The organism is Pseudooceanicola endophyticus (assembly GCF_018760365.1).
Lineage (GTDB): Bacteria > Pseudomonadota > Alphaproteobacteria > Rhodobacterales > Rhodobacteraceae > Pseudooceanicola > Pseudooceanicola endophyticus.
On the sequence record NZ_JAHIAB010000011.1, the window covers coordinates 1 to 56,216 of the forward strand.

Consider the following 56,216-nt stretch of genomic DNA (forward strand, 5'->3'; position numbering starts at 1 on the left):
CCCCCCTTGCCCCGCCCCCTTGCCCCGTCCCGTCCCGTCCCGTCCCGAAAAGCTCATGCACCCGGCACCTCGACCAGCACCGCCGAAATGTCGTCGGGAAAATCGCTCCCCCCCGCCGCCTCGCCCAGGCGCCAGAGCAGGGTTTCCAGAAAGGCGGTGCCGCGGCTGTCGCGCAGCTCGGCCATCAGCGCCATCAGCCCCTCCGTGTCCAGCAGCCCGCCGCCCTCCTGCCCGTCGTCGCCCCGCACCGGGCATTCGGTGATGCCGTCGGATTGCAGCAGCAGCCGGTCGCCCGGCTCCAGCCGCAGCCTCACCTCCTCGTAGGAGGCCCCCGGCAGCAGGCCGATCGGCACGCCGCCCCGCCCCACGCTCTCGATCCGGCCATCGGCGCGCTGGATCAGCGGATGAGGATGTCCGGCCTGCACCAGCCGCACCTGCCCGGTGGCGATCTCCACCTGGGCCAGCACCAGGGTCAGGTAATGTTCGCTCGCCATCTCGCCCAGCACCAGCTGGTTGAGATGCCGTGCCACCTCGGCCGGAGGGCGCGGCGCCGGCTGGCCCGCCCCATCGCGCTGGATCGCCAGGTTGCGCCCCGGCGTCGCGGAGGTCAGGTAGCCCGCCAGCCGCGCCGTCATCAGCGCCGAGCTGATCCCGTGCCCCGAGACATCCAGCGCGAAACAGCCGAACCACTGCGCATTCACCGGAAAGAAGCCCACCAGGTCACCGCCGACCCGGCCCGCCGGTCGCAGCAGCAGCGACACCGCGGCGCCGCCGAAATCGCGGTGCCGGTCGCGCACCAGGCTCTGCTGCAGCTTCTTGGCCTCGATCAGGTCGCCGTCGATCAGGTCATGGGCCGCCTGAAGGCGGTCCAGGGTCTGGCCCAGCAGGCGGTTCTGGGCGCGCAGCTGGCGGCTCATCTCCAGGATGCGCTCTCCGGCATTCAGCCGCGCCCGCAGCTCCGACTTGCTGACCGGCTTGGTCAGGAAATCGTCGGCCCCGGCATCCAGCCCCATGGCAACGCTCAGTTTCTCCTGTTTCGAGGTCAGCAGGATGAAGTAGCCGTAGCCCTCCCGGGGCAGCTGGCGGAAGGCCTCGCAGAAGCCCAGACCGTCCATGCCCGGCATCATCCAGTCGCTGATCACCAGGTCCGGCGGGCGTTCGCGGCACAGGGCCAGCGCGGCATCGCCGGTCTCGGCCTCGTCCACCACATAGCCCCAGCCCAGCAACAGCCGCCGCAGGATGTGACGCTGCAACCGGCTGTCGTCGACGATCAGCACCCGGCGCGGCACGGCATCCTGCCGCCCCGGCCCGCTGCCGTCCGAAATCTCCGCTCGTCTGTCCTGTCCAGCCCGCATGTCACCCGCCAACCCGGCCCCGGCCGGGGCCCTGCATCCGCCGCCCCGCCCCGGCGGCGCAGATCCGTCGGTCGGGGATAGGCCCACGCCCTTAACAAGCCATGAAACTCCGCATTCGATCTTTCCGGGCAAGGCGGGATTAAGACCTCGGGCCTATAGCCAGCGGGAGTGCGGACGGGAGAGGCGAAGATGATATCCTGGGATCAGGTGATGTCCCTGCGGGACGACGTGGGCCATGACGATTTCGGAGAGGTCGTCGATATCTTCCTGGAAGATGTCGAGGAGACGCTGGCGGGCCTGGCCCGCGGCCCGCTGCTGGAACAGGTGCTTCATGCGCTGAAGGGATCCGCGCTGAACCTCGGGTTCAACGCCTTCGCGGGCCTGTGCGCCGAGGGCGAGCGGATGGCGGCCCAGGGCGCCGGCGATGCGGTGGACCTGGGCGCGATCCGCAGCTGCTACGCCGAAAGCCGGGCCCTGTTCCTGGACGAGCTTCCGACGCGCACCGCCGCCTGAGGCGCCCTCAGATCAGGAATTCGGCCAGCACCGGATCGGTGGTGATGTCGCGATAGGTGAAGCCCGCCGCATCCAGCCGTTCCGCCAGCGCATCCAGGTTCTCGGCGGCCTTGGTCTCGATCCCGATCAGCACGGTGCCGAAGTTGCGCGCCGATTTCTTCAGGTATTCGAAGCGGCTGATGTCGTCCTCCGGCCCCAGCATGTCGAGGAATTCGCGCAGGGCCCCGGGGCGCTGCGGCAACCGCAGGATGTAGTATTTCTTCACCCCCGAGAAGCGCTGCGCCCGCTCCTTCACCTCGGGCAGACGCTCGAAGTCGAAATTGCCGCCCGAGGTCACGCAGATCACCCGCTTGCCGGCGATCTCGTCCTGCAGATCCTCCAGCGCGTTGACCGACAGCGCGCCCGCAGGTTCCAGGACGATCCCCTCGACGTTCAGCATCTCCAGCATGGTCAGGCAGATGCGGTCCTCGGGCGCGGCCAGAACATGGTCCGGGGGCACATCCTTCAGCCGGGCGAAGGGGCGGGCCCCGATGCGCGCCACGGCGGCGCCATCGACGAAGCTGTCGACCTTGTCGAGCGTCACCGGCGCGCCGGCTTCCACCGCCGCGCGCAGCGACTTGCCGCCCTCGGGCTCCACGTAGCGGATCTGCATCCGGTCGCCGAAATAGCTACGCACCCCCGAGGCCAGACCGCCCCCGCCCACCGGCAGCACGATCATGTCCGCAAGGCCGGGCAGCTGCTGCTCGATCTCGGCGGCAACAGAGGCCTGCCCCTCGATCACGTCCTCGTCGTCGAAGGGCGCCAGGAAATGGCCGCCGGTCTCGGAGCAGTAGCGCTGCGCCTCGGCCAGGGTATCGTCGAAATAGTCGCCGACCAGACGGATCTGGATGAAGGGACCCCCGAAGGTGCGGGTCTTGTCGATCTTCTGCTGCGGCGTCGTCACCGGCATGAAGACCACGCCCGGAACTTCGAAATGACGGCACATGAAGGCCATGCCCTGGGCGTGGTTGCCGGCACTGGCACAGACGAAGGAGGGCGCGCCACCGGCGGACATCACCTTGCGCATCGCATTGAAGGCGCCGCGCAACTTGTAGCTGCGCACCGGCGACAGATCCTCGCGTTTCAGCCAGATCTCGGCCCCGTAGCGGGCCGAAAGATGATCGTTGCGCAGAAGCGGCGTGGCGGGAAAGACCTCCCGCATCGCCACCATGGCCGCCCGGGCCTTGTCCAGAAACTCGCTCATATCCTCGTCTTTACGCCTTGTATCCTTGCTTGCAAGGGGCCTTAGGCTTGTACCCTTGGCGAAAAAGGGCTATCGCCCGGCGAAACTCGAATTGAGGGAAAATTCATGTCCGCGCCCAAGAAAGTCGTCCTGGCCTATTCCGGTGGCCTCGACACCTCGATCATCCTGAAGTGGCTGCAAACCGAATACGGTTGCGAGGTCGTCACCTTCACCGCTGACCTCGGTCAGGGCGAAGAGCTGGAGCCGGCCCGCAAGAAGGCCGAGCTTCTGGGGATCAAGCCCGAGAACATCTACATCGAAGACGTCCGCGAAGAATTCGTGCGTGATTTCGTCTTCCCGATGTTCCGCGCCAACGCGGTCTACGAAGGCCTCTACCTGCTGGGCACCTCGATCGCCCGTCCGCTGATCTCCAAGCGTCTGGTCGAGATCGCCGAAGAGACCGGCGCCGATGCCGTCGCCCACGGTGCCACCGGCAAGGGCAACGACCAGGTCCGCTTCGAACTGTCGGCCTATGCGCTGAACCCGGCCATCAAGGTGATCGCGCCCTGGCGCGAGTGGAACCTGCATTCGCGCACCGCGCTGCTGGCCTTTGCCGAACAGAACCAGATCCCGATCGCCAAGGACAAGCGCGGCGAGGCGCCCTTCTCGGTCGATGCGAACCTGCTGCACACCTCCTCCGAGGGCAAGGTGCTGGAGAACCCGGGCGACATGGCGCCCGACTACGTCTTCCAGCGCACCGATGATCCGGTCCTGCAGGCCCCGAACGAGCCCGAGTACATCGAGGTCACCTTCGAGAAGGGCGACGCCGTCGCGATCAACGGCGAGGCGATGAGCCCGGCAACGATCCTGACCAAGCTGAACGAGCTGGGCAAGACCCACGGCATCGGCCGTCTCGACTTCGTGGAAAACCGCTTCGTCGGCATGAAGTCCCGCGGCGTCTACGAGACCCCCGGCGGCACCATCCTGCTGGAAGCCCACCGTGGCATCGAACAGATCACCATCGACAGCGGCGCGGGTCACCTGAAGGACTCGATCATGCCGCGCTACGCCGAGCTGATCTACAACGGCTTCTGGTTCTCCCCCGAGCGCGAGATGCTGCAGGCGCTGATCGACAAGTCGCAAGAGTTCGTCACCGGCACCGTCAAGCTGATGCTCTACAAGGGTTCGGCGCGCACCGTGGCCCGCTGGTCGGACTATTCGCTGTATTCCGAGAAGCACGTGACCTTCGAGGAAGACGCGGGCGCCTACGACCAGAAGGACGCCGCCGGCTTCATCCAGCTGAATGCGCTGCGCCTGAAACTGCTGGCAGCACGCAACATGCGGGTTAAGAAGTAACCACTTCTACCACATTTGGTATGAAGGGCGCAGAGATGGCGATCTCTGCGCCCTTTTTCCATGTCCAAAGCCGCAAGGCCGCCTTAAGGCTTGGACCGGCTGCCGGGGACGTCCACCTTGGCGCCAGACCGACGCCCTGCGGAAGGATGTTTCCGATGACCCCGATCCTGCTCATTCCCGGCCTGATGGCGACGCCTGCGCTGTTTGCGGCCCAGATCCCCGCGCTCTGGCCGCATGGCCCGGTGAGCGTCGCCAACACCCTGCGCGGAGAGACCATCGCCGAGATGGCCACGGCGATCCTGGCCGATGCGCCGCCCCGCTTTGCCCTGGCCGGGCTGTCGATGGGCGGCTACATCGCGATGGAGATCATGCGCCAGGCCCCCGAGCGGGTCGAACGGCTGGCGCTGCTGGATACCACCGCGCGCCCCGATACCGACCAGCAGACCGCCTATCGCCGCGCCACGCTGGAAACCCTTGCCCCGCTGGAAGGCCGCCAGCTGCGGCTGGCCTATGCCGCTTCCCTGCCGGGCCTGGTCCATGCAGGCCATGTCGACGGGCTGCGCAACGAGGTGGTCACGATGTCCGTCTCTCTGGGCCATTCGGTGCTGGCGCAACAGTCCGCCGCGATCATCTCGCGCCCGGATTCGCGGCCCGACCTGCCCGGTTACGATCTGCCGGTGCTGGTGCTGGTGGGCGCCGAGGATGTGCTGACCCCGCCCGAGATGGCCCGCGAGATGGCCGAGGCGATTCCCGGCGCGCAGCTGGTCGTGGTGCCGCAATGCGGCCACCTGGCGACGATGGAGCAGCCCGAGGCGGTGAACCTGGCGCTACTGGACTGGCTGCGGCGCTGACACCCCGGCCGGCCCCCGGGAAATCCGTGGGGACAGCACGAAAACAAGCGGGCCGCCACCAAGGTGACGACCCGCCGGGTTCCAACTGTGAACCACTCTTTACGCTTGGAGTGTGGTAACTCCCCCAGCCGGTTCGCCTCCAGACGAAGCCGACCATGCCTGTCAACCTTCAGGCGCACTCTTAATTCGACTAGCCCAAGGTAAGGCGCCCGCCCCGAAATTCAAAAGGGAAAAGCGCTCATCCATGACAATTGTCATATTTCCGCTCGTGTCGGGATGACATCTGCGGTGCCAAGACGCGTCACCATCACCGCCGCCGCCTTCTGCGCCAGCGTGATCGCCTCCTCCATGGACAGCCCCTGGTCGAGACCGGCCAGAAGGTAGCCCGTGAAGGTGTCTCCGGCACCGGTGGTGTCGACCGGGGTGACCTTCGGCGCCGGCACGTCCTGCACCTGCCCCGAGACGGTATCGAATCGCCGGCAGCCCTTGGCGCCCAGTGTCACCAGCACCTCGGCCACGGGCAGCGCCTCGGGGGCAAGGCCGGTGGCGTCCTGAAGCTGACGCGCCTCGACCTCGTTCATCACCAGGATGTCGAGCTGGTCCAGAACCGCCGCAACCGCCGCCGCATCGAAGGGCGCCGCCGCATAGGCCAGCCGCAGCCCGCGGGCCTTCACCGCCCTCGCAAAGGCCTGCTGGCCGTTGGTCTCGTTCTGGAAGACGGCGATGTCGCCGGCACGGGCCCCCTCCAGCGCGCTGGCAATCGCCGCCTCGCTGATTTCGGTGTTGGAGCCCGCCAGAAGCACGATCTGGTTCTCGCCCTCGGCATCAAGGTAGATGATCGCCTGGCCGGTGGGACCCGGCAGTTCCGCCAGATGGGTGGTGCCCACGCCGTAGCCGGCCAGGCGTTCCTTCATCCACAGCCCGTCCTCTCCGACGGCGCCGATATGTTCCACGTGGGACCCGGCGCGGGTGGCGGCGACGGACATGTTCGCCCCCTTGCCCCCCAGCCCCTTCTGGTAGCCGGTCGCGGAAAGGGTCTCTCCGGGCGCCGGCATGTGCGGCACCCGGAAAACCATGTCGGCATTCACCGACCCGAGGTTCCAGACGGTCAAGCTTTCACCTTGCAGGCCGCCATGACGGCCATGTTCAGGATGTCGTTGACGGTCGAGGTGGTGGAGCAGAGCTGCACCGGCTTGTCGATGCCCGACAGGATCGGGCCGATGATCGTCGCACCGGCCATTTCCTGCATCAGCTTGATCGAGATCGAGGCCGAGTGCCGCGCCGGAACCACCAGGATGTTGGCATTTCCGCTCAGGCGCTGGAACGGATAGTTGCCGCGCGCCTTGGCGTTCAGCGCCACGTCCACGGTCATCTCGCCTTCGAACTCGAAGTCGACGCCGCGCTCTTCCAGCACCTTCGGCGCGAGGTGCATCTTCTCGGCCCGTTCAGAGACCGGGTAGCCGAAGGTCGAGAAGCTGACGAAGGCGACGCGGGGTTCCAGACCCAGATCACGCGCCACCTCGACCGAACGTTCGGCGATATCGGCCAGGTCGTTCTCGTCCGGCCATTCGTGGACCAGCGTGTCGCCGATCAGCACGATGCGGCCCTTGTGCAGCACGGCGGTGGTCCCGACGGCGCCATGTTCGGCATCGGCATCGAAGACGTGGCTGATCAGCTCCATCACATGGGCCGACTTGCGGGTCGCGCCGCTGATCATCGCATCGCCGTGGCCATGGGCCAGCATCAGCGCCGAGAAGACGTGACGGTCGCGCGCCGCCAGGCGGTGGACGTCCTGCATGTCCATGCCGCGCCGTTGCAGGCGCTTGTAGAGGAACTCCTTGTAGGTGCCGAGGTGCTCGGTCATGGCGGCATTGGTGATCGTCAGCTCGCCCACCGCATCGCCAAGGCCGGCGGCGGTCAGCTTTTCGGCCACGTCGGCTTCGCGGCCCACGACGATGGCCTCGCCCATGCCGGAACGCTGGTAGAGCACGGCGGCGCGCAGGACGCGGGGATCATCGCCCTCGGCGAAGATCATCCGGGCCTGGGCACGGCGCGCCCGGGCGTTCAGGCCGCGCAGGATCGAGGCGGTCGGGTCCATCCGCGCGCGCAGCGACACCTGGTAGCCATCCATGTCGACGATGGGACGGCGGGCGGCACCGGTTTCCATGCCGGCCTGGGCGACGGCGGGGGGAATGCGCCAGATCAGGCGGGGATCGAAGGGGGTCGGGATGATGTAGTCGCGCCCGAAGGTCAGCGCCTTGCCGTAGGCCAGCGCCACCTCATCCGGCACATCCTCGCGGGCCAGGGCCGCCAGAGCCTGGGCACAGGCGATCTTCATGTCGTCGTTGATCGCGCGGGCGTGGATATCAAGCGCGCCGCGGAACAGGTAGGGGAAGCCCAGCACGTTGTTGACCTGGTTCGGATAATCCGAGCGGCCGGTGGCGACGATCACGTCCTCGCGGACTTCGTGGACCTCTTCGGGGGTGATCTCGGGGTCGGGGTTCGCCATGGCGAAGATCACCGCGTTGGCGCCCATGGATTTCACCATGTCCTGCGTCACCGCGCCCTTCACCGAAACGCCCAGGAACACGTCGGCGCCCACCATCGCCTCGGCCAGGGTGCGGGCCTCGGTGTTGGCGGCATGGGCCGACTTCCACTGGTTCATGCCTTCCTTGCGGCCCTGGTAGATCACGCCCTTGGTGTCGCACATGATGCAGTTGTCATGCCGCGCGCCCATGGCCTTGAGCAGCTCGAGGCAGGCGATGCCCGCCGCGCCCGCGCCGTTCAGGACGATCTTCACGTCCTCGATCTTCTTGCCGCTGATGTGCAGCGCGTTGATCAGCCCGGCGGCACAGATCACGGCGGTGCCGTGCTGGTCGTCGTGGAAGACGGGGATGTCCATCTCTTCCTTCAGGCGCTGCTCGATGATGAAGCATTCCGGCGCCTTGATGTCTTCGAGGTTGATGCCCCCGAAGGTCGGCCCCATCAGCTTCACGGCCTTGATGATCTCTTCGGGATCCTCGGTGTCCAGCTCGATGTCGATCGAGTTCACGTCGGCGAAGCGCTTGAACAGCACCGACTTGCCTTCCATCACCGGCTTGGAGGCCAGCGCGCCCAGGTTCCCCAGACCCAGGACCGCCGTCCCGTTCGAGATCACCGCCACAAGGTTGCCCTTGTTGGTGTAGTCGTAGGCGGTCTCGGGCTGTTCCGCGATCACCTCGCAGGGGACGGCGACGCCCGGGCTGTAGGCCAGGCTCAGGTCCCGCTGGGTGGTCATCGGGACGGTGGCCGTGATCTCGAACTTGCCCGGCGTCGGTTCCAGGTGAAAGGCCAGCGCGTCTTCGCGGGTGATGCGGCTCTTGCTCATGAATTACTTCCCTCCGAATTCAGGGGATGAATATCGGGTTGCGCAGGGTGCCTCAACTGCCGACAGCATTCCCCTTTCGCCGCAGGGCCGGGACCGTTAAGTTGCGCGAAACGCTTCGGGGGATACATGAACACGGCGGCAAACGTCACGCCGATGATGGCGCAATACCTTGAGATCAAGGAACAATATCCGCACGCCCTGCTGTTTTACCGCATGGGCGATTTCTACGAGATGTTCTTCAAGGACGCGGAAGAAGCCGCGCAGGCGCTGGACATCGCACTGACCAAGCGGGGCAAGCACCTGGGCGAGGACATCGCCATGTGCGGCGTTCCCGTGCATTCGGCGGAAAACTACCTGCTGACGCTGATCCGCAAGGGCTTCCGCGTCGCCGTCTGCGAACAGATGGAAGACCCGGCCGAGGCCAAGAAACGCGGCTCGAAATCCGTGGTGCGGCGCGACGTGGTGCGCTTGGTCACCCCCGGCACCCTGACCGAGGACAGCCTGCTGGAGGCGCGGCGCCACAACTTCCTGGCCGCCTATGCCGAGATGCGCGATGGCGCGGCGCTGGCCTGGGTCGATATCTCGACCGGGGCGTTTCACGTGATGCCGCTGGCGGCGGTGAAGCTGGGCCCGGAACTGGCCCGCCTGACCCCCTCCGAACTGCTGGTGAGCGAGGCCGACGAACCCGGCCTGCGCGCCCTGGGCGAGGATTTCGGCATTTCGCTGACGCCGCTGGCGCGGGCCTCCTACGACACCGCCAGCGCTACCAAGCGCCTGACAGAGCTGTTCCGCGTCGGTACGCTCGACAGCTACGGACAGTTCACCCGGCCCGAGGTTTCGGCCATGGGGGCGCTGGTCGACTACCTGGAGATCACCCAGAAGGGCAAGCTGCCGCTGCTGCGTCCCCCCGTGCGCGAGGCGATGGAGGGCACGGTGCAGATCGACGCCGCCACCCGCCGCAACCTCGAAATCACCCATGCGATGACCGGAGGCCGCGCCGGATCGCTGCTGCAGGCCATCGACCGCACGGTGACACCGCTGGGCGCGCGGCTGCTGGAACGCCGCGTGGCCTCCCCCTCGCGCAGCCTGACGGTGATCACCGAACGGCTGGACGCGGTGGATTACGCGCATAGCAACACCCGCACCGCCGCCGACCTGCGCGCGCTGCTGCGCAAGGTGCCCGATCTTGATCGCGCGTTGTCGCGGCTGTCGCTGGAACGCGGCGGCCCGCGCGACCTGACCGCGATCCGCAACGCGCTGAGCCAGGCCGAACAGCTGGCCGCCCGGCTGGGCAATGCCTCCTCGCTGCCGCAGCTGCTGGCGAAAAGCGCCCATGCCTTCTCCGGACAGGAGGCGCTGCACGCGCTCCTGGACGTGGCGCTGGTGGCCGAGCCCCCGCTGCTGGCCCGCGACGGCGGCTTCATCGCCAAGGGCTTCCACGAGGAGCTGGACGAGGTCCGCCGCCTGCGTGACGAGGGCCGCGGCGTGGTCGCCGCCATGCAGGGCCGCTACGCCGAGGAAACCGGGATCAATTCGCTGAAGATCAAGCACAACAACGTGCTGGGCTACTTCATCGAGGTCACGGCGACCCATGGCGACAAGATGCTCTCGCCGCCGCTCTCGGAGCGTTTCAAGCACCGCCAGACCACGGCCAACCAGCTGCGCTTCACCACGCCGGAGCTGTCGGACCTGGAAACCCGGATCCTGAACGCCGCCGGCCAGGCCCAGGGGATCGAGCAGCAGCTCTTTGCCCAGCTGCGCGAGAAGGTGCTGGAGGCCGCCCCGGCGCTGACCCAGCTCTCGCAGGCACTGGCCGAGTTCGATCTGGCCACCGGCCTCGCCGACCTGTCGCGCTCCGACAACTGGGTGCGCCCCAAGGTGGACATGTCGCGCAGCCTGCGCATCGACGCGGGTCGCCACCCGGTGGTGGAACAGGCCCTGCGCCGCGAGGGCGCGCCCTTCATCGCCAATGACTGCGCGCTGATGCCCGATGGCCCCCACAGCGCCGCGATCTGGCTGCTGACCGGCCCCAACATGGCCGGTAAATCGACCTTCCTGCGGCAGAATGCGCTGATCGCGCTGCTGGCGCAGATGGGCAGCCACGTGCCCGCGGATGGCGCCCATATCGGTCTGGTCAGCCAGATCTTCAGCCGCGTCGGCGCCAGCGACGACCTGGCGCGGGGCCGCTCGACCTTCATGGTCGAAATGGTCGAAACCGCTGCCATCCTGAACCAGGCCGACGACCGCGCGCTGGTGATCCTCGACGAGATCGGCCGGGGCACGGCGACCTACGATGGCCTCTCGATCGCCTGGGCGACGCTCGAGCACCTGCACGAAACGAACCGCGCCCGGGCCCTCTTCGCGACCCATTACCACGAGATGACTCAGCTTTCGAAACGCCTCTCGGGCGTGGAGAACGCCACCGTCAGCGTGCGCGAACATGAGGGCGAGGTGATCTTCCTGCACGAGGTCCGCATGGGCGCGGCCGACCGCAGCTACGGCGTGCAGGTGGCCAAACTGGCGGGGCTTCCCGACAGCGTCGTCGCCCGGGCCCGCGAAGTGCTCGCTTCGCTCGAGGACAATGCCCGCAAGGGCGGCGGCAATCCCCGCGCGGTGATCGACGACCTGCCGCTCTTCGCGGCGGCTCCGCCGCCCCCGCCGGCACCGAATATCCCGCCACAGATGCTGGCCGTTTCCGAACTCCTGTCAGAAGTGCATCCCGACGACCTGAGCCCGCGTGAAGCGCTGGAGGTGCTCTACCGGCTGAAAGAAGCCGCCAAGGGGTGAAAATGGGGGCTCTGCCCCCGTCAGCCTTCGGCTGACTCCCCCGAGGTATTTGAAACAAGAAAATGAAGAAAGCCGGCCGCGCTTGGGGCGCGACCGGCTCATTCATCTGGCCAAAAATATCCCCGCCGGAGGCTCCGCCCCGAAAGGGGCGAAATCAGCCCGTGAAGGAACTGACACCGACCTGGGCGGGGCGCAGCAGGCGGTCGTGCAGCATGAAGCCCTCGGCCGAGACCTGGATGATTTCGCCGGCCTTGGTGCCGGGCACCGGAGCCTCGAACATCGCCTCGTGCTGGTTCGGATCGAACTTGTCGCCAACCGCCGGGGAAATCACCACCAAGCCGTGCTTGCGGAAGGTGTTCGACAGCTCGCGCATGGTCAGCTCGATGCCTTCCAGAAGCGCGGTGTTTTCCTCGGTCTTGTCGCCCGCAGCCTCAAGCGCACGCTTGAGATTGTCGTAGACCGGCAGCATGTCGCGGGCGAGTTTCGAGCCGCCGTACTGCTCGGCCTCGCGGCGCTGCTTGTCGGCGCGCTTGCGGGAATTTTCCGCATCCGCCAGCGCGCGCATCCACTTGTCCTTCATCTCGTCCCGTTCCGCGCGCAGCGTCTCGAGCTCGACATCGGCATCGTCGATCTCTTCCGTCTCGAACGCGCGGGCTTCGGCCTCGGCCCGCTCGGGATCATCCAGGAAGTCGTCGTCTTTCGGCTCTGCCATCATTTCACCTCACTGAGCGGCCCCTAGCGGCGGTCGGAAAGCATCCGCCCCACCAGCTGGGCCGTATAGTCCACGATCGGCACGATCCGTCCGTAATTGAGCCGCGTGGGCCCGATCACACCGACCGCACCGATGATTTTCCGGTCCGCGTTCATATAAGGAGAGACGACCAGAGAGGAACCCGAAAGTGAGAAAAGTTTGTTCTCGGAGCCGATAAAAATGCGCACGCCCTCGCCATCCTCGGTCAGTTCCAGGAACTCGGCAATGTCCCGCTTGCGCTCCAGGTCGTCGAACAGCTCCCGGATGCGATCCAGGTCGGCCTCGTCCGCGCCGATGAGATTCGAGCGCCCCCGCACGATCAGCCGGTCGTGCAGGCCGCCCTCGCCCTCCCAGATGGCTGCGCCGCTTTCCACCAGCGCCCGCGCCAGCCCGTCGATCTGCTGACGCCGCGCCTCGATCTCGCGGGCGACGACGGATTTGACCTCCGAGAGGGTCTTGCCCTCCAGCAGCGCGTTCAGGAAATTCGCGGCCTCGCGCATGGAGGACGGCGTCTGGCCGGGCGGCGGGGTGAAGATGCGGTTTTCCACGTGGCCATCGCCGAAGACCAGCACCACCAGCGCCCGGTCATGCCCGAGCGCCACGAATTCGATATGCTTGATCGGCGCCTCGTGCTTGGGCGCCAGCACCAGAGAGGCGCCCTGCGTCGCGAGGCTGAGCGCCGAACCGATGCGGTCCAGCAGCGTCGAGGGGTCGCCGCCATTGCCCACCGTCGCGTCGATCTTCTGGCGTTCGTTGGCATCGAGATCGCTGACCTCGAGGAGCCCATCGACGAACATCCGGAGGCCGCGCTGCGTCGGGATGCGCCCGGCCGAGACATGCGGGCTGTCCAGCAGCCCCATGTATTCGAGATCCTGCATCACGTTGCGGATCGTGGCCGCGCTGACCTTCTCGCTCATCAACCGGGTGAGCGTGCGCGAGCCCACCGGCTCCCCGCTGTCGAGATAGCCTTCCACCACCCGCCGAAACACCTCGCGCGAGCGGTCGTTCATGTCGTTGAGGATGGATTTCTGCTCTGCCATCGCCGCATTCCGTTCTGACGATCATTAAAGAGGGCTTGCGTGAAAGGTCAACGGGACTTGCCTTTCCACGGCCCCGGTGCCTATCACGGGCCTCAAAAGATGAGAGGTTTCATGCGACCGTCTGGTAGAGATTTAAGCGAAATGCGCCCGGTTTCAATCGAGACCGGCATCACCAAGCACGCCGAAGGCTCGTGCCTGATCAAGGTCGGAGACACCCATGTGCTGTGCACCGCCACCATCGACGAGCGCGTGCCCCCCTTCATCAAGGGTTCGGGCCTGGGCTGGGTGACGGCGGAATACGGGATGCTGCCGCGCTCGACCACGTCGCGGATGCGCCGCGAGGCGGCGATGGGCAAGCAGGGCGGCCGTACGGTCGAGATCCAGCGCCTGATCGGGCGTGCCCTGCGCGCCGGGGTCGACCGCTCGGCCCTGGGCGAACGCCAGATCACCATCGACTGCGACGTGATCCAGGCCGATGGCGGCACCCGCTGCGCCTCGATCACCGGCGGCTGGGTGGCGCTGAAACTGGCGGTCAACAAGCTGATGAAGGCCCGCATGATCACCTCCGATCCGCTGGTCGATCCTGTGGCTGCCGTGTCCTGCGGCCTCTATGCCGGTCAGCCGGTGCTGGACCTCGACTATCCCGAGGACAGCGAGGCGGGCGTTGACGGCAACTTCATCCTGACCGGATCGAAGCGCCTGATCGAGGTGCAGATGTCCGCCGAGGGCGCGACCTATTCCCGTGAACAGATGAACCAGCTGCTGGACCTGGCCGAAAAGGGCGTGTCCGAGCTGGTCGAGATCCAGAAGGCGGCAGTGAATGCGTAAGTTCGACGGCAAGGAACTGGTCCTCGCGACCCACAACAAGGGCAAGCTGGAAGAGATTTCCGCGCTGCTGGCCCCCTTCGGCATCACCGTCACCTCGGCCGCCGATCACGGGCTGGAAGAGCCGGTCGAAGACCAGGACAATTTCATCGGCAATGCCCGCATCAAGGCGCATTACGCCGCCAAGGCGACCGGCCTGCCCGCCCTGTCCGACGACAGCGGCATCTCTGTCGACGGTCTGGATGGCGCCCCGGGCGTCTACACCGCCGACTGGGCCGAGACCGACCATGGCCGCGATTTCCCGATGGCCATGGCCAAGGTCTGGGACGAGCTGGAGGCCAGGAACGCCCCCTACCCGCGCACCGCAGCCTTCAACTGCACCCTATGCCTGGCCTGGCCCGATGGCCAGGACGAGATCTTTGTCGGGCGGATGCCCGGGCAATGCGTCTGGCCGATGCGCGGCGACAACGGTCATGGCTATGACCCGATGTTCCAGCCCGAAGGCTTTGACGTGACCTTTGCCGAGATGACCTCGGAACAGAAGAACGCGATCTCGCACCGCTCGCAGGCGTTCGAGAAGCTGGTCCAGGGCTGCTTTGCGTGACCTCTGAGGACTGGCAGAATGCCGGCTTCGGCATCTATGTTCACTGGCCCTTCTGCCAGTCCAAATGCCCCTATTGCGACTTCAACTCGCATGTGGCGGAGACCATCGACCAAGAACGCTGGCTGAAAACATACGTCACCGAATTGGAACGATACGCTGCCGTTACGTCAGGTCGTGTCGTCCAGTCGGTGTTCTTCGGCGGCGGCACGCCATCCCTGATGGAGCCCCGGACGGTCGAGGGCATTCTGGATACCATCCGCCGGCTCTGGCCCCAGGCCAATGACACCGAAGTGACGCTGGAGGCGAACCCCGGATCGGTCGAGGCCGGGCGTTTCCGCGGCTATGCGGCGGCAGGCGTGAACCGGGTGTCGATGGGATTCCAGGCGATGAACGACCGGGACCTGAAGCGTCTGGGCCGTCTCCATTCCGTGGACGAGGCCCTGCGTGCCTTCGACGTCGCCCGCAACCAGTTCGACCGTGTCAGCTTTGACCTGATCTATGCCCGACAGGATCAGACCCTGGCCGAATGGGAGGCCGAGCTGCACCGCGCCCTGTCGCTGGCCATCGACCACCTGTCGCTCTACCAGCTGACGATCGAGGAAGGCACCGCCTTCGGCGACCGCTACAAGCGCGGCGGGCTGAAGGGCCTGCCCGAGGAAGACCTGGCCGCCGACATGTACGAGCTGACGCAGAGTGTCACCGCCGAACATGGTTTCGACTGCTACGAGGTCTCGAACCACGCGCGTGACGGCGCGCGGTCCCGGCACAATGTCCTGTACTGGCGCTATGGCGATTACATCGGCGTCGGTCCCGGCGCCCATGGCCGGGTCACCATCGACGGCCGTCGCCACGCGACCGAGGCGCATCGCGCGCCCGGCAAATGGCTGGCCGCTGCCGAGGCCGGGAATGCGGACAGTTTGATCGAAGCCTTGACCGGCCCTGAACAGGCGCAAGAATACCTTCTGATGGGGCTGCGCCTGCGCGAGGGAATCGATCAAAATCGGTTCGAGAGATTGAGCGGAACGTCCCTTTATACCTCTGTCCTGAACGAGCTCGACGAGATGAACCTTCTGAAACGCGAAAAATCGCATATTTTCGTTACAGATCAGGGTCGTATGGTTCTGAACGCGATTCTGAACAAACTGCTGGATTCGCTGGAATGAGGGTCTTCTGGCTGATTTCGGGGCTTCTCAGCCTCGGTTTCGGCCTGCTGGGCGTCGTGCTACCGCTTCTGCCCACCGTGCCCTTCATGCTGCTGGCCGCCTTCTGCTTTTCCCGCTCTTCCGAGCGGCTGCATGCATGGCTGCTGTCGCATCCCAGTTTCGGCCCGGCGATCCAGGACTGGCGCGACCACCGCGCGATCTCCCTGAAGGCAAAACGCCTCGCCACCGTAATGGTGGGAGGCGTTTTTCTTATCTCGATCCTGATGGGCCTCAGGCCGCATCTTCTGGCGATCCAGGGGCTGACCCTCTGCGCCGTGATGATCTTCCTCTGGACCCGTCCTAGCGGGCCGCGCTGAGGACCTGGCACAGGTCGTCCAGCTGTTCCAGCGTGTCGTAGGAGATCGTCACCTGGCCATATTCCTTGCCCGGAACGTGGTCGATGATCACCGTCATGCCTAGCGCCGCCGACAGATCCTGCTCCAGCGCGCGGGTATCCGCGTCCTTCTCGCCCTCGTCCGGACGGATGCCGAAACTGATCTTCTTCTGCGGTTTCGGGGCTACCGGGGCCTCGGGCTTTTTCGCCAGCTGCTCGGTCGCGCGGACGGACAACCCGCCCTGAATGACCTTGTGCGCCAGCGCAACGGGGTTCTCTGAAGTGATCAGCGCCCGCGCGTGACCGGCCGAAAGCTGGCCGTCGCGCAGCATTTCCTGCACTTCGGAGGGCAGCTGCAGCAGGCGCATCAGGTTGGCAATGTGGCTGCGGCTCTTGCCCAGGGCCTGCGCCAGTTTTTCCTGCGTGTGGCCGAACTTGTCCATCAGCTGACGGAAGCCCATGGCCTCTTCCACCGGGTTCAGATCGGCGCGCTGGATGTTCTCGATGATCGCGACCTCGAGGACCTCGACATCATCGAAATCGCGCACGATGACCGGCACTTCATGCAGTTTCGCCCGCTGCGCCGAGCGCCAGCGGCGTTCCCCGGCAACGATCTCGTAACTGCCGTCGCCGCCCGGCTTCGGGCGCACGATCAGCGGCTGGATGATGCCCTTTTCGCGGATCGAATTGGTCAGATCCTCCAGCTGGGCCTCGGTAAAGCTGCGGCGCGGCTGGTCCGGATTGGGAACGACGGATTCAATCGGCACCATCATGTCGGGGCGACGATTGGTGTTACCCCCCAGATTTTGTTCTTCCGGGGACACATCTGCCATCAGGGCGGACAAGCCGCGCCCGAGTCCGCGCGTTTTTCTCTTTTCCATGCTCTGCTCCTCTGCCTCAGGCGGCGACAGGCTCGTATTTCTTCAGAATTTCCTGTGCCAGCGCGCGATAGGCTTCGGCCCCGCGCGACGTCGTATCATATTCGAGCACGGGCATCGCGAAAGAGGGAGCTTCGCTGAGCCGCACATTGCGCGGAATCAGGGTCCGGAAGACCATGTCACCAAGATTGTCCCGCGCGTCCTGCTCGACCTGCTGGGAGAGGTTGTTGCGGGAATCGTACATCGTCAGAACGATTCCCTCGATCCGCAGATCCGGATTGGCGCTGCTGCGCACCTCGCGGATCGACAGCATCAGCTGCGACAGGCCCTCAAGCGCATAGAATTCGCTTTGCAGCGGCACCAGAACCGAATGCGCGGCGACCATGGCGTTCACGGTCAGCAAATTCAGCGACGGCGGGCAGTCGATAACAATGAAATCGTAACCATATCCTGCCATTTCCGGCTGACGCAGGGCGCGTTGCAGTAGGAACAGCCGGTTTTCGTTCTGATAAAGCTCGATATCCGCCGAGGAGAGGTCCACGGTGGCGGGAATGATGTCCAGCCCCGTCACCCCGGTCGCCCGGATCACCTTTTCCAGCGGGCTGTCTTCGGCAAGAAGATCGTAAACCGTAAATTCACGATCATCTGCTTCCACCCCCATCCCCGTCGAGGCATTGCCCTGCGGGTCCAGGTCGATCAGCAGAACGCGGCAGCCCTCTTCCACCAGCGCGGCGCTCATGTTGATCGCGGTCGTCGTCTTCCCGACCCCTCCCTTCTGGTTCGCAACAGCGATGATGCGGGGGCCCGATTGGTTAAGCAGACGCGACACGGCGAATTCCTCCGATTTTCAGGATGACAGCCTCGGATTCAGTCTTACTCGGCACGGCCTCCCAGCGGAAGCGCCATTGTGCCTCGGCTTCCGAAATCTCTTCTTTCCAGCGCTGTCCCTTCGGGAAAAGCGCCACTCCTTCGGGCGCCAGGTGACGTTCCGCAAAGCCCAGAAGATCCGAGAGAGAGGCCAGCGCCCGCGCGGACAGCACATCGGCGCCCTGAACGGGTGCCTGTTCGATGCGTTGCGACAGGACCTGAACCTTCACACCGGTCTCCCGCGCCACGGACCGCAGGAAGGCGCATTTCCGCTGGTCGGACTCGATCAGGGTAAAGGTCGCATCGGGTTGCAGCTCTGCCGCCCGAATGGCGATCACGAGGCCGGGAAACCCTCCGCCACTGCCGATATCCAGCCAATGGGCAAAATCCGACGCCAGGGAATGGATCTGGGCGGAGTCGACGAAATGCCGCGTCCAGAGATCCGGAATGGTGTGCTTGGACACCAGATTGATCTTCCGGTTCCATTTCTCGAGAAGCTCCGCGTAGAGGCGCAGCTTCTCAGATGTTTCACGTGAAACACTCTCGGTGGTCGGATCGAGGCTCACGCGGACTTTTCCCGGTTCTCGCGGTTCAGACGCGCCAGGATCAGGGCCAGCGCCGCCGGGGTCATGCCCTCGATCCGGCCTGCCTGAGCCAGGTTTGCGGGCCGCACGCGCTGAAGCTTCATCTTCAGCTCGTTCGAGAGGCTTTCCAGACCGGAATAGTCAAAACTGTTCGGGATCACCCGGGCCTCATCCTTGCGCAGCGCGGCCGCATCCTGCTCCTGCCGGGACAGGTAGGTCGCGTAGAGCGCATCCTTCTTCAGCTGCGCCTGGGTCTCGGCATCCAGCTCGGCCAGTTCTGGTGCAATATCCACAAGATGCTGTATCTCAACATCCGCAAACGCCAAAACCTGGTAGAGCGAGCGCTGCTTGCCGTCCTCCCCGACCTTGATTCCGTTGCTGTTCAGAACCTTCGGCGTAACCTTGGTGTCTTCCAGCAACGACTTGCCCCGGGTCAGACGCTCCATCTTGTCCCCAAAGGCGGCCTTGCGAACCTCTCCCACCAGGCCGGCTTCGATCCCCTTGCCCGTCAGACGCTGGTCAGCGTTGTCGGCGCGCAGGGACAGCCGGTATTCGGCACGCGAGGTAAACATCCGGTAGGGTTCAGAGACGCCGCGCGTGATCAGATCGTCGACCATCACGCCGATGTAGCTGTCGGTCCGGCTGAAGGTCACGGGATCGGCGCCAAGCGCCTCCTTGGCCGCGTTCAGGCCAGCGACAAGGCCCTGGGCCGCCGCTTCCTCATAGCCCGTGGTGCCGTTGATCTGGCCGGCCAGGAACAGGCCCGGCACATCGCGCAGCCCCAGGCGGCTGTCAAGGGCGCGGGGATCGACGTAATCGTATTCGATGGCATAGCCAGGCTGGAGGATCTTCACCTCTTCCAGGCCACGGATGGAGCGCACATAGGCCTCCTGCACGTCCTGCGGCAGCGAGGTCGAGATGCCATTCGGGTAAACCGTATCGTCGTTCAGCCCCTCGGGCTCCAGGAAGACCTGGTGCGAGTCCTTGTCGGCAAACCGCACGACCTTGTCCTCGATCGAGGGACAGTAACGCGGCCCCACCCCCTCGATATAGCCACCGTACATGGCAGAGCGTTCGAGGTTGTTGCGGATGATCTCATGGGTGGCCGCATTGGTATGGGTGATCCCGCAGGACACCTGACGGATCTCCAAGCCCTTGGTTTGGAAGGAGAAAAAGACCGGATCCTCGTCGCCGGGCTGGCTGTCGAGGATGTTCCAGTCAATCGTCTTGCCATCCAGGCGCGGCGGCGTGCCGGTCTTCAGCCGGCCCAGAGGCAGGCCGAAGCCATCCATCCGCTGGCCCAGCAGGTTCGCGGCATTGTCGCCCATCCGGCCGCCCGAATAGCTGTGATCGCCGATGTGGATCAGCCCACGCAGGAAGGTGCCGGTGGTCAGAACCACGGCCCCGGCCGAGATTTCCGAACCATCCGCCAGGACGATTCCGGCCACGCGGTTCCCGTCCATGCGGAAATCCGTCACCTCGCCCTCGATCACCTCGAGGCCCGGGAAGGAGGTCATTTCCTTCTGCATCGTCGCCCGGTAGACCGCACGGTCCGCCTGGGCGCGCGGCCCCTGCACGGCGGGGCCCTTGCGGCGGTTCAGAAGGCGGAACTGGATGCCCGCAGCATCGGCCACGCGGCTCATCACGCCGTCCAGGGCGTCGATCTCGCGCACCAGATGACCCTTGCCCAGGCCACCGATGGCCGGGTTGCAGGACATCACGCCGATCCCGTCGAATTTCAACGTCACAAGCGCCGTCCGGGCGCCCGCACGAGCCGCCGCATGGGCCGCATCGCAGCCCGCATGGCCGCCACCGACCACCACAACATCGAAGTTCGAATGTTTCACGTGAAACAGTCCCATCATTTGCCGATGCAGAAACTCGAGAAGATCTCTCCGAGAAGAGACTCGACGTCGATATTTCCTACCAGAGAATCCAGGGCGCGAATAGCCGAGCGGAGCTCTTCGGCGATCACGTCTTCCGTCGCCATCTCCTGTCCGAGCATCTCCTGCGCGGTGGCGAGATAGCCCATGGCGCGCAGGATGGCCAGACGGTGACGTTCGCGCGTTGCCGTTGCGACAAGGGCGCTGCGGTCCGCGAAAATCCGGGTGATCCGCGCCACCAGCGCGTCGATCCCCTGCCCCGTGCGGCCGCTGATCCCCTCGGGATCACCGGTTTCGTCCGCCTTGCCGTGCAGCGCGATATCGCCGGGCTGCAAGGCAAAGCGCGGTTCCTCGCCGGGCTCCAGAAGGTAGATCCGCAGGTCCGCCGCCTCGGCCCTCGCGCGGGCGCGTTCGATGCCGATCGCCTCGACCTCGTCCTCGGTCTCACGCAGGCCGGCGGTGTCCAGAAGCGTCACCGGAAGGCCGCGCAGGTCCATGCGCACCTCGATCACGTCGCGGGTGGTGCCCGCCACGGAAGAGGTGATCGCGGCGTCGCGCCCCGCAAGGTAGTTCAGCAATGTCGACTTGCCGGCGTTCGGAGCGCCCAGAATGGCGACCTCGAAGCCCTGGCGCACACGCTCGGCCACCTCTGCCCCGTCCGCCTGGACCTTCAGGCTGGCCGAAACGCGGGCCAGCAGGGCCTCGACCTCAGGTCGGACGTCCACGGGGACGTCTTCGTCGACAAAGTCGATCACGGCCTCCAGGAGGGCCGCTGCGCGCAACAGGTCGCGCCGCCAGCCCTGCACCACCTCGCCCAGCTTGCCCGAGAAGACACGCTGCGCCTGGCGCCGCTGGGCCTCGGTCTCGGAATCGATCAGGTCCGCCAGCCCCTCGACCTGGGCCAGGTCCATCTTGCCGTTCTCCAGCGCCCGGCGGGTGAATTCCCCGGCCTCGGCCATGCGCAGGCCCGGCACTTCGCCCAGCTCGCGCAGGGTGGCGTTGATGATCGCCGGGCTGCCGTGCAGGTGCAGCTCCACCACGTCCTCTCCGGTGAAGGAGGCGGGTGCGCGGAAGTAGACCACGACGGCCTGGTCCAGCAGCGCCCCCTGCCCGTCCCGAAGGCTGCGCAGCAGCGTTTCACGGGGAACAGGATCGGTGACCCCGAAACGGGCAAGGGCCGGGAGTGAACCCGGCCCCGAGATCCTGATCACGGAGACGCCGGCCCGGCCAGGGGCCGATGCCAGCGCGAAGATCGTATCCATCACGTCCTCAGGTGTTCATCGAGTCGAAGAAATCGGAGTTCGTCTTTGTCTGCTTCAGCTTGGAAATCAGGAACTCGATGGCATCGGTGGTGCCCATCGGGTTCAGGATGCGGCGCAGCACGAAGGTTTTCTGCAGATCGCCCTTGTCGACCAGCAGGTCCTCTTTCCGGGTGCCGGACTTGAGGATGTCCATCGCCGGGAAGACGCGCTTGTCGGCAACCTTGCGGTCCAGCACGATTTCCGAGTTGCCGGTGCCCTTGAATTCTTCGAAGATGACTTCGTCCATGCGCGAGCCGGTGTCGATCAGAGCGGTCGCGATGATGGTCAGAGAGCCGCCCTCTTCGATGTTGCGCGCCGCGCCGAAGAAGCGCTTCGGCCGTTGCAGCGCGTTGGCGTCGACACCGCCGGTCAGCACCTTGCCCGAGGACGGGACCACGGTGTTGAAGGCGCGGCCCAGGCGCGTGATCGAGTCCAGCAGGATGACGACATCGCGCTTGTGCTCGACCAGGCGCTTGGCCTTTTCGATCACCATCTCCGACACGGCGACGTGGCGGGTTGCCGGTTCGTCGAAGGTCGAGGAGATCACCTCGCCCTTCACCGAACGCTGCATGTCGGTAACTTCTTCCGGGCGTTCGTCGATCAGCAGGACGATCAGATAGCACTCAGGGTGGTTCTTTTCGATGCTGCTGGCGATGTTCTGCAGCAGAACGGTCTTACCGGTGCGCGGCGGCGCCACGATCAGCGAACGCTGGCCCTTCCCGATCGGCGCGACCAGGTCGATGATGCGCGCGGAGCGGTCCCTGATGGTGGGATCCTCGATCTCCATCTTCAGGCGCTCGTCCGGGTAGAGCGGCGTCAGGTTGTCGAAGGCGATCTTGTGGCGTGCCTTCTCGGGATCCTCGAAGTTGATCCGCTGGACCGAGGTCAGGGCAAAGTAGCGCTCATTGTCGTCGGGCGCCTTCATCAGGCCCTCGACCGTGTCGCCGGTGCGCAGGGACCACTGGCGGATCATGTCGGGCGAAACGTAGATGTCATCGGGACCCGGCAGGTAATTTGCTTCCGGAGAGCGCAGGAAGCCGAAGCCGTCCTGCAGCACTTCCAGAACGCCGTCGCCGCCGATCTGCCAATCGTCATCCGCCAGTTCCCGCAGGATCTGGAACATCATCTCGCCCTTGCGCATGGTCGAGGCGTTCTCGATCTCCAGCTCCTCGGCCATGGCCAGGAGGTCCTTCGGGCTTTTGGCCTTCAGGTCGGAAAGGTTCAGGCGGTTTTCACTCATGGAAAAGGTTCCCCGGGGATCGGCGCCGCAACACGGGGGCGCTGTCGATCAGCATTCGTCTGTCAATGTCATGTGCGGAAGACATCCACCCGGACGGGTGGCTTGAGCGCTGACATAAGCGCTCTGTCCGTCCGAGTCAACGATTCACCCCGGTTTCCCCATTCGGGGATGCCAGCCGCCCTGCCCGGGCCGGGCCGGCGGCGGGCCTCAGAATTTCACCACGACCGCCAGGACGATGATCACCATCAGCACGGTCGGGACCTCGTTCATCAGCCTGTACTGGCGTCCGGACAGGGTATTCGTTTTTCTCATAAAGTCCTTTCGGCGCCCGCCAAGCCAATGATGAAACCAAGTCATAACCACCACGGAGACCGCTTTCACCCAGGGCCAGGGCTGATCCCAGGAGACAATTCCCGGAGTAAAAACAAGGGCTAAGCCAAAGATCCACGTGCCGATCATCGCCGGATTCATGATGCCCCGGAACAGCCGCCGTTCCATCACCTGGAACATCTGATCGGTCTTTTCGTCGTCGCTTCCCTGTTCCACGTGGTACACGAAGAGCCTGGGAAGATAGAAAATTCCCGCCATCCAGGAAATCACGCAGATGATGTGCAGGAACTTTGTCCACGGGTAGATCGCGGCAAGGAAGTCGGCCATGGGGAACTCCGGTCAGTGAGGGGCCTCACATACTCTTTCATATAAAAGAAAGAAAAGATTGTTGTGTGATGTTGGCCTCTTCCAGCCTGTGGATACTTGGTTTGTCCTCCTGCTTTTCCACAGGGGGATAACTGTGGGATGAATCGGAACGAATCGGTGAACTACTTTTACCCGATCCTGAGAAGTTTTTTCAGCTCAATTACTTATCCTGTGAAAAACCCGTGGATAACTGAGCGCTGATTCTGGGGAGCGAGTCCGGGAGAATCGGTGAGGAGTGTGAAATCCACATATCCTTTCCCACCGTGGGGGAATCGGGGCGACTCAGGCGCGACTCGGCAAGGTTTTCCACCGGTCGATGCAGGACTTGCGCTTTCGGGCGTTTTTTCCCAGAACGGTCCGCGCGCTTACGTCCGAATTTTGAACGGGTTTATCCCCATGGTCGCTCCGATCCTCCTCGCTTCAGGCTCCGCCATTCGTGCGGAACTCTTGAAAAATGCGGGTATTTCTTTCGAAGCCCGCAAACCGCGGGTCGATGAGGATGCGGTGCGCCAGGCGCTTGAGGCCGAGGGCGAAAGCCCCCGCAACATCGCGGACGCCCTGGCGCAGGCGAAGGCCGAAAAGGTCGGCCGGAAGGCACCGGAGGCCTTCGTGATCGGCTGCGACCAGGTGCTGGACCTGGAGGGGCGGATCTTTTCAAAGCCGGAAAGCCTGGAAGAGGCGCGCGATCAGCTGCGGGCGCTGGCTGGCAAGCGCCACGTCTTGCACACGGCTGCGGTCATTCACAACGAGGATCGCGTGGTCTGGCGCAAGGTCAGCTCGGTGAAAATGACGATGAGACCATTTTCCGAAGCCTTTCTAGAGGGTTACCTCGAAAGAAACTGGCCGGAGGTCGGTACGTCCTGCGGGGCGTATCAGGTCGAATCCGAAGGCGTTCGGCTGTTCTCTCGGATCGAGGGAGACTATTTTGCCATCCTCGGCCTGCCTTTGCTGGAAATTCTGGACTACCTTGCCCTCAGAGGAGCCATCGACTCATGACGCTGGACGCTGCCCCCCTCGCCGGTGTGATCGGGCACCCGATTGCACATTCCCGTTCGCCGCAGGTGCATGGCCACTGGCTGCGGACCATGGGGCTGCGCGGGCACTACATCCCCATGGATATCCACCATGATGACCTGGCCGATGCGTTGAAAATGCTGCCGAAAATGGGTTTCGTTGGCATCAACGTGACGATTCCCCACAAAGAAGCGGTGCTGAAACTGGCCGATATCGTGACCGACCGTGCCTCTTTGATCGGGGCGGCGAATACGCTCATCTTTCGTCCAGATGGCAAGATTCATGCTGATAATACAGATGGTTACGGGTTTCTTGAGAATCTGAAGCAATATGCGCCGAACTGGGATCCGGCGTCCGGTCCGGCGATGGTGCTGGGCGCGGGGGGGGCTTCGCGCGCGATTGTCTTCGCACTGCTGGAAGTCGGCGTTCCGGAGATCTTCATCACCAATCGGACGCGCATCCGCGCAGAGCAACTTCAGAGCGATTTTGGTAAAAAACTCAAGGTGATAGACTGGCACCTGGCGTCCTCTTCGATGGCCGAGGCTGCCTTGGTTGTGAACACCACGTCGCTTGGCATGGTCAATCATCCGGAACTCAATCTCAACCTGGATGTGCTGCATCCGGGCCAGGTTGTGACCGATATCGTCTACAATCCTCTGGAAACCACCCTTCTGCGCCGGGCCCGCGAAGCGGGTTGCGTGACGGTGGATGGTCTGGGTATGCTTCTGCATCAGGCTGTGCCCGGGTTCGAACGCTGGTTCGGCGCCCGTCCCGAAGTCACGGAGGCGCTGCGGATCGAGGCGCTTAAATGAGCTTTCTTCTCGGCCTGACCGGGTCCGTCGGCATGGGAAAGTCGACGACTCTGAAGATGTTCGCCGAGGCGGGATGCGATGTCTGGGATGCAGATTCCGCTGTGCATCGGCTTTATGGGCCCGGTGGGGCGGCGGTGGCGCCCATGAAGGCTGCATTTCCGGAGGCGGTACGGGATGGTATTGTTTCACGTGAAACACTGAAGCGGATGATTGCGGACGATCCATCCATTTTGCGAAAGATCGAGCAGATCGTTCATCCTTTGGTGGCAGAGGATCGTCGGATTTTCATCGAAAGAGCGAAGTCGGATGTTGCCGTCTGCGATATCCCACTGCTCTACGAAAACGGGTACGAGGGTATTTTTGATGCCGTTGCGGTGGTTTCGACCGACCCGGAGACTCAGAAAAGCCGTGTCATGGCGCGCGGAACCATGACCGAGGACCAGTTTGAGTTGATTTTGAAAAAACAGCTCCCGGATGCCGGGAAGCGCGCCCGGGCCAGCTATGTGATCGAGACACGTACGCTACCGTATGTGAGGGAACAGGTGGCACAAATCCTCGAAGAGATCCGGAAAGGTCAGATCCATGCGTGAGATTGTTCTCGATACCGAAACAACCGGCTTTGATCCCTTCCAGGGCGACCGGCTGGTCGAGATCGGCTGTGTCGAGCTGTTGAATCATGTTCCGACCGGCGAGACCTATCATGTCTACATCAATCCGGAACGCGATGTGCCGGAAGATGCCTTCAAGGTGCACGGGCTCAGCACGGAATTCCTCTCGGACAAGCCGGTGTTCCGTGATCTGGCGAAAAGTTTCGTCGATTTCATCGGAGATTCGAAGCTGATCATCCACAATGCCAGCTTCGACATGAAATTCCTCAACGCGGAACTTGGCTGGCTGAACATGGCGCAGATCCCGAACGCCCAGGCGGTCGATACTCTGGCCATCGCGCGAAAGAAATTCCCGGGCTCACCGGCTTCCCTGGATGCGCTCTGCCGGCGTTTCGGCATCGACAACTCTGCCCGGACGCTGCACGGCGCCCTGCTCGACTCCGAGATCCTGGCCGAGGTCTATCTGGAACTGATCGGTGGTCGCCAGCCGGATCTGGTGCTGGCAACGGCGACCCGCAAGACCGATACGGCGGTTGAGGACGACTGGCGTCCGCGTCCCCGTCCGGTGCCCCTGGAGGCGCGCCTGACAGAAGAGGAAAAGGCCGCCCACCGGGCTTTCGTCGAGAAGATGGGAGATGGGGCCCTTTGGGCCAAGATGCAGTAAGGCAACAAAAAACCCGGCGCGAAGCCGGATTTTTCGTGTCCTCAGAACCACTTAGTTGGTGGTTTCGGGCGCCTGCTGCTGCATCGCGGCGGCGCGGCGCTGAAGCTCGGCCCGGTACAGCGACACGAAGTCGATCGTATCGAGGTTCAGCGGCGGGAAGCCCCCGTCGCGCGTGACGTCCGAGACGATGCGGCGGGCGAAGGGGAACAGCATCCGCGGGCATTCGATCAGCAGGAAGGGATGCAGCTGCTCGTCCGGCACGCCCTCGACATGGAAGACGCCGACATATTCCAGCTCCATCAGGAACATCGGGTCGCCGGTTTCCTTGGCATTGCTGGCGATGGTGAGCTTCATCATCACGTCGAACTGGTGCTCTGCCTCGCGCTTCTTCGCGTCCAGAGCCACCTGCACCTTCACATCGGGCTGCACCTGGCCGGCGGCCGGCTTGCGTGCCAGGATGTTCTCGAACGACATGTCGCGGATATACTGCGTCAGAACGTTCATCTTGACCTGCGGCGCCTGTTGCGGCGCCGCGCCATTCGGTTGATCAGCCATTTCCGGCTTCCTCCCCTTCGGAGTTTCTGCGTCGGGACATTTGGTAGCAGCTTGCACCGGCTGCCTCAACGCCGCGTTAAGACCGAAGGGGCCAGAAACAGGGGGACTGTTGCCGCGATGGGCAGCGGCTCAGTGTCGCGTCCAGCCCGACGGCTGGTGCGTCGGTCGCTTGGAGGGGTCTACCTCGGTGAATTCGCCGTCGATGATATCCGGCTGGCCCGGTTGCGCCTGTGCGCCCTGGGTGGCACCGCCCATGGTGAAGCTCTGGACCTTCACGCGTTTCTTCAGGAAGCGGAAGGCGGCGTGGCGGAAGCCCGGGATCAGCAGGGCAAAGCCCAGGGCATCGGTGAAGAAGCCGGGCGTCACCAGCAGCACGCCGGCAATCAGGATCATCGCGGCCTCGGCCAGCGGCGCAGAGGGATCGGACAGGTCGTTAAAGCTTTTCTGGATCTTCCCCAGCACCTCGCGGCCCTGCTGCTTGACCATCCAGGTCCCCAGGATCGCGCTGCCGAAGACGATGGCCAGGGTCCAGCCAAGGCCGATCAACCCGCCCACCTTGATGAAAAGCGCGATCTCAATCATCGGGATCGCAATGAAGGCCAGCAACAACCACATGGTGTAATCTCCTTTCGTTCGCACAGTGGACGAAGCCCGGTGCAATCCCTACATAGGAACGGACCCTAAGAGATACCATGCCCCGGAGGCCCGAGAGGTTCCCATGAATTCGCCGATACTCCAGCTCCTCGTCCTAGCAGGGATCGCCATCTTCCTGATCCTGCGCCTGCGCAGCGTCCTTGGGACCCGCGAGGGGTTCGAGAAACCTCCGGTTTCCACCGGGCCCCAGCCGACCGAGCGGAAGGGCAATTTCGAGGTGATCGATGGCGGTCCCGACCATGACATCATCGACCATGTCGCCGAGGGCAGCCCCGCCGCCCGCGCCCTGACCGAGATGAAGGCCGCAGAGCCCGATTTCAGCGTCAACGAGTTCCTCGGCGGCGCCCGTGCCGCCTACGAGATGATCCTGATGGGCTTCGAGAAGGGCGAACTGGGCGAGGTGCGTCCCTTCCTTTCCGAAGACGTCTACCACAGCTTCGCCGAGGTGGTGGATGCCCGCGACCGTCAGGGCCTGAGCGTCGAGGCCGAGTTCATCGGCGTCCGCGAAACCACCCTGGCCGAGGCGGAGTTCGACCCCGCCACCGGTCTTGCCGCGCTGACCGTGCGTTTCGTCGGCCAGCTGACCCAGGTGGTGCGCGATGCCAACGGCACGGTGATCGAGGGCGAGGAAGGCAAGATCAAGACTCAGCGCGATACCTGGACCTTCGAGCGCCGCATGGGCACCGACGATCTGAACTGGCAGCTGGTCGCCACCGGCGAATGATCTGCCTGCCCGATCGCCGGGCAGCACCGATCTTGCAGGGATTTCACGAGGCTCCGGGGTGACCCGGGGCCTTTTTCTCTTAAATCTTCCGGTCAAGGATGGCAGGAGGGGGCCGGACGGCACGAGGAGGCACGAAATGATCACGGTGCGGCAGGATGAGGACGGGCAGAGCCTGGCCCCGCGGGTCCGGAGGATCGCCGGATGAGCCGCCGCCGCCGTCTGTCTGCCGAGGAAATCGAGCTGTGGCAATCCGTTGCCGGCCAGGCCAAGCGGATGCACCCGGAGGGAAAGCCGCCCGCGCCGGCGCCGCAACCCCCGAAGAAGACCGCCCCCGTGCCGCGTCCGATGCCCGATCCGGAGCCCGCGATCCCGGCGTTCCGGCTGGGTCAGAACGCCGGCGGTCGGGTGCCGCCGCATGATGTCCTGGATCCGCTGCCCGATCGCCTGCACCGGGCGCCGGTGCGGATGGACAAGAAGACCCATGGCAAGATGAAGAAGGGCAAGATGACGCCCGAGGCACGCATCGACCTGCACGGCATGACGGTGGAACGGGCGCACCGGGCGCTGACCGGCTTCATCCTGCGGGCCATGTCGCAGGACATGCGGCTGGTGCTGGTGATCACCGGCAAGGGCCGCCGCAATGATGACGAGGGGCCGATCCCGGTGCGTCACGGCATCCTGCGCCACCAGCTGCCGCATTGGCTGGCGCTGCCGCCGCTCAGCCAGTGCGTGCTGCAGGTCAGCGCCGCCCATCTGAAACATGGCGGCACCGGCGCATACTACATCTACCTTCGCCGGAACCGTTGATAACCATATATGGTCAGGCGAGGGTGCGGACCACCTGATCGCCTTCCCGCTCGGGCCGCTGCATCAGCGCCGAGGCAACGACGCAGAGCGAGGCGACATCGCTGCCGCGATCCTGCCGCAGCACGCAGTCCTCGATCTGGACCAGGGCAAAGCCTGCATCGGCCAGAAGGCCCTCCACATAGGCGCGGGAATGGGCAAAGCGGCGGCTTTCGCGCAGCTCGACCGGGGCCTCGCCCAGCTCGACCGTGAAGGTCAGCGTGCCGCCGGGGGCCAGCGCGTCGGCGCACCAGCCGAGGATGCGTTCCAGCGCCCCCAGGTAGATGAACACGTCCGCGGCGACGATCAGGTCGTAGCGCTCGGCGCCCAGCTCAAGCGTCGAGAGGTCGCGCTTTTCCAGCAGGTCGTAGATGCCCTTCTCGGCGGCTTCGGCCAGCATGTTCTCGGAAATGTCGTAGCCGCCCAGCCAGCCGCTGCGCTCGCGCAGGACGACGCCGGCAAGGCCGGTGCCACAGCCCAGGTCCAGCACCCGGCTGGCATAGCCCACGCCCGCCCGCGTCAGCGCATCGGCAATCAGCGCCGGGCCGCGATAGGCCAGCTTGTCGACCAGAGAGGTCTCGAACCGGTGGGCATACTGGTCGAACAGCAGTTCCACGAAGGCCGAGGGCATGGTGTCGGTGACCGGCACGCGGCGCAGCAGGTCGCGCTTCAGCCCGGCGCCCAGCGGGTCGGCGGGATCGGCGATCACCGCCTTGTCCCAGGCCGCGCAGGCCTCCTCCACGGCGCCGGCGCCTTCCAGAAGCTCGCCCAGGCGGAACCAGCCGGCGGCCCATCCGGGCACCAGGTCCATGGTGCCCGCGAACACCTCGATCGCCGCGCCGAGATCGCCGATATGCACCAGCATCTCCGCATAGGAGGCGCGCCGGTCCGCTGCCGGGTCGCCCGAGGGGAAACGGGTTCCCATCATCGCTGTCACTTTCCAAAGGGCCCGCCATTTCGCCGGTCTTGCCGGCGCCGGGGCGGGGAAAACGCTGCAGACTCGCTCTGCATCGGCGATGGCGATACGGCCTGAGAGGCCCTTAAGTCAACAACCTGTTTCGGGGCTTCACAGGGGTTTTTCCATATAGACCCGGTGCAGCCCCTTTTCGGTCACCCGGCGCGTCTCGCCGTAGCCCAGACGGGTGTAGAGCGCGATGTTCGTGTCCATCCGCACATGGGTGTAAAGCCGCATCGTCGTCAGGCCCGCTGCCCGCGCCTGGTCCTCGGCGAATTGCATCAGCAGGCGTCCGATGCCCCTGCCCTGGGTCTGCGGCGCCACCGCCACGTTGTCCAGCAGCATGGCCGCGCCCTGGGGCACCAGCACCACGAAGCCCAGCACCTCGGCGCCCTCGTCCAGCACATGGACCCGGCCCTCGGCGATCAGCGCCGCGTAATCGTCGGTCAGCGGTCCGGGCCGCTGGCCGATCTTCTCGATCCAGGGGGTATAGGCGGCCGAGACGATGGTCCCGACCTCCGGCAGATCCGCACTCGTCGCGAGGCGAATATGCGATGTCATTACAGCACGTACCGGCTGAGATCGGCGGAGGCCGCCAGGGCGCCGACGTTCTTCTCGACGAAGGCCGCGTCCACCTCGACCGCATCGCCCGAGCGATCCGGCGCGGTGAAGGAGAGTTCCTCGAAGACCCGCTCGATCACCGTATACAGACGACGGGCGCCGATGTTCTCGACCGTGCCGTTCACCTCGGCGGCGATGCGGGCGATGGCGCGGATGCCGTCTTCGGTGAAGGTGACGTTGACGTCCTCGGTGCCCAGCATTTCCGCGTACTGGCGGGTCAGGGCGTTGTCGGTCTCGGTCAGGATGCGGACGAAATCGTCCTCGCTCAGTGCGCGCAGCTCCACCCGGATCGGCAGGCGGCCCTGAAGTTCGGGCAGCAGATCCGAGGGTTTCGCGATGTGGAACGCGCCTGAGGCGATGAACAGGATGTGGTCGGTCTTCACGGGGCCGTACTTGGTCGAGACGGTCGTGCCCTCGATCAGCGGCAGCAGGTCGCGCTGCACGCCTTCGCGGGAGACGTCGCCGCCCCGGGCATCCTGGCGGGCGCAGACCTTGTCGATCTCGTCCAGGAAGACGATGCCGTTCTCCTGCACGGCGGCCAGCGCGGTGCGGTTGACGGTCTCGTCATCCAGCAGCTTGTCGGCTTCCTCGCCGATCAGGATGCCATAGCTTTCGGCCACGGTCAGGCGCTTGGTCACGGTGCGGCCGCCGAAGGCCTTGCCGAAGATATCGCCCAGATTCATCATGCCCATCTGGCCGGCGCCGGGCTGGCCGGGGATGTCCATCGCGCCCAGAGGGTTGGAATTGTCCTGCAGTTCCAGAGAGATGACGGTATCGTCCAGGTGGCCGTCGCGCAGCTTCTTGCGGAACATCTCGCGCGTGCTTTCGCGGGCATCCTTGCCGGCGATGGCCTCGATCACGCGTTCCTCGGCCTGTTCATGGGCCTTCTGCTTGACGTCTTCGCGCATCCATTCACGGGTCTGGGCGATGGCGGAATCCACCAGATCGCGCACGATCTGTTCCACGTCGCGGCCGACATAGCCCACCTCGGTGAACTTGGTGGCCTCGACCTTGATGAAGGGCGCGCGCGCCAGCTTGGCCAGCCGGCGGCTGATTTCGGTCTTGCCGACGCCGGTCGGGCCGATCATCAGGATGTTCTTCGGATAGACCTCGTCACGCAGGTCATCGGAAAGCTGCTTGCGGCGCCAGCGGTTGCGCAGCGCCACGGCCACGGCGCGCTTGGCGTCCTTCTGGCCGATGATGAAGCGATCCAGTTCGCTGACGATCTCGCGGGGGGTCAGGTCGGTCATGGGAGGGGTCCTTTCGGGCGACCGGCTCAGCCGATCGTCTCCACGGTCAGGTTTCCGTTGGTGAAGACGCAGATGTCCGAGGCAATCGCCATGGCGTTGCGGGCGATCTTCTCGGCGTCTTCCTCGTAGTCGTAAAGGCCGCGGGCCGCCGCCAGAGCATAGTTCCCGCCCGAGCCGATGGCCGCGATGTTGTGTTCGGGTTCCAGCACGTCGCCGGCGCCGGTGATCACGAACAGGTCCTTGCCGTCGGTGACGATCAGCATCGCCTCCAGCTTCTGCAGGTACTTGTCGGTGCGCCAGTCCTTGGCCAGCTCGACGCTGGCGCGGGCCAGCTGTCCGGGGGTCATTTCCAGCTTCGCCTCAAGCCGCTCCAGCAGCGTGAAGGCGTCTGCGGTGGATCCGGCAAAGCCCGCCACCACGTCATAGCCGCCGGGCGAGAGCCGGCGCACCTTGCGCGCGGTGCCCTTGATCACGGTATTGCCAAGCGACACCTGCCCGTCGCCCGCAACCACCACGCGGCCGCCCTTGCGGACGCCGATGATCGTGGTGCCGTGCCAGCCGGGAAAATCGCTGTCTGCCATCAGATATCTCCTTCGATCTTGGCCGCTATATGAGGGTGGGGGCGCGGGCGGGCAAGGCTTGCGGCAGGATCTTGCCGCGGAATCTTTCCCGCCGGAAACGTACAAGCCCATGACATCAAAAGAAAAGGCGCCCTGAGGCGCCTTTTCGTATCTGATCCCGGGGCCATGCCTCAGATCGTGTCGTTGATCCAGTTCTGCAGGGCGGCCTTGGGGGCTGCGCCGGTGCGGTTGGAGATGATCTGGCCGTCCTTGAAGATGAACAGCGCGGGGATGCCGCGCACGCCCATCGACATCACGGCCTGCGGGTTGGAATCCGCATCGACCTTCACGACCTTCAGCTTACCTTCCATTTCGGTGGCGATCTCTTCCAGCGCGGGCGCGATCTGCTTGCACGGACCGCACCATTCCGCCCAGATATCCACGAGAACGGGCAGGTCGGCGTTCTTGACTTCTGCCTCGAAGGTATCGTCGGTGACTGCATGGGTTGCCATATCGGGCCTCCATCGGGGGTATGAGTGAGTTGAGGCGAACCTAAGTACCGCCCCTGTCCGGGTCAAGCTGCGGCGGCGTCGTGCAAGGCTGCCATGACCAGCGCATCGGGCAGATGCATCAATGTAGCATTGCGCGTCCACAAAAGCGCCGTGCGTACCGGCACATCCGGGTAGACCTGTTTGAGCGCTGCCGCATAGGCGCCCATCTGGCGCAGCAGGCCCGTCGGAACGGCCTCGGGGCGGTCGGGGATGGTGACGTTGGTCTTGAAATCCACCGCCAGCACGCCGTTTTCGTCGATGATCAGCCGGTCGATGATGCCATGGATGCGCTGGCCGTCCAGTTCCGCCAGGGTTGCGGTGATGCCGGTCTCGACCAGGGCGTCCTGTCCGAAGAAGGGCGCGGTGACAGGGCCGGTCAGGACCTTCGTGGCCTCGCCCAGCAGCAGCGCGATCTCGGCCGGTTCGGCCAGGTCCGGGCCGCTGCCCAGCAGCTTTTGCGCGGTTTCGGGCCAGTCGGCGGGCGCCAGCAGCGGCAGGTGTTCCAGCAGCAGGTGGACCTGGCGGCCCCGGCGTTTCGCGGCGGCCTCGTCCAGCCCCTCGGCGCCGGGCAGCGCCTTGGCCCCGCCCAGATCCTCGGACGGGGACAGGGTCTTCTGCGGCAGCGGCGGTTTCGGCGCGCGGGCATGGGCCCAGCCGGGCAGCACGGGCTCTTCGACGTGGCGGGTCTCGGGGATTTCGACGGGCAGGTCCCAGTCTCCGACCTCCAGCCGCAGGCCCTCCGCCTCGTCGACGGGCAGCGGGTCGGCCTCCATGATCTGCATCCCGTCGCGGATCCGGGTGTACCAGTTCTCGCTCTTCTCGCCGACCTTGCCGGCGGCGGCGACGATCAGCCATTTCTCGGCCCGGGTCATGGCGACGTAAAGCAGCCGGTCCAGCTCCTGGGCATTGGCCTCCTTGCGGGCGGCGCGCAGCAGGCGCATCGGCGCGGGCTCCTCCGCCTCGGTCAGCGACCACAGCGGCAGGCCCGCGGCATCCACCACATGCGGCGCCGTTGATCGCCCGCCCGAGATCGTCTCGGGCAGGATGACGATCGGGCTTTCCAGCCCCTTGGAGCCATGCACCGTCATCACCCGGATCTGGTCCGAGGCGGCATCCATCTGGCGCTTGATCTCAAGCTCGTCGGCCTCCATCCAGACCAGGAAGCCGGTCAGGCTGGGCACCTCGGTCTGCTCGTAGACCAGCGCCTGATCCAGCAGCGCATCCAGACCGTCCTCGGCCTCGGGGCCCAGACGGCCCAGCAGCTTGCGGCGCCCGTCGTGGCGCGTCAGGATCCGTTCGATCAGGTCATAGGGGCGCAGGAAGTCCGACTGACCCATCATGTCGCGTATTAGCCCCAGCTCCCACTCAAAATCTAGTGGTCTGGCCTCCAGCGCGTGGAACAGGGTGATGCCCTGGGCGCGCCGATACGCCAGATCGAACAGCCGCTGTTCATCCCAGCCAAAGATCGGCGATTTCAGCACGGCGGCCAGCGACAGGTCGTCCTCGGGCAGCGCCAGGAAGGCGAGGAAGGCGGTGACATCGCGCACGGCCAGCTCTGCCGCGACCTTCAGCCGGTCGGCCCCCGCCATCGGCAGGTTCAGTTCCTTGCAGGCGCGGATCACCTCGTTGAAGATGCCCGAGCGGCGCCGCACCAGGATCATGAAATCCTTCGGACGCACGGGGCGCGCGCGGTAGGTGCCGGTATGGCCGATCTCTTCGGGAAGGGTCGCGCCGCCATGGATCATCTCGTGAATCTGGCGGGCGATGCGGCGCGAGAGGATCACGTTGTGGTGGTTCTCGGCCAGCTTGTCGACCGGATCGAACCATTCGCGGTCCTCCTCCTCCTTCAGCTCGGGCACCACGGGCCAGAGGTCGACCCGCCCGGGCATCGTCGCCTTGAAGGCGCGGTGGCGCTGGTCGGGGGTGAAACCGGCGGCCTCGCGCCCCTCAAAGACGGTATCCACCAGCGACAGGATCGCGGCCGAGGAGCGGAAGGAGAATTGCAGCTCCAGCTTTTGCAGGGGAGTGTCGGTCTGTTCCAGCCGGTCGCCGAAATCGTCGCGCATCCGGTCGAAACCGGAGGGATCGGCGCCCTGGAAGGAATAGATCGACTGCTTCTTGTCGCCGACGACGAAGATCGTGCGCTGCACGTCGTCCCGCGCCCCCTCGCCCGAAGTGAACTCCCGCGCCAGCGCGGAGATCACCTGCCATTGCACCGGGCTGGTATCCTGCGCCTCGTCCACCAGGATATGGTCGATGCCGCCATCCAGCCGCCACAGCACCCATTGCGACACCGTCTTGTCGGTCAGCAGGTCGCGGGTCTTCAGGATCAGATCGTCAAAATCGAGCCATCCGCGCGCCTCCTTCGCTGCCGCATAGGCGGGCAGGAAGGCGCGGGCGAAATCCTGTAGCACCAGCGCCTTGTCGCGGGCCTGGATCGCCACGCGCAGGGCGCGGGCCTCGGCGATGCGGACCTGCCAGTCCTCCACCCCCTCGACCAGATGCGGGAAGGCCTTCTTGGCGGCGGCGCCGGGGAATTTCGACGGGCTGAACGGGGTCTTGCCGCTTTTCGTCAGCATCCGGTCCTCAAGCACCAGCAGGCTGTCGAGGTCGCGCGAGCGGATCGGCGTGAAGGCTTCCAGAGATTTCGCATCCCCGGCGGTGGTCCCGGCGCGCAGCATCTCGCAAAGCTGGGGCAGGAAGGCCAGGTCGGCCTCGGTGAAGGCCATCGCGATCGTGTCTTCGATCGCCATGCCGGGGGGCAGTTCGAGGGCCGCTTCCAGATCCTCGGCGCTGTGGCGCGTGGTGAAAAGATCGCGGTTGCGGGCGATATCCTCGACCAGGGCGGCAAAGCTGTCGTCGCGCAGGTAGCTGGCAACCCGTTCGACCGTCTCGGCGATGGGACCGTTCGACAGGCGCTCCATCACCTCCTCGCGCAGGATGACGGCGTTGCGGTCCTCGATCTCCTGGAACTGGGGGGAAACGCCAGCCTCCAGCGGGAAGCGCCGCAGCAGCCCCGCGCAGAACGAGTGGATGGTCTGGATCTTCAGGCCGCCGGGCGTCTCGATGGCGCTGGCGAACAGCGTGCGGGCGCGTGACAGGCGGCGGGCGTCGATCTCTTCCTCGATGCCAAGGTCGGTCAGGGCGGCGCGCAGCTCGTCATCCTTCAGCATCGCCCATTCGCCGAGGCGCTTGAACAGGCGGTTCTGCATCTCCGAGGCCGCGGCCTTGGTGTAGGTCAGGCACAGGATGTTCTGCGGCGACACGCCATCCAGCAGCAGGCGCGCCACGCGGTCGGTCAGCACGCGGGTCTTGCCGGACCCCGCGTTGGCCGCAAGCCAGGTGGATCGGTCGGGCCGGGCGGCGCGGATCTGGCGGGCCGAGGCTTCGTTGCGCGGGATCATGTCAGGTCCATCCGGTCGGGGTCATCGGTTTCGTCCCATTCGCCGAAACGGGCCAGGTGGTCGAAATCGCCGTTGAAGCGCACCTCGCGCATGGCGCGGCGCGACAGGTAGCCCTGCTCGGGGTCCAGCCAGCGCTCCATCAACTGCGTGAACTCGGCCCAGACCTGCGCCGGAGAGGTTTCCTCAAGTGGCGCATGGGCCTCTTCGGGCGGGTTCGACAGGCCGATGTAGACGGCGCGGGCCACCGGCATCGGGCCGGTCTTGCCGAAGCCCTCAAGCTCCGCGATGGCGGCTTCCAGCGGCAACTGTTTCTTGAAGAACTTCTGTTCCCGCTCGCTTGGCGGCTTGCCGGTCTTGTAGTCGAAGATGTGCAGCCGGCCATGGTGATCACGGTCCACCCGGTCGGCGCGGGCGGAAAGCGACACCCCCAGTGCCTCGATCCGCGCGGTGCCCTTGCGTTCGTTCAGGATCTCGGCGGCTTCTTCCTGGCGGGCGCCCTCATGGGCGACGAACCAGTCGGCAACGCGGGCCAGACGGGCGTGCCACAGAAGCCGGGTTTCCGGCCAGGGGACCTGCCTGTCCAGCACCTCGCGTGCCATCTGAAGGAAGACGCCCGCATCCAGCGGCACGGTGCCCTGCGCCACGCCCGAGACGAAATCCTCAAGCACCAGGTGGCTGACATCGCCGCGCAGCATCACGTCGGGTTCGCGCATCAGGGGGTTCAGGGACGACAGCCGCAGGACCTTCTTGGCATAGACCGCATAGGGATCGCGGATCAGCCGCTCGATCTCGGTCACGTAGAAATCGCGGGGGCGGGCCTCCATCGGTGGGCGCGGGGCCGGGCGGCGGGCCGGGGGGATCGGCGTCGGCGTCTCGACCTGACGGGCGAGCGAGAGCCAGCGGTTGCCGCGCGCCTCCATCTGCTTCAGCGCGGCGGGGCCGCTTTCGGGCAGGCCGCTCAGCAGGTTGGTCAGGCGGTTCAGCCAGCGCGCCGGGACGGTCTCGGCATCCTGCGAGCGGATGGAGCGCGACAGCCAGACCTCGCGTGCCGCGACCGCCTGCTGGAAATCGTGGGCCGAGAGGCCGATGTTGCGTTCCGGCAGCAGCAGGCCCGCCTGCTGGCGCATCTGGCGGTTCAGCCAGGGGTCGGGTTTCGGTGCCTCGGGCCAGGAGCCTTCGTTCAGCCCACCCAGGATCACCAGATCGGCGCCCTGCACGCGGGCTTCCAGCGTGCCCCAGACCAGCAGGCCCGGATGCGGTTCATCGGCGTTGCGCACCTCTCCGCCCGAGATGATGGCGCCCACCAGATCGGTGTAATCGCGCGCGGCGAAGGCATCGCCATGGGGGGCGTCCTCGACCAGGGCGGACATGACGCGCTGGGCTTCCTCGCCTGCGTCGCGGGTCCAGAGGTCACCGCTGCCCGTTTCGTCGAGGCAGCCGCGCGCCAGCACCTCGGCCAGGGCCATGTGGTCGGTGACCCGGTCGTCCAGAGGTTCCGGCGCGGGGGCGGCCGCGCCGAAGGCATGGGTGCAGATCCAGTCGGCCCAGCGCGGGGCAACGTCCTGAAGCCGCTCGGTTGCGGCGAAGGCGCGGATGTCTTCGGGGGTGGGGCGCGGGCGGCCCTTGTGGCGCAGGTACAGCTCCAGCCGGCGGGTCAGGCCCAGATGGCGGCCCCGCCCGGTGCCAGAATGCGCCAGCGGGTGCTTCAGCAGGGTCAGCAGTTCCACCGCCGTGGGCGGCGCGATCAGCAGCTGTGCCACCTGCCGCAGGAAGCGGCCCGGGGGCGTCACCTGCAAGGGGATCCCGGCGGAGTCGTCCGGCGTGATCCCCCAGCGCCCCAGCGCCGCGCTGACCTGCCGGGTCAGCTGCCGGTCCGGGGTGATCAGGGCGCAAGTCTGGCCGGTCTCGGCGGCCTCGCGCATCCGCAGGGCAATCGCCATCGCCTCGGCCCGGGGCGAGGGCGCCTTGAGCAGCGTCACCCCCTCGGTCGCGGGGATCAGATCGCCCAGATCGGGGCCTTCCTCCAGCCACTGGTGGGTGACCGGCGCGGGCCGCAGCGCGAGCGAGATCAGCCGGTTGCGCTGGGCCGGGCCGGTGGTGGCCGGGTGCCAGTCCTGCACCTCCGAAGGCTCCAGCCCGAGTCCGGTCATCAGCTTGCGGAAACGGTACTGGGGGTGATCCTCGGCGGTGAGGGCATCATCCAGCTGCGACCAGATCCGGTCCGGCTGGTGAAAGTCGTAGCCCGGCAGGATCACCGCGCCCTGCGGCAGCCGCGCCACCGCCTGCATCAGCAGGTGCGTCGCCCCGCGCGACCCGGTGGAGCCCGCCAGCAGCACCGGGTGCCGGGGCGGGTTGACCTCCCATTCGCGGATCAGCGCCTCGACCACCTTGCGCTGGCGTTCCTCGGGATCGGGGGCCTCGCGGTCGGTATCCAGCCCCCCGACGATGGAGAGGAACTTCTGCGTCCGCGCCCAGTGTCCGGAAAGGTCGGTCACATCGAGGTTGCGGATATCGTCAAGCGAGACCTTCTCGCCCTGCATCTCGTCCAGCAGCTTGGCGAGGCTGTCGGCCAGGTCGTAAAGCGCGGCGCGCGGCGCCAGGTCGGGTTCCGCGTCCAGCAGCGCCGAGATCAGCCGGATCAGTTCCAGCCGCCTGCGGATGCCCGAGATCGCGGGCGGCACGGGTTCGGCGCAGTGCAGGTCGGTCAGCAGGCGGATGCGCGGCACCAGCAGCGCCGGGCCGGTGTCCAGCAGGCCCCGGATGCGACGCGCCATCCGGCGGGTGTTCACCACAAGTTCCACCCGCGCCAGGTCCTGCGGCGGGCGGTTCTTCATTCGTTCCAGAAGCCCCTTCAGCAGGTCGGCGGGAAAGTCCGCGCCGGGGGCAAGGCCGAACAAACGGGGACGGTCGGAGGGCTCAAACATCGGCGCTCAGCATCTCTTCGGCGAGGGAGATCGCCTCGGGGCGGCCGACATCGCACCACAGGCCCGGGTAGGGCAGGATGAACAGGCGCCCGCGGGCGATCATCCGGTCCCACACGGCATTGAGAGAGAAGGCGGTCTCGGGGATCGCGGCAAGGTCCTGCGTGGTGGTGATCTGGGCGCCGGAATAGATCAGACCGGGGCCCCGGGTGATGCGACCTTCGGCATCGGGGGTGAAATCCCCCTGCCCGGCATGGCCGATGGCGTTTGCCGGCGGGATGCCCAGCAGCAGCGCATCCATTCGCGCCGGGTCCCAGTGGCGCGCCAGCAGCGACAGCGCCGCCGGTCCCTTCCAGACCGCATCGGTGTTGAGGGTGAAGACCGGCCCCTCGCCCAGCAGCGGCAGGGCGTGGCGCAGCCCGCCGCCGGTGTCCAGCAGCGCGGCCTCGGGGCTGACCTGCACGGGTGTACCGGCGAAATGGGCCGCGATCTGGTCGCCAAGGTAATGGGCATTGGCGACGGTGCGGGGCAGCGCCAGATCACGGGTCTGGTCCAGCGCATGGGCGATCAGGGGACGGCCCGCGACCTCGATCAGCGGTTTCGGACGGCTGTTGGTCAGCGGGCGCATCCGCGTGCCGTGACCGGCAGCGAACAGCATCAGGGCAAGGGGCGTGTCGCGCATTTCTCTTTCAGACGGTCCAGGACCTCGGGCGTGGGTTCGGGCAGGTCGGCGACCAGCCGGGCGCGGATCTCTTCCAGGCCGGGGCGTTCCAGCGTGCGGCGCAGGTAGCCCCAGACGCGGGGGATGAAATCGACGTAATGCGGCTTGCCATGGGCCATGCAGAGCCGCGCGAAGACGCCGAGGATGCGCAGGTTCCGCTGCACCCCCAGCATGTCGTAGGCCAGCCGGAACGTCTCGGGGTCATGACCCGAGGCTGCGGTGAAGCGGGCGATCATCTGCGCTTCCAGCTCTTCGGGGACATCGCGGCGCGCATCCTGGAGCAGCGAGACGAGGTCATAGGCCGGATGGCCCATCAGCGCATCCTGGAAGTCCAGCAGGCCGACCCGGGCGGGGCCTTCGCGCTCGGGCAGCCAGAGCAGGTTTTCGGCGTGGAAGTCGCGCAGGATCACGACCGAGGGCATCCCGGTGGCCCGCGACAGGCGCGGCAGGAAATCCGCCGAGAAGGCGGTCATCGTGTAGGGCGTGCGGTCTGTGGCGCCGGCAACGTACCATTCGTAGGCCAGCGCCGCGAGGCGGGTCATCAGCGGCGGATCGTAGGGCGGCAGGTCGACCGGCATCGGCTGGGTGTGCAGCACCTGCAGCGCATCCACCGCCGCGCCGTAAAGCAGCGGCGCGCTTTCGGGGTGGGCGGCCACGGCGCGGGCATAGAGGGCATCGCCCAGATCCTCGAGCAGCAGGAAGCCCCGCTCGGGGTCGCCGGCCAGGATCTGCGGGGCCGACAGGCCGATGCCGGTCAGGTGGTTGGCGATGCGCAGGAAGGGGCGCACGTCCTCGCCCTTTTCCGGGGGGGCATCCATCAGCACGGCGGTGCTGCCGTCGGCCCGGGTCAGCCGGTCGTATTTGCGCATCGAGGCATCGCCGGCCAGGGGGCGGATCTGCGCACCGGCCCAGTCGGTTCCGGCCAGGAAGGTCTGCTTGAGCGCGGATCGGTCAGTCATGGGCCAGGATCTCTCTCAGAAGGGGGGCGGCGCGGGCGGGCAGGTCTAGGGTCAGGGTGCGGCCATCCTCGGGGGTGGGCGTGAAGTCCAGGTGCCAGGCATCGGCGGGGGCCAGGCTGCCCAGCCGGTCGGGCCATTCGATCAGGCAGATCGCCTCGGTAAAGGCGTCCTCCAGTCCCAGTTCGACGGCCTCGGCGGGATCGCCCAGGCGGTAGAGGTCGGCATGCCACAGCGGACCGGCCGAGGTCTCGTATTCCTGGACGATGGTGAAGGTCGGCGAGGGGACGTCCTCGGGTTCGTCCTGAAGCGCCTGGATCAGGCTGCGGGCGAAATGGGTCTTGCCGGCGCCGATGCCGCCGGACAGCAGCAGCACGTCGCCGGGCCGCAGCAGCGGCGCCAGGCGCTGGGCCAGCTGGCAGGTGGCGTCGGGATCGGGCAGCAGGAGGTCGAAAGTGGCACGGCTCATTGCGCGAATGTAACGCGCGGCACCCGCGCCGCAAGCCGAACTTCCCGACCCCGCGGAGTTGTGTGCGCCCTTTTGCGCTCACGCGCAGGGGCGCTGGGGGTCACTGGGCCGCCTGGGCCTCGGACGGGTCGGTGGCGGGCTGTTCCGGGCGCTCGGCCAGCGGGGCGGGCAGGGCCTGCGGGCCGCGTCCGAAGGTCACCATGCAGGCGCCCGAGACCAGCGGCAGGGCGCTGCAGGAAACCTCTCCGGCGTCCTTCAGCCGGGCGGTGCCATGCCAGGTCTCGCGCCCCGAACGGCCCAGCACGCGGCTCATCAGCTCATCCAGGCCCTGGGCTCCGGCGGCCCGGCGGCTCCAGGTGTCATGGGCATCACGCACCGAGATGTCCGAAAGATCGTCCTCGGGCGTCAGGCCGAACATCCGCCGGTAGGCGGCGTTGCAATAGCTCATCATGCCCTGGGCATCGAAGATCACGATGGAGTCTGTCATCGCGTCCAGCACCGATTGCGACAGCGAAAGCTGCTGGCGGAAGCGGCGGGTGATGGCGATCTCGTCGGTGATGTCCTCGAACAGGAAGGCGATGGCGCCGTTCGGATGGGGCCGCCCGGTGACCCGGTAGGTGGCGCCGTTGGGCAGGCTCCAGGTTTCCTGGTAGCGGCCATCGGCAGCAGCCGAGACCAGCGCGTTGATCTGTTCACGCCAGGAAGCGTAGTTCTTCGGTTCCGGCATGATCTGGCGGTCGCGCAGGTGGTCGAAGAACTGCGACAGCGCCGGACGGCCGGTCAGGAATTCCGGCGACAGCGCGGTCAGGTCGACCAGCGCCGGGTTGAACAGGATCAGCTGGCGGTCGCGGTCGAAGATCGCCAGGCCCGTGGAAAGCTGCGCGAAGGTCTTGGTGAGGGTCTGCACGAAGTTGCGCTGCGCGACCTCGGCCTTGACCAGGGCGGTGACATCCTGCGCCGCGCAATCCCAGCCATCGCCGTTGCGCCGCGCCGAGACATCCAGCCAGCGCTCCGGCATCCGGCCCCGGGGATCAAGCATGACGCGATAGGTGAATTCCGGCCGGTCGCCGCCCTCCTCGGCGCCGCGCACCAGGGGCGCCGTCAGCTCTTCGGCGCCCGAGATCCGGCTTTCCAGCGCCCGGTAGGCGGCGTTGCGGCGCACGATGGCCCCCTGCCCGTCGACGCTCCAGCTTGGGATCGGCAGGTCCTCCAGCACGGTGTCCAGGCTGTCCAGCTGCCGGGTCCGCAGCACCGAAAGATGACGGTCGACGACGGTGGCGGGACTGGCCTCGCACAGGGTCAGGCGCAGGTTTCGCCCGCTCTGGCGCAGCCGCAGCACGGCCCGGTCGCCGGCGGGCCGGGCATCAAGGCGCGCGAAACTCTTGCCGCCGGGCACTTCCGGCTGCTCGGGCAGGCCGGGAAAGCGCGGCGCCAGAAGGCCGCGCAGCCGCGTCCAGTCCGAAGTGTCCTGGGGTTCGCTGTCCAGCAGCGCCTGCCAGTCGCGCGGCAGGCTGACCAGGTGCTGCTCGTCAAAGATGAACACCGAGGCGGTCGGCGCCTCGGGCAGGTCTCCCGGCTCTTCCTCCCGCGACAGCGTGCGCCGTCCGACCCCGCCAAGGATCACCAGGCATGCCCCGGCCATCAGCAGGCCGAACACAATCGCGAGCAGGAGCGCCGAGGGAGTGATCCCGGTCATGTCGGATCCCGTCATGAAAAACACGCGTTCTCTCCTGCCGAAGTGTAAACAGCATTCTGAACCGAAGGTAAAATATTGATTAATGAAACACCCCGTTCTCGCAACCGGAACGGGGTGAATTGTTAAAATGGAACCTTCAATGGGTGATCGGGCTGTTCTTTTGCCAGGGAATGGCATTTTCCCCGGTTTCCGCATCGATCTTGCGGCGCGGCCAGGTGACCTGGACCACGGCGCCGCCGTCGCCCTCGTCATTGGCAAAGATCAGCTCGGCCCCGGTGCGTTCCAGCAGGGTCTTGGCGATGAACAGGCCCAGTCCCATCCCCTCGTATTCGGGGCGCGCGGAGCGTTCGACGCTGCTGCGGCGCCGGCGCATGAACGGATCGCCGATGCGGCCCAGCACGGTCGGGGCAAAGCCCGGGCCGTCATCCATGATCCGCACGGTGATCTGCCGGTCGTCCCAGCTGCTTTCCACCCAGACCGTGGTGGTGGCGAAATCCACCGCGTTCTGCACCAGGTTGCGCAGCCCGTGGATCAGCTCGGGCTGGCGCAGGATGATCGGCGGCAGGTCGTCCCCGTCACCATGCAGGAACTCGATCAGCTTGCCACGGTCGCGATGCGGCTCCGCCGCCTCCTCGATCACGGTCGAGAGCGGCGCGCGCCGCATCATCAGGTCGTCCTTCCCGGCCCGCCCCATGGAGCGCAGGATGTCGCGGCAGCGGTCGGCCTGGGCGCGGATCAACCGGGCGTCCTCCTGCAGCTCGGGATGGTCTTCCAGCTCTTCGATCAGCTCTGCGGAGGTCAGCTTGATGGTGGCCAGCGGCGTGCCCATCTCGTGCGCGGCGGCGGCGACGACACCGCCCAGGTCGGTCAGCTTCTGCTCGCGCGACAGGGCCATCTGGGTGGCCTGGAGGGCGTCGGACATGGCGTGCATCTCGGTCGCGATCCAGCGGGAATAGATGCCGAGGAAGATGATCGCGATGACGATCGCCAGCCAGTTGCCGAACAGGAACACGTCCGAGACCTGCAACAGCAGCCCGTCCCGGGTGATCAGCGAAAAGTGGAATTCCGTCAGCAGGGTGACCAGGATGATCGCCATGGAGCCGACGAAGATCGTCGAACGCGCCGAAAGCGCGGCTGCCGAGACCGTCACCGGCCCCACCAGCAGGATCGAGAACGGGTTGTTGAGCCCGCCGGAGAGATAGAGCAGCGCGCAGAGCTGGAACAGGTCGAAGAGCACCATCAGCAGGTTCTCGGCCTCCGACAGGCGCTTGCTTTCGGGGAAGACGAAGCTGGCGACGATATTGCCGATGACCGAGATCCCGACCACCAGGAAGCACAGCCCGTATTCGAGGTTCAGCTGGTAGACCTGCTCGGCCACGAACAGCGCCGAAAGCTGGCCGGTGATCGCCATCCAGCGCAGCAGGATCAGCGTGCGCAGGCGGATCCAGTTGCCGCGGTGCTGGCCAGTCTGGATCGGCAGGTCCTTCTGGGAGGGGCTGGGGCTGTCGGGCATGGGCACTTCCTTCCTGCAACCCAACTATGGATTGCAATCACGTCTCCGATTGATAGGTCTAAGGGGCAGGCCCCGCAATCCGACGGGGCGTCGCGGGGATCCGTCATGCAGCGCCTCTATGCCATTGCCGCCGTCATCGCCATGGGCGGGCTGCTGGGCGGCACCTGGTACGCGACGCGACCCGGCGGCGACGACGCGCTGGCTGCCTGCCGGACAGGCAGGATCGCCGGCGGCACCGAGCAGATCGGTGGGTCCTTCACCCTGCTGGACGAAACCGGCGCCGAGGTGAGCGAGGCCCAAGTGATCGACCGGCCCGCCCTGCTCTACTTCGGCTATTCCTACTGTCCCGATGTCTGCCCGATGGATCTGGCGCGCAATGTCGCGGCGGTCGCATTGCTGGAGGCACGGGGCCGGATCGTGAAACCGGTCTTCATCTCGGTCGATCCGGCGCGCGATACGGCCCCTCAGCTGGCCGATTTCACCGATTACCTGCACCCGCGCCTGCTGGGCCTGACCGGCACGCCCGAGCAGATCCGCAATGCCGCCCGCGCTTACCGGGTGTATTACAAGATCCATCCCCCCGAGGCCGGCGCGGCGGCGGACGACTACCTGGTCGATCACACGACCTTCAGCTACCTGGTGCTGCCGGGCCGGGGTTTCGTCGACTTCTTCCGCCGCGAGGAAACGGCGGAAGAAATGGCAGATCGCGTTTCCTGCTTTCTCGACAAGGCGGGTTAACGCGCCGAATGCGCCAATGCCGCGCCTGCCGGTTTGACCTAACCCGGCGTCCGCATTAATGGTTTCGAAAGCTTGCGGCAGAACTGCGGGCGATCGACGGCCGAAGCGGAGACAGTGAAGATGACGGAATTGGGCGAAATCGGAGAAGACAAGAGCCTGCTTCTTCTCGACGATGACGAACCCTTCCTGCGGCGCCTTGCCAAGGCCATGGAGAAGCGCGGCTTCGACGTGATGACCGCCGAGACGGTCGCCGAGGGCAAGGCCATCGCCTCCACCCGTTCCCCGGCCTACGCGGTCTGCGACCTGCGGCTGGAAGACGGCAACGGGCTTGATGTGGTGGAAGTGCTGCGCGAACGCCGCCCCGATTGCCGCATCGTGGTGCTGACCGGCTATGGCGCCATCGCCACCGCCGTTGCCGCCGTGAAGATCGGTGCCACCGACTACCTCTCGAAGCCCGCCGATGCGACCGATATCGTCAATGCGCTGCTCTCGACCGAGGATGAGCTGCCGCCGCCGCCGGAAAACCCGATGAGCGCGGACCGCGTCCGCTGGGAACACATCCAGCGCGTCTACGAGCTGTGCGACCGTAACGTCTCGGAAACCGCGCGGCGTCTGAACATGCACCGCCGGACGCTGCAACGGATCCTGGCCAAGCGCTCGCCGCGCTGATCCTTCCGATCAGGGCCATGAAAAAAGGCAGGCCGCAGGGCCTGCCTTTGTCGTTTCCGGGAGGGCGCGATCAGGCCTTCAGCCGTTCCGCGTGCCAGGCCAGATGCTCGGCCATGAAGGTCGAGATGAAGTAGTAGGAGTGGTCGTAACCCTCCTGCATCCGCACCGTCGTCGGCTGCCAGGTCGCACGGCAGGCAGCCTCCAGCAATTCGGGCTTCAGCTGGTTTTCCAGGAAGCCGTCGGCCGTGCCTTGGTCGATCAGCAGGCCCGAGGGCATCCGTGCCCCGTCCTCGATCAGCGCGCAGGCATCGTATTCGCGCCACTTGGCCCTGTCGGTGCCGATGTAGCCGCTCAGCGCCTTCTCGCCCCAGGGGCAGTTCAGCGGGCTGACGATCGGCGCGAAGGCCGAGATCGCCTTGAACCGCCCGGTGTTGCGCAGTCCGATGGTTAGCGCCCCGTGGCCGCCCATGGAGTGACCCATGATCGACTGACGCTCCATGTCGGCGGGGAATTCCGCCGCGATCAGCGCCGGAAGCTCCTGCTCTATGTAGTCGCGCATCCGGTAATGGGTCGCAAAGGGCGCCTCGGTGGCGTTCACGTAGAACCCGGCACCCAGGCCGAAGTCGTAGGCACCCTCCGGGTCATCCGCCACGCCCTCGCCGCGGGGGCTGGTGTCGGGGGCCACGAAGATCAGCCCCAGCTCGGCGCAGGCGGCGCGGAATTCGCCCTTCTCGGTGACGTTGGCATGGGTGCAGGTCAGGCCCGAGAGGTACCAGACCACCGGCAGTTTCGCGCCTTCCGCATGCGGGGGCACGTAGACCGAAAAGGTCATCTCGGTCCCGGTGACGGCAGAGGCGTGCTTGTAGACACCCTGGGTGCCGCCGAAGGCCTTGTTGGTGGAAACCGTCTCCATCAGAACACCACCACCGAGCGGATCGATTCCCCGGCATGCATCAGGTCGAAGCCCTTGTTGATCTCTTCCAGCGTCAGGACGTGGGTGATCATCGGGTCGATCTCGATCTTGCCGTTCATGTACCAGTCGACGATCTTCGGCACGTCGGTCCGCCCCTTCATGCCGCCGAAGGCAGAGCCCTTCCAGACGCGGCCAGTCACCAGCTGGAACGGACGGGTGGAGATCTCTTTCCCCGCTTCCGCCACGCCGATCACGGTGGAAACGCCCCAGCCGCGGTGGCAGGCTTCCAGCGCCTGGCGCATGACGGTGGTGTTGCCGGTGCAGTCGAAGGTGAAATCGGCCCCGCCATCGGTCATGGCGATCAGGTGGCTGACGATGTCGCCGTCGATCTTGGTGGGGTTCACGAAGTCGGTCATGCCGAACTTCCTGCCCCATTCCGCCTTGGAATCGTTGATGTCCACGCCGATGATCTTGTCCGCGCCGACCATGCGCGCGCCCTGGATCACGTTCAGGCCGATGCCGCCCAGGCCGAAGACCACGACATTGGCGCCGGGGGTCACCTTGGCGGTATGGGTCACCGCGCCGACGCCGGTGGTCACGCCGCAGCCGCAGTAGCAGGCCTTGTCGAAGGGCGCATCCTCGCGGATCTTCGCGACCGCGATCTCCGGCAGCACGATGAAGTTCGAGAAGGTCGAGCAGCCCATGTAATGATAGATCGTCTCGCCCTTGTAGGACATGCGCGAGGTGCCATCGGGCATCACGCCCTTGCCCTGGGTCGCACGGATCGCGGTGCACAGGTTGGTCTTGCCCGAGAGGCAGGATTTGCACTGGCGGCATTCCGGCGTGTAAAGCGGGATCACGTGGTCATCCTGCTTCACCGATTTCACGCCCGGGCCCACGGCGCGGATGACGCCCGCGCCCTCATGGCCCAGCACGGAGGGGAAGATGCCCTCGCTGTCCAGCCCGTCCAGCGTGTAGGCATCGGTGTGGCAGATGCCGGTGGCCATGATCTCGACCAGGACTTCGCCCTCCTTGGGACCCTCCAGGTCGATCTCGACGATCTCGAGCGGTTTCTTCGCCTCGAAGGCGACGGCGGCGCGGGTTTTCATGGGGCATACCTCCGGAATTGATTTGCCCCCGACAAAGCATAGCCTTGCCTTGCAGGAAAGCCCCGAAGCGGCACGCCTCGGTCCTTGCGCGACGGGCGTCCCGTCATCTGGCCATAAATATCCCGGGGGAGCGCCGCTAGGCGCGGGGGCAGAGCCCCCTGCCCCGGCCGCGTGCCCGCACCGATGGTGACGCAGGCATATTTGGGGAAAGATGAAAGCATAAGGGCGCCCACCGGGGGCGCCCTTCGGTCCGTGTTTCGGCGGGCTCAGACGCCTTCCAGCGCCACCGCGATGCCCTGGCCCACGCCGATGCACATGGTCGAGAGGGACTTCTGCCCGGATTTCAGCTCCAGCGCGGCGGTGCCGGTGATGCGGGCCCCCGACATGCCCAGCGGGTGGCCCAGGGCGATGGCACCACCGTTGGGGTTCACGCGGGCATCGTCATCGGCAATCCCGAGATCGCGCAGCGTCGCCAGGCCCTGGCTGGCAAAGGCCTCGTTCAGCTCGATGACCGAGAAGTCCTCCTGCTTCAGGCCCAGACGCGCCATCAGCTTCTTTGAGGCCGGCGCGGGACCAAAGCCCATGATCCGCGGCGGAACGCCGGCGGTGGCGCCGCCCAGCACGCGGGCGATCGGGGTCAGGCCGTATTTCTGCGCGGCCTCTGCCGTAGCCAGGATCAGCGCCGCCGCCCCGTCGTTCACGCCCGAGGCATTGCCGGCCGTCACGCTGCCGCCGTCGCGGAACGGGGTCGGCAGTTTCGCCAGCTTCTCCAGCGTCGAGGCGCGGGGATGCTCGTCGGTGTCGAAGATCAGGTCATCCTGCTTGCGCCGCTTGATCGAGACCGGGACGATCTCCTTCGCCAGCCGCCCCGAGGCAATGGCGGCGGCGGCCTTGTCCTGGCTGCGCAGTGCAAACAGGTCCTGGTCCTCGCGCGAGATGTTGAAGTCCTCGGCGACGTTCTCGCCGGTCTCGGGCATGGAATCGACGCCGTACTGCTTCTTCATCAGCGGGTTGACGAAGCGCCAGCCGATGGTGGTGTCGTAGACGGCGTTGTTGCGCGAAAAGGCGCTCTCGGCCTTGGGCATGACGAAGGGTGCGCGCGACATCGACTCGACGCCGCCGGCGATCATCAGATCGGCCTCGCCGGCCTTGATGGCCCGGGCGGCGGTGATGATCGCATCCATGCCCGACCCGCAGAGGCGGTTCATCGTGGTGCCGGTGACGGAGACGGGCAGGCCGGCCAGCAGCGAGGACATGCGCGCGACGTTGCGGTTGTCCTCGCCGGCCTGGTTGGCACAGCCGTAGATCACGTCGTCGACGGCTTCCCAGTCGACAGAGGGGTTGCGTTCCATCAGCGCCTTCAGGGGGATGGCGCCCAGGTCGTCGGCGCGCACCGTGGCCAGCGTGCCGCCGAAACGGCCGATGGGGGTGCGGATGTAGTCGCAGATATAGACTTCGGTCATGAAGGTGTTCCTCGGGCTGAACCGGTTGGAAATCTGGACCCGCGCGGGCCGCGGGGCCGTCCCGGCGCAAGCCGGGCGGCGTCCGGGCGGCTCCCTCGTGGGGGCGCCCGGACGCATCCTGTCAGATCAGAGCGCGGGGACGATCAGATCGCCCACCTCGCCATCGGTGTGCAGCGGCGCACCGGTGACGGATTGCAGGTCTTCCATGGAGATCCCGGCCAGTTTCTCGCGCAGCACGAAATGGCCATCCTCGATGTCGACCACCGCCAGCGAGGTGTAGATGCGGGTCACGCAGGCCACGCCGGTCAGCGGGAAGGTGCAGCTCTCGACCAGCTTCGGCTCGCCTTTCTTGGTGACGTGATCGGTCAGCACCGCGACGCGCTTGGCACCGTGCACCAGGTCCATCGCGCCGCCGACGGCCGGCACGCCCTTGTTGCCGACGCGCCAGTTCGCCAGATCGCCCGTCTGGGCGACCTGAAGCGCGCCCAGGATCGCCACGTCCAGATGGCCGCCGCGCACCATGGCAAAGCTGTCGGCATGGTGGAAGAACGAGGCGCCGGGCTTCAGCGTCACCGCCTTCTTGCCGGCATTGATCATGTCCCAGTCCTCTTCACCCGGCGCGGGCGCCTGGCCGAAGTTCAGGATGCCGTTCTCGGTGTGGAAGATCGGGGTACGACCCTCGACGGTGTACTGTGCCACCATCTCCGGGAAGCCGATGCCGAGGTTCACATAGGCGCCGTCGGCAATGTCCTGCGCGGCGCGCCAGGCGATCTGGGCGTTGGAGAGTTTCAGATCATCAAGCATAGCTGGCCCCCGCACGGATGAGGTCTTCTTCCTGTTTCGGCTCGGTGACTTCGACGATCCGGTTCACGAAGATGCCGGGGGTGATCACCTGCTCGGGGTCGATGCCGCCGGGGGCGACGACCCTGGTGGCCTGCACGATGGTGGTCGCGGCCGCCGTCGCCATCAGCGGCGAGAAGTTGCGCGCCGCCATGCGGTAGGTCAGATTGCCCATGGTGTCGGCGACCTCGGCCTTGATCAGGGCAAAATCGGCCTTCAGCCAGCGCTCCTGCACATAGGGACGGCCATCGAATTCGCCGATGGGTTTGCCGTCCGCCAGTTCCGTCCCGTAGGAGGTCGGCGTGTAGAAGGCGGGGATGCCGGCGCCGCCGGCGCGGATGCGCTCGGCCAGGGTGCCCTGGGGCACCAGCTCCAGCTCGATCTCGCCGGCCAGGTAGCGGTCGGTGAAGGCCCGCGGATCCGAGCTTTTCGGGAACGAGCAGATCATCTTCTTCACCATGCCCGCATCGATGAGCGCGGCGATGCCGATCTGGCCGTTGCCGGCGTTGTTGTTGATGACGGTCAGGTTCTTCGGGCCGGCGTCGATGAGCGCGTGGATCAGTTCGATCGGGTTCCCTGCGCCCCCGAAACCGCCGATCATCACCGTGGCACCATCGCCGATCCCAGATACGGCCTCTGCCAGGCCGGAAACGGTCTTGTCCATGTGGAGCCTCCTTCTCTGGCGGCGTGGATACGCCCGGGCTGCCGGTCCCGTCCAGCTATTTTGCGCACTATGCGATATTTGTTCATATTGCAAACATTGCAAAAAGACGGGGCTCTGCCCCCATCGCGCGTGCCGCGCGATCCCCCCGAGGTATTTGGAACAAGAAAATGAGGGGTTCGGATGGCTTCGGGGCGGGGCCGGCTCTTTCATCTGGCCAGAAATATCCCCGCCGGAGGCTTCGCCCCGACAGGGGCGAAATCCCGCTGTCAAAGCTGCGGGGCGGAGTTTTCCAGCACCGATTCCATGGCCACGAAGGTCGAGGTGGCGCTGACATGGGGCAGGGCCGACAGCTTTTCGCCCATCACCTGGCGGTATTCCGTGATGTCTCGGGTCCGAACTTTCAGAAGGTAGTCGAATCCACCGGCGATCATGTAGCATTCCTCCACCTCGGGGATGCGCTTCACCGCGGCGTTGAAATCCGACAGCGCCTTCTCCCGCGTGTCCGACATGCGCACTTCCACGAAGGTCACATGGGTCAGCCCCAGCCGGATCGGCGAGAGCACCGCGCGGTAGCCGGTGATGAAGCCGCGCTCTTCCAGGCTGCGGACCCGGGCGGCCACCGGTGTTTTCGACAGGCCGACCTTGCGCGCGAGTTCGGCAATGGGAAGGCGGGCGTTGTCGATCAGTGCGTTCAGGATCTTTCGGTCCGTCGAGTCGAGGTCATCTGTGCTCATCGCCTGAAAGGCCTCCCAAAATAAGTTCTTCTGCCCATCAATCTGCCAACCTTTGGGCGAAAGGGCCATGCGGAATTCGCTAAATGTCAATTCAGATCCCGGAGGTGTTGCGATGATCGAGCCGAAGTTTGATGCCCTGCAGGGCCCCGCCAAATATGCCGACGAAACCAAGGTTCTGGAGCGCCTGGTGGCGCAGGCCGCGCTGAGCCCCGCCGCACGGCAGATGATGTCGCATCGCGCCGCCGATTACGTGCGCAAGATCCGCTCGAGCCAGAAGCCCACCCTGATGGAACATTTCCTGGGCGAATACGGCCTCTCGACCCGCGAGGGCGTGGCGCTGATGTGCCTGGCCGAGGCCATGCTGCGGGTGCCGGACAAGCTGACCATCGATGCGCTGATCGAGGACAAGATCGCCCCCTCCGACTGGTCGGCCCATGTCGGCAAGGCCTCCTCTCCTCTGGTCAATGCCTCGACCTGGGCGCTGATGCTGACCGGCAAGGTTCTGGAGGATGAACGTCCCGGCATGGCCTCGACCCTGCGCGGCGCCGTCCGGCGCCTGGGCGAGCCGGTGATCCGCTCGGCCGTGGGCCGCGCCATGAAGGAGATGGGCCGCCAGTTCGTGCTGGGCGAGACCATCGTCAAGGCGCTGGAGCGCGCGAAGACCCGCGAGGCCATGGGCTTTACCTACAGCTACGACATGCTGGGCGAGGCGGCGATGACCGGCGCCGATGCCGCGCGCTATGCCAGGGACTATTCCGACGCCATCGATGCCATTGCCAAGGCCTGCGACAAGGGCTCGGTCGAGGCGAACCCGGGGATCTCGATCAAGCTGTCGGCGCTGCACCCGCGTTACGAGGTCTCGGACGAGGCGCGCGTGCTGCGGGAACTGGTGCCGGTCGTGCTGGAGCTGGCGCTGAAGGCCAAGGCCGCCGGCATGGGGCTGAACATCGACGCCGAGGAGCAGGACCGCCTGGTGCTGTCGCTGAAGGTGATCGAGGCGGTTTTGCGCGACGAACGCCTGGCCGGCTGGAACGGGTTCGGCGTGGTGGTGCAGGCCTATGGCAAGCGCGCCAGCTTCGTCATCGACTGGCTGTACACCCTAGCCACCGAACTGGACCGCCGCATCATGGTGCGTCTGGTCAAGGGCGCCTACTGGGACACCGAGATGAAACATGCGCAGGTCGAGGGCCTGCCGGGCTTCACGCTGTTCACCTCGAAGACCGCGACCGACGTCAGCTACATCGCGAACGCCAGGAAGCTGATCGGCTATGGTGACCGGATCTATCCGCAGTTCGCCACCCACAATGCCCATACCGTGGCCGCGATCTTGGAAATGGTCGGCGATGTCTCCTTCGAATTCCAGCGCCTGCATGGCATGGGCGAGCGTCTGCATGACATCGTGCTGAAGGAAACCAAGGGCCGCTGCCGGATCTATGCGCCGGTGGGCGCGCACCGCGACCTGCTGGCCTATCTGGTGCGCCGCCTGCTGGAAAACGGTGCGAACTCTTCCTTCGTGAACCAGATCGTCGACGAGGAGGTCGCCCCCGAAACCATCGCCGCCGACCCGTTCGAGGCTCTGGCCCGGGCCAGGGCCCCCGCGGGGCTGGTGAAACCCGATGCGATCTTTGGCGCGGATCGGCTAAATTCGCGCGGTTTCGACCTGACGGACGAGACGGTTCTGGCGGCCCTCGATGCCGCGCGCGATCTGCGCATTCCCGATGCCGGGCCGCTGGTCGCCGGCACCCCGGAGGGGCGCGCGCGCCCCGTGGTGAACCCTGCGACCGGCGTGCTGGTGGCGCAGGTCACAGAGGCCTCCGAGGGCTGCGTGGCCGAAGCCATTGCCGCAGCCACGCCCTGGGCCGCCAGCCCGGACGACCGCGCCGCCGTGCTGCGCCGCGCCGCCGACCTTTACGAGGAGAACTTCGGTGCCTTCTTCGCCGTGCTGGCGCGGGAGGCGGGCAAATCGCTGCCCGATGCCGTGGGCGAGCTGCGCGAGGCCGTCGATTTCCTGCGCTTCTACGCCGCCGAGGGCGCCCGGCGCGAAGACCGCGCCCGTGGCATCTTCACCTGCATCAGCCCGTGGAACTTCCCCCTGGCGATCTTCACCGGCCAGATCGCGGCGGCGCTGGCCGCCGGCAACGGCGTGCTGGCGAAACCGGCCGAGCAGACAGGGCTGGTCGCCGCCATGGCGGTGCGCCTGCTGCTTCAGGCCGGGGTGCCCGCCACCGCCCTGCAACTGCTGCCCGGCGATGGAAGGGTCGGGGCGCAGCTGACCTCGGATGCGCGGATCGCCGGCGTGGCCTTCACCGGCTCGACCGAGACGGCGCAGATCATCCGCCGCGCCATGGCCGCAACCATGGATCCCGGCGCGCCGCTGATCGCGGAAACCGGCGGTCTGAACGCCATGGTGGTCGATTCCACCGCCCTGCCCGAACAGGCCGTGCGCGACATCGTCGCCTCGGCCTTCCAGAGCGCCGGTCAGCGTTGCTCGGCGCTGCGCTGCCTCTATGTGCAGGAGGACATCGCCCCCCATCTGATCGAGATGATCAAGGGCGCCATGGACGAGCTGACGCTGGGCGATCCCTGGCACCTGACCACCGACGTCGGTCCGGTGATCGACGCCGAGGCGCAGCAGGGCATCACCGGCTACATCGCCCAGAAGCGGGACGCGGTGCTGCATGCGCTTGAGGCCCCGGCCCAGGGCACCTTCGTCGCGCCGACCCTGCTGAAGGTGCCGGGCATCGAGGCGCTGGAGCGTGAAATCTTCGGCCCGGTGCTGCACGTCGCCACCTACAGGGCCGCCGAGATCGACAAGGTGATCGCGGCGATCAACGCCACCGGCTACGGGCTGACCTTCGGCCTGCACACAAGGATCGACACCCGCGTCCAGGAAATCACCGAGGCGGTCCATGCCGGCAACCTCTACGTGAACCGCAACCAGATCGGTGCCATCGTCGGCTCCCAGCCCTTCGGCGGCGAGGGGCTGTCGGGCACCGGCCCCAAGGCGGGTGGCCCGAACTACCTGGACCGTTTCCGGGCGCCCGAAACTCCGGCAGAGCTGGCCGAACCCTGGGCCGGTGCGGCAGAGGCCCTGCCCGCCCGCCTGGCGGCGATGCCCGGCGGCGCCGTGGTCGAGGATCTGCTGATGCCGGGTCCGACCGGAGAGCTGAACCGCCTGACCCTGACCGCCCGCGACCCGATCCTGTGCATGGGGCCGGGGAAGGCCGCGGAAGAGGCCCAGCTGGCCGCCGTGCGCGCACTTGGCGGCTGCGCCGTGGCCGCCGGTGGTCGGGTCGAACCGGCCCAGCTGAAGACGCTGGGCGGGATCTCGGGGGCGATGTGGTGGGGGGATGCCGACAGCGCGCGGGCCTTCGCCCAGGCGCTTGCGGCGCGTCCCGGGGCGATCCTGCCGCTGATCACCGCCCTGCCCGACCGTGGCCATGCGGTGCATGAACGCCACCTCTGCGTCGATACCACTGCCGCGGGCGGCAATGCGGCGCTGCTGGCCGGCAAGGTGGAATGATCCCGGTGCGCGCGGGCTCTGCCCCTTCCTGAGGCTGCGCGCCCCACGTCCCGGGTCGGGTCCCGGGCATCTGCGCCGCCGGGTTCCGCCCGGCGGCGATTTTTGTGCCCGGACGGCGGTCCTGCGCTATGCTGGAGGCCGGAGGCGGCCTGTCAGGCGCAGGGAAATTGTGCCGCATGTCGGAACAATTGGGGCAAGAAGAGGGGGGTATTCCCATGGTCGGATTAAGGCGCAGCGCCGCAGAGCTGGTATCGGATGCCCGCGCCCGGATCACCGAGATCGGGACCGCCGAACTGATCGCCTGCCACGGCGATCCGGATCTGGTGATCGTCGACATTCGCGACATCCGGGAACGCCAGCGCAGCGGCTTCATTCCGGGGTCGGTCCATGCGCCGCGGGGGATGCTGGAATTCTGG

Annotated in this window: 51 protein-coding genes (1 of these 51 running past the window's edge); 18 read left to right on the forward strand and 33 right to left on the reverse strand. The window is 66.1% G+C overall.

Translation table 11 applies throughout. From position 1 onward, the window contains the following. Positions 1 to 53 precede the first annotated feature (53 nt). On the reverse strand, positions 54 to 1,355 hold the full coding sequence (locus KM176_RS17615; RefSeq protein WP_160891325.1) for a PP2C family protein-serine/threonine phosphatase: 1,302 nt from the start codon (positions 1,353 to 1,355) through the stop codon (positions 54 to 56). A 189-nt stretch (positions 1,356 to 1,544) separates the two neighbouring features. On the opposite strand from KM176_RS17615, the gene KM176_RS17620 reads away from it, so the two are divergent. Beyond that, positions 1,545 to 1,868, forward strand: a complete 324-nt coding sequence (locus KM176_RS17620) for an Hpt domain-containing protein (RefSeq protein WP_160891327.1) — start codon at positions 1,545 to 1,547, stop codon at positions 1,866 to 1,868. A gap of 7 nt (positions 1,869 to 1,875) precedes the next feature. On the opposite strand, the gene ilvA is transcribed toward KM176_RS17620, so the two are convergent. Continuing rightward, positions 1,876 to 3,111 (reverse strand): threonine ammonia-lyase IlvA, encoded by a 1,236-nt coding sequence (ilvA, locus tag KM176_RS17625; protein ID WP_160891329.1) that lies wholly within the window; start codon positions 3,109 to 3,111, stop codon positions 1,876 to 1,878. 105 nt (positions 3,112 to 3,216) lie between these two features. Here ilvA and KM176_RS17630 point away from each other — a divergent pair, with 105 nt between their 5' ends. Together KM176_RS17630 and KM176_RS17635 are read left to right on the forward strand one after the other, a co-directional pair. Next, the gene (locus KM176_RS17630; protein WP_160891331.1) at positions 3,217 to 4,446 is read left to right on the forward strand and encodes an argininosuccinate synthase; all 1,230 of its coding nucleotides are present in this window, start codon (positions 3,217 to 3,219) and stop codon (positions 4,444 to 4,446) included. A gap of 155 nt (positions 4,447 to 4,601) precedes the next feature. Continuing rightward, positions 4,602 to 5,297 carry an alpha/beta fold hydrolase gene (locus KM176_RS17635; RefSeq protein ID WP_160891333.1) on the forward strand — a complete coding sequence of 232 codons (696 nt, stop codon included), beginning with the start codon at positions 4,602 to 4,604 and terminating at the stop codon, positions 5,295 to 5,297. Positions 5,298 to 5,551: 254 nt separating this feature from the next. Here KM176_RS17635 and KM176_RS17640 read toward each other — a convergent pair whose 3' ends face one another. Together KM176_RS17640 and KM176_RS17645 are read right to left on the reverse strand one after the other, a co-directional pair. Next, complete coding sequence (locus tag KM176_RS17640; protein WP_160891335.1) at positions 5,552 to 6,409, reverse strand: ribokinase; 858 nt, start codon at positions 6,407 to 6,409, stop codon at positions 5,552 to 5,554. Next, positions 6,406 to 8,664, reverse strand: a complete 2,259-nt coding sequence (locus KM176_RS17645; protein ID WP_160891337.1) for an NADP-dependent malic enzyme — start codon at positions 8,662 to 8,664, stop codon at positions 6,406 to 6,408. Before KM176_RS17645 ends, KM176_RS17640 begins: the two co-directional genes overlap by 4 nt. 126 nt (positions 8,665 to 8,790) lie before the next feature. Between KM176_RS17645 and mutS the strand changes: the two genes are divergently transcribed. After that, positions 8,791 to 11,451 (forward strand): DNA mismatch repair protein MutS, encoded by a 2,661-nt coding sequence (gene mutS, locus KM176_RS17650; RefSeq protein ID WP_236045363.1) that lies wholly within the window; start codon positions 8,791 to 8,793, stop codon positions 11,449 to 11,451. A 154-nt stretch (positions 11,452 to 11,605) separates the two neighbouring features. On the opposite strand, the gene KM176_RS17655 is transcribed toward mutS, so the two are convergent. Next, entirely contained in the window at positions 11,606 to 12,163 is a 558-nt protein-coding gene (locus tag KM176_RS17655) for a nucleotide exchange factor GrpE (RefSeq protein ID WP_160891339.1), read from the reverse strand. A gap of 23 nt (positions 12,164 to 12,186) precedes the next feature. Beyond that, positions 12,187 to 13,242 (reverse strand): heat-inducible transcriptional repressor HrcA, encoded by a 1,056-nt coding sequence (gene hrcA / locus KM176_RS17660; protein WP_160891341.1) that lies wholly within the window; start codon positions 13,240 to 13,242, stop codon positions 12,187 to 12,189. 111 nt (positions 13,243 to 13,353) lie between these two features. On the opposite strand from hrcA, the gene rph reads away from it, so the two are divergent. Genes rph through KM176_RS17680 form a run of 4 tightly spaced genes read left to right on the forward strand, consistent with a single transcriptional unit; the run spans position 13,354 to position 16,190 of the window. Continuing rightward, positions 13,354 to 14,070 carry a ribonuclease PH gene (gene rph / locus KM176_RS17665; RefSeq protein WP_160891343.1) on the forward strand — a complete coding sequence of 239 codons (717 nt, stop codon included), beginning with the start codon at positions 13,354 to 13,356 and terminating at the stop codon, positions 14,068 to 14,070. Continuing rightward, positions 14,063 to 14,671, forward strand: coding sequence for an RdgB/HAM1 family non-canonical purine NTP pyrophosphatase (rdgB, locus tag KM176_RS17670; protein ID WP_160891345.1), 609 nt, complete (start codon positions 14,063 to 14,065; stop codon positions 14,669 to 14,671). Before rph ends, rdgB begins: the two co-directional genes overlap by 8 nt. After that, positions 14,668 to 15,834, forward strand: coding sequence for a radical SAM family heme chaperone HemW (gene hemW, locus KM176_RS17675; protein WP_160891347.1), 1,167 nt, complete (start codon positions 14,668 to 14,670; stop codon positions 15,832 to 15,834). Before rdgB ends, hemW begins: the two co-directional genes overlap by 4 nt. Continuing rightward, positions 15,831 to 16,190 (forward strand): YbaN family protein, encoded by a 360-nt coding sequence (locus tag KM176_RS17680; protein ID WP_160891349.1) that lies wholly within the window; start codon positions 15,831 to 15,833, stop codon positions 16,188 to 16,190. Before hemW ends, KM176_RS17680 begins: the two co-directional genes overlap by 4 nt. On the opposite strand, the gene KM176_RS17685 is transcribed toward KM176_RS17680, so the two are convergent. The 7 genes from KM176_RS17685 to hemJ all read right to left on the reverse strand — a co-directional run bounded on the left by KM176_RS17685 (position 16,174) and on the right by hemJ (position 23,617). Continuing rightward, positions 16,174 to 17,088 (reverse strand): ParB/RepB/Spo0J family partition protein, encoded by a 915-nt coding sequence (locus tag KM176_RS17685; protein WP_160891351.1) that lies wholly within the window; start codon positions 17,086 to 17,088, stop codon positions 16,174 to 16,176. The genes KM176_RS17680 and KM176_RS17685 overlap by 17 nt on opposite strands. A 16-nt stretch (positions 17,089 to 17,104) precedes the next feature. Further along, entirely contained in the window at positions 17,105 to 17,914 is an 810-nt protein-coding gene (locus tag KM176_RS17690) for a ParA family protein (RefSeq protein ID WP_160891353.1), read from the reverse strand. Continuing rightward, positions 17,898 to 18,518 (reverse strand): 16S rRNA (guanine(527)-N(7))-methyltransferase RsmG, encoded by a 621-nt coding sequence (gene rsmG, locus KM176_RS17695; protein ID WP_160891355.1) that lies wholly within the window; start codon positions 18,516 to 18,518, stop codon positions 17,898 to 17,900. The genes KM176_RS17690 and rsmG overlap by 17 nt, the downstream gene beginning before the upstream one ends. After that, positions 18,515 to 20,383, reverse strand: a complete 1,869-nt coding sequence (gene mnmG / locus KM176_RS17700) for a tRNA uridine-5-carboxymethylaminomethyl(34) synthesis enzyme MnmG (RefSeq protein ID WP_160891357.1) — start codon at positions 20,381 to 20,383, stop codon at positions 18,515 to 18,517. Before mnmG ends, rsmG begins: the two co-directional genes overlap by 4 nt. 14 nt (positions 20,384 to 20,397) lie before the next feature. Beyond that, complete coding sequence (mnmE, locus tag KM176_RS17705; RefSeq protein ID WP_160891359.1) at positions 20,398 to 21,681, reverse strand: tRNA uridine-5-carboxymethylaminomethyl(34) synthesis GTPase MnmE; 1,284 nt, start codon at positions 21,679 to 21,681, stop codon at positions 20,398 to 20,400. 7 nt (positions 21,682 to 21,688) lie between these two features. Next, positions 21,689 to 22,960: a transcription termination factor Rho gene (gene rho / locus KM176_RS17710; protein ID WP_160891361.1), complete on the reverse strand. Its 1,272-nt coding sequence runs from the start codon at positions 22,958 to 22,960 to the stop codon at positions 21,689 to 21,691. Between the two features lie 207 nt (positions 22,961 to 23,167). Beyond that, the gene (gene hemJ / locus KM176_RS17715; protein ID WP_160891363.1) at positions 23,168 to 23,617 is read right to left on the reverse strand and encodes a protoporphyrinogen oxidase HemJ; all 450 of its coding nucleotides are present in this window, start codon (positions 23,615 to 23,617) and stop codon (positions 23,168 to 23,170) included. 435 nt (positions 23,618 to 24,052) lie between these two features. Here hemJ and KM176_RS17720 point away from each other — a divergent pair, with 435 nt between their 5' ends. From KM176_RS17720 to dnaQ, 4 genes are read left to right on the forward strand one after another with little or no spacing between them, the layout of a single operon-like run. Continuing rightward, positions 24,053 to 24,652, forward strand: coding sequence for a Maf family nucleotide pyrophosphatase (locus KM176_RS17720; protein WP_160891365.1), 600 nt, complete (start codon positions 24,053 to 24,055; stop codon positions 24,650 to 24,652). After that, on the forward strand, positions 24,649 to 25,482 hold the full coding sequence (locus KM176_RS17725) for a shikimate dehydrogenase (RefSeq protein WP_160891367.1): 834 nt from the start codon (positions 24,649 to 24,651) through the stop codon (positions 25,480 to 25,482). The genes KM176_RS17720 and KM176_RS17725 overlap by 4 nt, the downstream gene beginning before the upstream one ends. Then, a complete protein-coding gene (gene coaE / locus KM176_RS17730; RefSeq protein ID WP_160891369.1) occupies positions 25,479 to 26,072 on the forward strand; it encodes a dephospho-CoA kinase in 594 nt (197 codons plus the stop codon). The genes KM176_RS17725 and coaE overlap by 4 nt, the downstream gene beginning before the upstream one ends. Continuing rightward, on the forward strand, positions 26,065 to 26,754 hold the full coding sequence (gene dnaQ, locus KM176_RS17735; RefSeq protein ID WP_160891371.1) for a DNA polymerase III subunit epsilon: 690 nt from the start codon (positions 26,065 to 26,067) through the stop codon (positions 26,752 to 26,754). Before coaE ends, dnaQ begins: the two co-directional genes overlap by 8 nt. Before the next feature lie 51 nt (positions 26,755 to 26,805). On the opposite strand, the gene secB is transcribed toward dnaQ, so the two are convergent. After that, entirely contained in the window at positions 26,806 to 27,309 is a 504-nt protein-coding gene (gene secB / locus KM176_RS17740; protein WP_160891373.1) for a protein-export chaperone SecB, read from the reverse strand. A 129-nt stretch (positions 27,310 to 27,438) separates the two neighbouring features. After that, positions 27,439 to 27,924, reverse strand: a complete 486-nt coding sequence (locus tag KM176_RS17745) for an FxsA family protein (RefSeq protein WP_160891393.1) — start codon at positions 27,922 to 27,924, stop codon at positions 27,439 to 27,441. Between the two features lie 103 nt (positions 27,925 to 28,027). Between KM176_RS17745 and KM176_RS17750 the strand changes: the two genes are divergently transcribed. Both KM176_RS17750 and KM176_RS17755 read left to right on the forward strand, forming a co-directional pair. Next, positions 28,028 to 28,687 carry a Tim44/TimA family putative adaptor protein gene (locus KM176_RS17750; RefSeq protein WP_160891395.1) on the forward strand — a complete coding sequence of 220 codons (660 nt, stop codon included), beginning with the start codon at positions 28,028 to 28,030 and terminating at the stop codon, positions 28,685 to 28,687. 201 nt (positions 28,688 to 28,888) lie between these two features. Next, complete coding sequence (locus KM176_RS17755) at positions 28,889 to 29,494, forward strand: Smr/MutS family protein (protein WP_160891397.1); 606 nt, start codon at positions 28,889 to 28,891, stop codon at positions 29,492 to 29,494. Positions 29,495 to 29,507: 13 nt separating this feature from the next. Here the strand turns inward: KM176_RS17755 and KM176_RS17760 are convergent, their stop codons facing one another. The 12 genes from KM176_RS17760 to regB all read right to left on the reverse strand — a co-directional run bounded on the left by KM176_RS17760 (position 29,508) and on the right by regB (position 45,147). Next, positions 29,508 to 30,458, reverse strand: a complete 951-nt coding sequence (locus KM176_RS17760; protein ID WP_160891399.1) for a class I SAM-dependent DNA methyltransferase — start codon at positions 30,456 to 30,458, stop codon at positions 29,508 to 29,510. A 138-nt stretch (positions 30,459 to 30,596) separates the two neighbouring features. After that, the gene (locus KM176_RS17765; RefSeq protein ID WP_160891401.1) at positions 30,597 to 31,046 is read right to left on the reverse strand and encodes a GNAT family N-acetyltransferase; all 450 of its coding nucleotides are present in this window, start codon (positions 31,044 to 31,046) and stop codon (positions 30,597 to 30,599) included. After that, complete coding sequence (gene hslU / locus KM176_RS17770) at positions 31,046 to 32,356, reverse strand: ATP-dependent protease ATPase subunit HslU (protein ID WP_160891403.1); 1,311 nt, start codon at positions 32,354 to 32,356, stop codon at positions 31,046 to 31,048. Before hslU ends, KM176_RS17765 begins: the two co-directional genes overlap by 1 nt. Positions 32,357 to 32,382: 26 nt before the next feature. Beyond that, positions 32,383 to 32,937: an ATP-dependent protease subunit HslV gene (gene hslV, locus KM176_RS17775; protein ID WP_160891405.1), complete on the reverse strand. Its 555-nt coding sequence runs from the start codon at positions 32,935 to 32,937 to the stop codon at positions 32,383 to 32,385. A 170-nt stretch (positions 32,938 to 33,107) separates the two neighbouring features. Then, complete coding sequence (gene trxA, locus KM176_RS17780) at positions 33,108 to 33,428, reverse strand: thioredoxin (RefSeq protein ID WP_160891407.1); 321 nt, start codon at positions 33,426 to 33,428, stop codon at positions 33,108 to 33,110. Between the two features lie 62 nt (positions 33,429 to 33,490). Then, on the reverse strand, positions 33,491 to 36,871 hold the full coding sequence (addA, locus tag KM176_RS17785) for a double-strand break repair helicase AddA (RefSeq protein WP_160891409.1): 3,381 nt from the start codon (positions 36,869 to 36,871) through the stop codon (positions 33,491 to 33,493). After that, the gene (addB, locus tag KM176_RS17790; RefSeq protein WP_160891411.1) at positions 36,868 to 39,795 is read right to left on the reverse strand and encodes a double-strand break repair protein AddB; all 2,928 of its coding nucleotides are present in this window, start codon (positions 39,793 to 39,795) and stop codon (positions 36,868 to 36,870) included. The genes addA and addB overlap by 4 nt, the downstream gene beginning before the upstream one ends. Next, entirely contained in the window at positions 39,788 to 40,474 is a 687-nt protein-coding gene (locus KM176_RS17795; protein WP_160891413.1) for a nucleotidyltransferase family protein, read from the reverse strand. The genes addB and KM176_RS17795 overlap by 8 nt, the downstream gene beginning before the upstream one ends. After that, on the reverse strand, positions 40,450 to 41,472 hold the full coding sequence (locus tag KM176_RS17800) for an aminoglycoside phosphotransferase family protein (protein ID WP_160891415.1): 1,023 nt from the start codon (positions 41,470 to 41,472) through the stop codon (positions 40,450 to 40,452). The genes KM176_RS17795 and KM176_RS17800 overlap by 25 nt, the downstream gene beginning before the upstream one ends. Then, entirely contained in the window at positions 41,465 to 41,938 is a 474-nt protein-coding gene (gene tsaE / locus KM176_RS17805; RefSeq protein ID WP_160891427.1) for a tRNA (adenosine(37)-N6)-threonylcarbamoyltransferase complex ATPase subunit type 1 TsaE, read from the reverse strand. The genes KM176_RS17800 and tsaE overlap by 8 nt, the downstream gene beginning before the upstream one ends. A 100-nt stretch (positions 41,939 to 42,038) precedes the next feature. After that, positions 42,039 to 43,649, reverse strand: coding sequence for a PAS-domain containing protein (locus tag KM176_RS17810; protein ID WP_236045367.1), 1,611 nt, complete (start codon positions 43,647 to 43,649; stop codon positions 42,039 to 42,041). A 121-nt stretch (positions 43,650 to 43,770) separates the two neighbouring features. Further along, positions 43,771 to 45,147, reverse strand: a complete 1,377-nt coding sequence (gene regB, locus KM176_RS17815; protein WP_160891431.1) for a sensor histidine kinase RegB — start codon at positions 45,145 to 45,147, stop codon at positions 43,771 to 43,773. A gap of 105 nt (positions 45,148 to 45,252) precedes the next feature. Between regB and KM176_RS17820 the strand changes: the two genes are divergently transcribed. Beyond that, on the forward strand, positions 45,253 to 45,885 hold the full coding sequence (locus KM176_RS17820) for an SCO family protein (protein ID WP_160891433.1): 633 nt from the start codon (positions 45,253 to 45,255) through the stop codon (positions 45,883 to 45,885). A 120-nt stretch (positions 45,886 to 46,005) separates the two neighbouring features. Next, positions 46,006 to 46,554, forward strand: a complete 549-nt coding sequence (locus KM176_RS17825) for an ActR/PrrA/RegA family redox response regulator transcription factor (RefSeq protein WP_160891435.1) — start codon at positions 46,006 to 46,008, stop codon at positions 46,552 to 46,554. Between the two features lie 70 nt (positions 46,555 to 46,624). Here the strand turns inward: KM176_RS17825 and fghA are convergent, their stop codons facing one another. The 6 genes from fghA to KM176_RS17855 form a co-directional block, all read right to left on the reverse strand. Then, positions 46,625 to 47,467, reverse strand: coding sequence for an S-formylglutathione hydrolase (gene fghA, locus KM176_RS17830; RefSeq protein WP_160891437.1), 843 nt, complete (start codon positions 47,465 to 47,467; stop codon positions 46,625 to 46,627). Next, entirely contained in the window at positions 47,467 to 48,576 is a 1,110-nt protein-coding gene (locus KM176_RS17835; protein WP_160891439.1) for an S-(hydroxymethyl)glutathione dehydrogenase/class III alcohol dehydrogenase, read from the reverse strand. The genes fghA and KM176_RS17835 overlap by 1 nt, the downstream gene beginning before the upstream one ends. Positions 48,577 to 48,842: 266 nt before the next feature. Next, positions 48,843 to 50,039 (reverse strand): 3-oxoadipyl-CoA thiolase, encoded by a 1,197-nt coding sequence (gene pcaF, locus KM176_RS17840; RefSeq protein ID WP_160891441.1) that lies wholly within the window; start codon positions 50,037 to 50,039, stop codon positions 48,843 to 48,845. A gap of 126 nt (positions 50,040 to 50,165) precedes the next feature. Further along, the gene (locus KM176_RS17845) at positions 50,166 to 50,843 is read right to left on the reverse strand and encodes a 3-oxoacid CoA-transferase subunit B (protein ID WP_160896098.1); all 678 of its coding nucleotides are present in this window, start codon (positions 50,841 to 50,843) and stop codon (positions 50,166 to 50,168) included. Beyond that, positions 50,836 to 51,543, reverse strand: a complete 708-nt coding sequence (locus tag KM176_RS17850; RefSeq protein ID WP_160896099.1) for a 3-oxoacid CoA-transferase subunit A — start codon at positions 51,541 to 51,543, stop codon at positions 50,836 to 50,838. Before KM176_RS17850 ends, KM176_RS17845 begins: the two co-directional genes overlap by 8 nt. Positions 51,544 to 51,809: 266 nt before the next feature. Further along, positions 51,810 to 52,277: an Lrp/AsnC family transcriptional regulator gene (locus tag KM176_RS17855; protein WP_160896100.1), complete on the reverse strand. Its 468-nt coding sequence runs from the start codon at positions 52,275 to 52,277 to the stop codon at positions 51,810 to 51,812. Between the two features lie 112 nt (positions 52,278 to 52,389). Between KM176_RS17855 and putA the strand changes: the two genes are divergently transcribed. Then, the gene (gene putA / locus KM176_RS17860; RefSeq protein ID WP_160896101.1) at positions 52,390 to 55,800 is read left to right on the forward strand and encodes a bifunctional proline dehydrogenase/L-glutamate gamma-semialdehyde dehydrogenase PutA; all 3,411 of its coding nucleotides are present in this window, start codon (positions 52,390 to 52,392) and stop codon (positions 55,798 to 55,800) included. Between the two features lie 215 nt (positions 55,801 to 56,015). Further along, on the forward strand, positions 56,016 to 56,216 hold the 5' portion of the coding sequence (locus tag KM176_RS17865) for a rhodanese-like domain-containing protein (RefSeq protein ID WP_160896102.1). Its footprint extends 198 nt past the window's final position; the window shows 201 of its 399 coding nt (coding positions 1-201); it begins with the start codon at positions 56,016 to 56,018; its stop codon lies beyond the right edge, outside the window.

Excerpts from the sequence above, each read along its gene's own strand:
- KM176_RS17615 (WP_160891325.1), bottom strand. The coding sequence starts at position 1,355 with ATGCGGGCTGGACAGGACAGACGAGCGGAGATTTCGGACGGCAGCGGG.
- KM176_RS17620 (WP_160891327.1), top strand. The coding sequence starts at position 1,545 with ATGATATCCTGGGATCAGGTGATGTCCCTGCGGGACGACGTGGGCCAT.
- ilvA (WP_160891329.1), bottom strand. The coding sequence starts at position 3,111 with ATGAGCGAGTTTCTGGACAAGGCCCGGGCGGCCATGGTGGCGATGCGG.
- KM176_RS17630 (WP_160891331.1), top strand. The coding sequence starts at position 3,217 with ATGTCCGCGCCCAAGAAAGTCGTCCTGGCCTATTCCGGTGGCCTCGAC.
- KM176_RS17635 (WP_160891333.1), top strand. The coding sequence starts at position 4,602 with ATGACCCCGATCCTGCTCATTCCCGGCCTGATGGCGACGCCTGCGCTG.
- KM176_RS17645 (WP_160891337.1), bottom strand. The coding sequence starts at position 8,664 with ATGAGCAAGAGCCGCATCACCCGCGAAGACGCGCTGGCCTTTCACCTG.
- mutS (WP_236045363.1), top strand. The coding sequence starts at position 8,791 with ATGAACACGGCGGCAAACGTCACGCCGATGATGGCGCAATACCTTGAG.
- KM176_RS17655 (WP_160891339.1), bottom strand. The coding sequence starts at position 12,163 with ATGGCAGAGCCGAAAGACGACGACTTCCTGGATGATCCCGAGCGGGCC.
- hrcA (WP_160891341.1), bottom strand. The coding sequence starts at position 13,242 with ATGGCAGAGCAGAAATCCATCCTCAACGACATGAACGACCGCTCGCGC.
- rph (WP_160891343.1), top strand. The coding sequence starts at position 13,354 with ATGCGACCGTCTGGTAGAGATTTAAGCGAAATGCGCCCGGTTTCAATC.
- rdgB (WP_160891345.1), top strand. The coding sequence starts at position 14,063 with ATGCGTAAGTTCGACGGCAAGGAACTGGTCCTCGCGACCCACAACAAG.
- KM176_RS17680 (WP_160891349.1), top strand. The coding sequence starts at position 15,831 with ATGAGGGTCTTCTGGCTGATTTCGGGGCTTCTCAGCCTCGGTTTCGGC.
- KM176_RS17685 (WP_160891351.1), bottom strand. The coding sequence starts at position 17,088 with ATGGAAAAGAGAAAAACGCGCGGACTCGGGCGCGGCTTGTCCGCCCTG.
- mnmE (WP_160891359.1), bottom strand. The coding sequence starts at position 21,681 with ATGGATACGATCTTCGCGCTGGCATCGGCCCCTGGCCGGGCCGGCGTC.
- rho (WP_160891361.1), bottom strand. The coding sequence starts at position 22,960 with ATGAGTGAAAACCGCCTGAACCTTTCCGACCTGAAGGCCAAAAGCCCG.
- hemJ (WP_160891363.1), bottom strand. The coding sequence starts at position 23,617 with ATGGCCGACTTCCTTGCCGCGATCTACCCGTGGACAAAGTTCCTGCAC.
- KM176_RS17720 (WP_160891365.1), top strand. The coding sequence starts at position 24,053 with ATGGTCGCTCCGATCCTCCTCGCTTCAGGCTCCGCCATTCGTGCGGAA.
- KM176_RS17725 (WP_160891367.1), top strand. The coding sequence starts at position 24,649 with ATGACGCTGGACGCTGCCCCCCTCGCCGGTGTGATCGGGCACCCGATT.
- coaE (WP_160891369.1), top strand. The coding sequence starts at position 25,479 with ATGAGCTTTCTTCTCGGCCTGACCGGGTCCGTCGGCATGGGAAAGTCG.
- dnaQ (WP_160891371.1), top strand. The coding sequence starts at position 26,065 with ATGCGTGAGATTGTTCTCGATACCGAAACAACCGGCTTTGATCCCTTC.
- secB (WP_160891373.1), bottom strand. The coding sequence starts at position 27,309 with ATGGCTGATCAACCGAATGGCGCGGCGCCGCAACAGGCGCCGCAGGTC.
- KM176_RS17745 (WP_160891393.1), bottom strand. The coding sequence starts at position 27,924 with ATGTGGTTGTTGCTGGCCTTCATTGCGATCCCGATGATTGAGATCGCG.
- KM176_RS17750 (WP_160891395.1), top strand. The coding sequence starts at position 28,028 with ATGAATTCGCCGATACTCCAGCTCCTCGTCCTAGCAGGGATCGCCATC.
- KM176_RS17755 (WP_160891397.1), top strand. The coding sequence starts at position 28,889 with ATGAGCCGCCGCCGCCGTCTGTCTGCCGAGGAAATCGAGCTGTGGCAA.
- KM176_RS17760 (WP_160891399.1), bottom strand. The coding sequence starts at position 30,458 with ATGATGGGAACCCGTTTCCCCTCGGGCGACCCGGCAGCGGACCGGCGC.
- KM176_RS17765 (WP_160891401.1), bottom strand. The coding sequence starts at position 31,046 with ATGACATCGCATATTCGCCTCGCGACGAGTGCGGATCTGCCGGAGGTC.
- hslU (WP_160891403.1), bottom strand. The coding sequence starts at position 32,356 with ATGACCGACCTGACCCCCCGCGAGATCGTCAGCGAACTGGATCGCTTC.
- hslV (WP_160891405.1), bottom strand. The coding sequence starts at position 32,937 with ATGGCAGACAGCGATTTTCCCGGCTGGCACGGCACCACGATCATCGGC.
- trxA (WP_160891407.1), bottom strand. The coding sequence starts at position 33,428 with ATGGCAACCCATGCAGTCACCGACGATACCTTCGAGGCAGAAGTCAAG.
- addA (WP_160891409.1), bottom strand. The coding sequence starts at position 36,871 with ATGATCCCGCGCAACGAAGCCTCGGCCCGCCAGATCCGCGCCGCCCGG.
- addB (WP_160891411.1), bottom strand. The coding sequence starts at position 39,795 with ATGTTTGAGCCCTCCGACCGTCCCCGTTTGTTCGGCCTTGCCCCCGGC.
- KM176_RS17795 (WP_160891413.1), bottom strand. The coding sequence starts at position 40,474 with ATGCGCGACACGCCCCTTGCCCTGATGCTGTTCGCTGCCGGTCACGGC.
- KM176_RS17800 (WP_160891415.1), bottom strand. The coding sequence starts at position 41,472 with ATGACTGACCGATCCGCGCTCAAGCAGACCTTCCTGGCCGGAACCGAC.
- tsaE (WP_160891427.1), bottom strand. The coding sequence starts at position 41,938 with ATGAGCCGTGCCACTTTCGACCTCCTGCTGCCCGATCCCGACGCCACC.
- KM176_RS17810 (WP_236045367.1), bottom strand. The coding sequence starts at position 43,649 with ATGACGGGATCCGACATGACCGGGATCACTCCCTCGGCGCTCCTGCTC.
- regB (WP_160891431.1), bottom strand. The coding sequence starts at position 45,147 with ATGCCCGACAGCCCCAGCCCCTCCCAGAAGGACCTGCCGATCCAGACT.
- KM176_RS17820 (WP_160891433.1), top strand. The coding sequence starts at position 45,253 with ATGCAGCGCCTCTATGCCATTGCCGCCGTCATCGCCATGGGCGGGCTG.
- KM176_RS17825 (WP_160891435.1), top strand. The coding sequence starts at position 46,006 with ATGACGGAATTGGGCGAAATCGGAGAAGACAAGAGCCTGCTTCTTCTC.
- fghA (WP_160891437.1), bottom strand. The coding sequence starts at position 47,467 with ATGGAGACGGTTTCCACCAACAAGGCCTTCGGCGGCACCCAGGGTGTC.
- KM176_RS17835 (WP_160891439.1), bottom strand. The coding sequence starts at position 48,576 with ATGAAAACCCGCGCCGCCGTCGCCTTCGAGGCGAAGAAACCGCTCGAG.
- pcaF (WP_160891441.1), bottom strand. The coding sequence starts at position 50,039 with ATGACCGAAGTCTATATCTGCGACTACATCCGCACCCCCATCGGCCGT.
- KM176_RS17845 (WP_160896098.1), bottom strand. The coding sequence starts at position 50,843 with ATGCTTGATGATCTGAAACTCTCCAACGCCCAGATCGCCTGGCGCGCC.
- KM176_RS17850 (WP_160896099.1), bottom strand. The coding sequence starts at position 51,543 with ATGGACAAGACCGTTTCCGGCCTGGCAGAGGCCGTATCTGGGATCGGC.
- KM176_RS17855 (WP_160896100.1), bottom strand. The coding sequence starts at position 52,277 with ATGAGCACAGATGACCTCGACTCGACGGACCGAAAGATCCTGAACGCA.
- putA (WP_160896101.1), top strand. The coding sequence starts at position 52,390 with ATGATCGAGCCGAAGTTTGATGCCCTGCAGGGCCCCGCCAAATATGCC.